Here is a 44,716-nt window from a genome sequence, read left to right on the forward strand (position 1 = left end):
TTTATGATTTATTTTCCTATAACTCTTTCGGTAGTTTTAGGATCATCATTAGTTGTTGCTATATTCTTCAATTCTGTCTTAGTATCTCAATTTATGACTATTGAAGATAAAGATATGCCAATAAAAAAAATCATCATTATTTCAAGCACAATAGCAGGTATTGGTTTATTAATAACCCTTTTTGGTGGAGCATACAGAGGTTTAGGTACTGTAATGCTATTTACTGCTGTAATGCTTTGGGTCTATCGCTTAATTCTTAGGAAAGCTGCCAATTATTTTCAAACAAAAATGTTGGTGCGTCTTGAGAATTTTTATGAAAGTGTACTCTCTAAATCTTTAAAAGGTTGGAAACCACAATTAATTGCCTTTGGAAGTTTAATACTATTCTTTTTAGCATTAGGAAGTTTTGGTGCTTCAGTAGACAGTCAGCGTACAAAAATCGAATTTTTCCCAGACAATAAACCTAACCAGATTATTGTCTATATAGAATATCCTCAAGGTACCGATATTGCAAAAACAAATACAATTACCAAAGAAATTGAAACTAAAGTTTACAGTATTTTAAATGATCCTGAATATATAAAAGATGGTGAAAACTTTTTAGTAGAAAGTGCCGTCGCCCAGATTGGTGAAGGTGCTGGTAATCCACAAACTGATGGTGGCTCTGCTGATAAAATGCCACACAGAGGTAAGATTACAGCATCAATGCGAGAGTATAAGTATAGAAATGGTAAAGATAGTGAAGTGCTACGCCAAAAAGTTCAAGAGGCTTTGTCAGATGTATATCCTGGAGTGCTAATATCAGTAGAAAAAGATGCTAATGGACCACCTGTAGGACCACCAATAAACATTGAAATTGAAGGCAATGATTACAACGAGCTCATTGATTTAGCAGAACGTATGCGTGAGTTTATAAACAGCAAAAATATTGCTGCCATAGATGAACTTAAGATTGATGTTAATAAAGATAAACCTGGAATGAAAGTGCTTGTCGACAGAGAAAAAGCTGGAGAATTAGGCGTGAGTACTGGTCAAGTTGGTACACAATTGCGTAATTCTTTATTTGGTGCTAAAGCTGGCGTCTATAAAGAGGATGGTGATGATTTTGATATCTACGTACGTTTTAATGAAGACTTAAGGTATAACAAAAGTGCGCTCTTTAATCAGAAAATTATCTTTAGAGATATGGCTTCTGGTACCATTAAAGAAGTCCCAGTATCATCAGTTGCTAAGCAAAAAAATAATTCTGGTTTTAGTGCTATTAAGCACAAAGACACAAAGCGCGTGGTAACTGTATATTCTGCATTAGCGCCAGGTTATGTAGATGCAGGAGTTGCCGTTGAGCAGATTAAAAATGAAATGAAAAACTTTAAAGGTAAACCAGATGCAATCAAAATCGATTATACAGGACAGATTGAAGAACAAAACAAAGAGCAAGCCTTTTTAATGGGTGCGTTTTTTACAGGTTTAGGTTTAATTTTCTTCATTCTAATTTTTCAATTTAATTCGGTTTCTAAACCAGCAATTATTATGATTGCTATTTTCTTAAGTTTAATTGGTGTCTTTGGAGGTATTGTTATTACAGGAGACTCATTCGTTATTTTAATGACTATGATGGGTATTATTTCGCTGGCTGGTATTGTTGTAAATAATGGTGTAGTACTACTCGATTATGCACAACTCTTAATTGACAGACGGAAAAATAAGCTCGATTTAGATGTTTCCGAATATTTACCAAAAGACGAATTATTACAACAAATCATTAAAGCTGGTAAGGCGCGTTTAAGACCTGTTTTACTCACGGCAATTACAACGATTCTGGGATTAATTCCACTAGCTATTGGTCTAAATATTAACTTCTTTACCTTATTTAGTGAGTTTGATGCTAACATATATATTGGTGGAGATAATGTTATTTTTTGGGGGCCTTTAGCTTGGACCGTAATCTATGGATTATTTATAGCAACCTTCCTAACCTTAATAGTGGTGCCTGTTTTATTCTATTTATCTACTATTTTTAAAATGTGGTTGAAGCGTAAATTCAGTTCAGACCCTAAAGCATTAGAACTCATAGAAAATGAAACACCAGTGCTTGAATAAAGCACTGTGATTAATAGCGAGAAAGCCTCAACTAATGTTGAGGCTTTTTATATTTGATTATCTATCTTTTATAGTTCATCTTTCTTAGATTTATATAATTTGCTATTAGTTAACTACTATTTTATGACAAAAATACTATTAGCGATGTAAATGTTTTAACTATTACTGCAACCAATGGAGATACTGCTAATTATGAAGCTCCGATTCTAAGTGTGTAAGAAAACGAATTACAGCAAATAAATATATCCTAATCCTGCTACTGAAACCATCAATATTAAGTCTAAAATAAATACGATAAAACGCATTGAAATTTATTCAATAACAGGACGACTATTAAAATCAATAGAGGACACTTTTACTACTATTGATATATCAAACTTTTCACAAGGATCTTACTTCTTAAAAGTTTACAGTGCTGACAATTTTATAATTAAACAGTTTGTGAAAAAATAAACAACTACAAAAGCGCTTTTACAACTCTTATATTACTAATAATAATGCTAAATTTGCAGCCTATTTATAGTCAATATATTATTAATGTACAGAAGTCACAATTGTGGTGAATTAAGAGCATCACACAGCAATACAGAAGTTACACTTTCCGGTTGGGTTCAAGGAATTAGAGATAAAGGATTTATGATATACATAGATCTTCGTGATCGTTATGGTATTACTCAACTTTATTTTGACGAAGAACGCACAGCTAAAGACTTAATGGAAAAAGCGTCTAAGTTAGGACGTGAATTTGTAATTCAAGTTAAAGGCACTGTGATTGAGCGTGCTTCAAAAAATCCAAACATACCAACAGGTGGGATGGAAGTTTTAGTTTCAGAATTAAGCATATTGAATGCCTCTCTAGTACCACCTTTTACGATTGAAGACAAAACTGATGGTGGTGATGACATACGCATGAAATATCGCTATTTAGATATTCGTCGTAATCCTGTTAAAGAGAGTTTAATCTTTAGAGCAAAAGTGACTCAAGAAGTTAGAAATTACCTTTCAGAGGACGGTTTTATAGAAGTTGAAACCCCTTACTTAATCAAATCTACACCAGAAGGCGCAAGAGATTTCGTAGTCCCTTCTCGCATGAATGAAGGTGAATTTTATGCCCTTCCGCAATCACCTCAAACTTTTAAGCAATTGCTTATGGTTGGTGGCATGGATAAATACTTTCAGATTGTAAAGTGTTTTAGAGATGAAGATTTACGTGCGGACCGTCAGCCAGAATTCACACAAATAGATTGTGAAATGGCTTTTGTAGAGCAAGAAGATATCTTAAATGTGTTTGAAGGCTTAACACGTCATTTACTAAAAGAAGTCAATGGAGTTGACGTTGAGAAATTCCCAAGAATGCTCTATGAAGATGCGATGCGTTTATACGGTAATGACAAACCAGACATTCGTTTTGGGATGGAGTTTGGGGAACTTAACGACGTGGCGCAGCATAAAGAATTTGGCGTATTTAATAATGCAGAACTAGTGGTTGGTATCGCTGTTCCTGGAGGAAACTCTTATACAAGAAAAGAAATCGATAAATTAATTGATTGGGTAAGACGTCCACAAGTTGGTGCTTTAGGTATGATTTATTCACGTTGCAACGACGATGGAAGTTATAAATCTTCTGTAGATAAATTTTACGACCAAGACGATTTAGCAAAATGGGCAAGCAGTACAGGTGCGAAACCTGGTGATTTAGTTTGCGTATTATCTGGCGATACTAATAAAGTAAGAGCGCAATTAAGTGCCTTACGTATGGAGTTGGCAACACGTTTAGACCTAAGAGATCCTAAAGTATTTGCTCCACTGTGGGTTATTGATTTCCCATTGTTAGAATTAGATGAGGAAACGGGTAATTATCATGCAATGCACCATCCATTCACGTCTCCAAAACCAGGACAAATAGAATTGTTAAATACCAAGCCAGGCGAAGTTAAAGCCAATGCTTACGATTTAGTGTTGAATGGTAATGAAATTGGTGGTGGATCGATTCGTATTCACGATAAAGCAACACAAGCCATAATGCTAAAACATTTAGGTTTTTCTGATGAAGATGCCAAAGCACAATTCGGTTTCTTAATGGATGCGTTTGAATATGGTGCACCACCACACGGAGGGTTAGCTTTTGGTTTAGATAGATTGGTTGCTATACTAGGCGGCCAAGAAACCATTAGAGATTTTATTGCCTTCCCTAAAAATAATTCTGGTCGTGATGTTATGATTGATGCACCTGCGCCAATTAATGATGAACAACTCAAAGAACTGAGTTTGAAACTCAATTTAAAATCATAAATCATTAAAATCCTGCTTCTTGCAGGATTTTTTATTAGATTTAAGTAATGAAAACGCACAAAAGTTTAAGCTTTCAATTACTTTTACTAACAATCCTATTCTTTGGTTGTGATAATTCTGAAAAAGCAGAAATAAAATACCAGCATCGTATTGGCTATATAAATCCTGAGACCTCAAGATATTCTATAGATTTTAAGCTGTGTAATGAAGAATACATTGTTGGTTATTACTCGAGTTACGCACCACAAGTTTATAAAAATGATAAAATTGCTTTTCGCAACTTCATTAGAGACAACTATCAGAATAAAGATTATAAAGACACCGGTTTTTTAAATCTTCGCTTTCATATTAATTGTGAAGGACAGATAGGAAATGTAGAAGTTAATGAACTCGACCAAGACCTTGAATTAACCAACCTAAATAAAGAATTAGTTCAACAACTAATTAACCTTTCAATAAACAAAAACAACTGGAACTCTTTTGAATACGAAGGGAAACAATTTGACACTTATATGTATTTAATCTTTAAACTAGAAAATGGAAATGTACATGAAATCTTACCATAACTATTTCTACGTTTTTTTACTAATCTTAGGTTATAGCTGTGCAGAAAAAACAGTTTTAGAAGAAGATATAGAACGTTCTCGGAAAATATATACAGAAGGTGAAAAACTAACTCAAGGTTCTATAGAAAGTATGTTGCGACTAGAAAATGCTATAGAAATAGATCCTAATAATTGTGATGCTGTAAGAGAGCTTTCAGTCGCTTACTTAAAACGTGGTTTAGCTCATAGATGGAAACTACAATTTGATAAAGCCGTAGAATGCGATCCAAACATATGGCAACCTATGAGAGGTTACCTATATCTATCATTCTACAGAGATTATAAAAAGGCCATTGCGGATTTTAATGCAAGTGATACGTTAACTCCAAATTTTATTGATGCGCCACAAGGACAAAGTGTAGATTATTGGAGAGGCATGGCTTATTTGGGCTTAAAAGATTACAAAAATTCTTTAGATTTTTTTAATAAATATATCAACACTGAAACTAAAGAATGGGGAGAAGATATGGTTGAGGTTACCGCTTTTTTATACAGAGGTATTGCTTTATTCGAAAACTTAAACTTTGAGCTTGCTCTAAAAGATTTTGATAAAGTATTAGTGTATAATCGAGGAAATTCTGCTGATGCAAAATATTATAAAGCATTAATCCTAAAAGACTCCAACCCTATTGAAGCAAAACATATATTAGAATCTTCAATTGAAGATTTTAAAAACAGCTTTTATAACCAAAGAGATTACGTTGAAATTTTAAAACAAATCTATCTTGAAGATTTATTGCTTCTACAACAAGAATTAAAAGAAAAAATAAACTTAAAATCATAAATTATGTACTTATAAGTTTCAATTATGCCAACAAAATCAAAAATTTTTAAACGCTTACTTATTTGGAGATATAAATACATCTCTGAAAAGAACTTTGTGTTTTTACTCAGTTTGGTTATTGGCTTATTGGCTGGATTAATTTCAGTAACTATAAAAAACATAACATTTACGATTGAAGCGCTATTAGAAAAAGGCATTGTTCTATCTCAGAATAGCATCTACTTTATCTTACCAATTATTGGGCTTTTATTAGTGTATCTCTTTGTAAAATATGTTTCAAAGAAACCAAGCGGACATGCTATTCCATCTATTTTGTATTCATTATCTAAACGATATGGCATCATCGACAAGAAGAATATTTATTTACCATTAATAACTGCTCCTTTAACTGTAGGATTTGGTGGTTCAGTAGGACTACTCGGCCCAGCAATACTTTCAGCTTCAGCACTAAGTTCTAACTTAAGTACACTACTTCATATCGATAAAAAAACACGAAGTCTACTAATTGCCTGTGCATCCGCAGGTGCTATTGCTTCAATTTTTAAATCACCAATTGCTGCCATAATTTTTGCTATAGAAATCTTTAGTTTAGATCTTACCTTTGCATCTTTACTACCGCTTTTAATTGCTTCTGTTTCCTCTGTAATTACATCCTATTTTTTCTTAGGAGATAGTGTGCTTCTAGACTTTACAGTTTCTGAAAAATTTATGATTAAAGATACCTTGTTTTACATCTTATTAGGAATAGGAACAGGTATAGCATCTATTTATTTTTCAAAAATATATTTTGGAATTACCTCATTTTTTAACCGATTTAAATCTGCAAAACATAGGCTTATTATAGGTGGTTTAGCCATAGGAGTCATGTTGTTTTTTATTCCGCCACTTTATGGTGAAGGTTTTAGTTTTATAAATGATTTAATGGCAGGCGACGCTATTAAAGCATTAGGCAATACACCTTTTGATGCATATTTAGATAATATTTGGGTTGTTATTGGTTTACTTTTTGGAATTACGCTTTTTAAAGCCATAGCAATGACCACTACTTTTGCTGCTGGAGGATCTGGTGGAATCATAATCCCAACATTAGTTATGGGAAGTACTTTAGGAAATGTAGTTGCAAAAGTTATTAATAATTGCGGCTTAGGTTTTTCTGTATCTGAGGCTAATTTTACATTAATTGGTATGGCTGGTCTAATTGCAGGAGTGCTTCATGCTCCGTTAACTGCCATCTTTTTAATTGCAGAAATTACTGGTGGTTATGAGTTATTTATTCCGCTAATGATTACAGCTTCAATGTCTTTTATTATTAATAAAAATGGTTTAGATCACACCATTTATACAAAAGAATTGTTAGAAAAAGGTGCATTACTAACTCAAGATAAGGATAAAAATGTTTTAACGTTGATGACGCTAGACTCTGTAATAGAGAAAGATTTTATTCAACTACATCCCGAAATGACACTTGGAGATATGCTTAAAAATGGAGTTTCTAAATCTAATAGAAATCTATTCCCAGTCACTGATACTGATGATAGTTTTGTTGGTATTATCTTACTCGATGATATACGAACCGTTATGTTTGATCAATCACTGTACAGCTCTACAACAGTTGAAACTTTTATGCATAAACCACCAGAGTATATTCATTATGAAAAGGATTCTATGGAAGTGGTTATGAAGAAATTTCAAACCTCAGGTGCTTGGAATTTACCTGTTATTAAAGACAATAAATATTATGGCTTTGTTTCAAAATCAAAATTACTAACAGCTTATAGACGCGAATTGATTAATTTTACATAATAATAGAATCTTGACCGTTACAATGAAAATAGTCTAAGTACTTTTTTAGAAAAAGAATGAAACCCATAAAAATCATAACATTTATAGCCTTAATTGCTTCATTTACAAGTATTATATGTGGCTTTACATTAGATCTAGTCTATTCAGAAAAACTTATTGGCTTTGGAGTCCTTGGTTTATTCTTTGTGGTTTTTCCGTTATTTTCTTATTACAGATGGAAAGGAAAAGACATAAAAGATTATATGCTTACCCAAGAAAATCTTGATAAAATGAAAGCAAAGGAAAGAACAAAAAGGACATAATTTTTTTAATGATTTCTAAATGGTTTTGAATTGGTTAACAAACTATTACGTAATCCTAGAAATCATAATTGGTAAATTACCTTTAGCATAAAATGTTCTTAATTCAAGCTACGCTTCTCAATAAAAAATCGTTTCATCAATGCAGAAGCCTCTTCAGCCATAATACCACTAACTACTTCTGTTTTAGGATGAAGCTTAGTTCCTAAGGTTTTAAACCCACGTTGCTCGTCTGAAGCACCGTAAACAATTTTAGAAATTTGGCTCCAGTACAATGCACCTGCACACATCTGGCAAGGCTCTAAAGTTACATAAAGTGTACACTTATTTAAATATTTTCCACCTAAGAAATTAGCAGCTGACGTAATGGCTTGCATTTCTGCATGCGCGGTAACATCGTTTAGTAATTCAGTAAGATTGTGTGTTCTTGCAATAACTCTATCTTCTACAACAATAAGTGCGCCTACTGGGATTTCACCCTTTTCAAAAGCAGCTTCAGCTTCCTGAAATGCTTTTTTCATAAAGTATGTGTCGTCGAAAGGGTTTATCATAAATGAATTAAAAAATTAATGTCCTTTAGTTCTTAATGATTTTTTCATTGTAGTTAAATGTATCACCTTTAATATTCAAAATATACAATCCAGATTGTAATTGACTTGTATTTAAGCTAATCGTATTGAACAATTCTTTTCGCATTTCTAAAACTATTCTACCATTAATATCTACTAAAGTAATTGCAACATTACCCATATTCTTAGGTGTTGAAATAAATAATTCTGTTTGTGTAGGATTTGGATAAATATTCAAACTATCCTTAGAAAATTCATCAACACTTAAACTAGAACAATTAGCTAATGACGGATCGCTACTTAATGGCATTGAAAAATCTTCAGTTTGGTCAATCCGAGAATTTGAATTTCCTTGAGTAGCGTTTAATCCTAAACCACGAGCAGCAAAAACTTCCCAAATAATACATTGATCTACACCACCTGTTGTTGCCATATCTGCTGCTAAAATAGCGTCTCTACCATCAACAAAACCTGGACTACAAGGTTGTAACTTTAGACCATCAATGACTAATTTCATAACCCTATTATTACCACCATTTCCGTTATACATATCAGAATCAAAACCATATTTATCTATATATGCCCAAGTAAGATCCCATAATACAGTTGCCCAAACAAACCCAATGCCATGTGGTTGAGCAAGTGTATTTGAGGCAGTGTATGTAAATCCATTCTCCGCAATATTTGTAGTGTAACGTGCTGGGCGTATACCACCGCCTGTGACAGGCTGACTTATCGCAAAAGTTCCAATACCTCTTGCGTCTGTAGCAGTGTCGGTATCTTTGAGTGTAACCATAAGGCCAAACCAATCTGACCAACCCTCACCCATTTGCTCATTATTCTGTAAGCAACCAGCAGCAGATGGGCCACCTGTTAATCGATTTGAGATACCATGACCATATTCGTGGGCTATAATTCCATTGTCAAAATCACCATCTATAAAATCTGTTAAATCTGGTCCTAATAAATCAGCAGTAATAGTTTCGCCATTTTCTAAAGCAGAGATTAAAGATTCTCCTAAAGCTTGAGATATCATAATAGATGGTATATCTACAGCGTCACCATCAGCTCCTGGTCCCATACCAGCTGGTGAACCTGGTACATTATTTACAACTATTACAGCAATCGCTCCAGCATTTTCAGCAGCTAAGACTTTAAATCCAAACTCACAATCACCTCGTCTTAGTATTGCTATATTACCATTAATTGCAGCTGAATTTATTAAAGGTTGACAACTATCATAAATATCACCAGTAGCATCTATTGCCAATGCTAAACTACCGGTTAATGGTTCCATTGTCGATAAGCGTGTGCCAAAAGTAGCACCTACACCTATGTATTCTCCTGCTATACTTCCATTAAGAATATTAACCCGATCTCCTCCGCTTAATCCTGGTGGTGCCCATAAAAACATTTGCATTCTTGGATTTAAACCATCTGGAGGTGTACCAAAATTAGCATTATTAAAAGCGCTACCGTCCTGAGCGTCAGCAAAAACAAAATCATCCCCAAGTCCTTGGTTTGTATAATTAGTGGTTTGAAAATTACCTGAACCCTCATCGAACCCATGCTGAAACCAAATATCGTGCATCATATTATTTAGATAAAACAAATTTGTAATCGCAGCTTCTTGATACTCGGCTGGTGATAAATTAAAATCTAATGGGAAATTAAAATTTAATGTTGCTGTTCCGTCCGGCGAAAAAGAAACTCTAGAATTATTACCTGCAGTATCTTCTTTAGCCCAAACATTATTACCTCTTGCAACTGTATAATCTGCTCCTGGAATTCCATCATCATCATGCCACCCAAATGGAGATGCATCAGAACTTGCTGGTTCTGTAACTATTTGTCGCGATCCATGGTTAGGACTCTCTAAAGGAAGTGCAAAAACGTTATAACTAGAGCCATCAACTAAGATCGAATTAGGTGATGTCACTAAACTGTTAAAATCCATCTGAGCTGAATGCTTCGAATGCTCATGCTCTTTTTCAAAAGTACAGGTTAAAATCAAATCATTAACTTCTAGTATTTCATTGGTCACAGCATTAACCCTCACACTCCACCAGTGCTTATTATCTTTAGCATAAATTATAAAATCCCATGCTAAAATTAAACGGTCTTCTTTTTTTACAAAAACTAACTCCACCGAAATATCTTGTGTAGCAATCCCTGCATTAGTAAACACATACTTATTGTTGTTATGCTCTAGCTGCTGTATATCTTGCAAACTACCTAGTTCTAATTGTGTTGCAACTTTCTGAATTGCTGAAATTGCAGAAAAAGAAGGTGACGTCGTATTAACTTTATTAGAAATATCATTTAAAAATCTATTTGCATAATAAAAGACTTTATCATCTTTAACAGCAACGCTAGAAATAGCTTTGAAAACTCGAATGCCCTGAAAAGTTTGATTGACATAAACCTGAGTTAAATCTGTAGTTTTAGAATAATAGGAATTGGTAACCACCAAGTTTTCTATATCTGAGTCTTTAAAATTGAACTCTGCCTTTTTATCTTCTAAATAGCTAATTATCAATGCTCCGTGCTCTGAATATTGAAGATTATTTTGAGTAAATACAAAGGTAGGTGCTATTATTAAAGCAAATAATAGCACATAAGATGTGAAAGTTTTCATCATAGCAATTAAGGTATAGTTAAACCCAAATTAGATTAAATGTCTAGGCTTAAATTAAATTTTTCTTTTTCTCAAAAATAAGAAATCATTGAGGATATTAAAAACATATAACCTTATTACTAAGAATTCGGTAAAAATTTTGATACTATATTAACAAGCTATCAATCATGAAAACGAACTTATCTATTTCAATCCCAAGACCTTGCCATAAAGGTTGGTCTAAAATGATTCCAAATAAAAAAGTTCGATTTTGCAAATCATGTTCTAAAACTGTTGTTGATTTCACAAAAAATGGATTTGACGTCATTCAAAATTATATTCATAAAGTGTTTCTCATGGCTCTATTATTAGCAATGGTGACTACATTGTTGAATTGTTCTGATGATAAAGGAAGGAAACAACAGATTAGTAATGTGGAAATTGTAAAAACCAATGAAAAAATTAGTGATACCGTTTTAGAAAATAAAACGGCAATAGATGCTAAGGATAATTCAGTAGCTCCAAAATCAACGGAACCTTTAAAAACAAAAATTAAAGAAAAAGTCATTATTGATGGCTTGATGATTACAGGTGAGATTGATAATGTAGAACCAATTGAAATAGACAATCTTGAGATTGAATCCATACCTCACTGTCTTAGCACAACAGAAGACTACATTTTAATTGGGTTTATAGCTGTTGACAAACCACCTGAATTTAATGATACGAAAAAGAAGTATATGTCTAATAGAATTTCTAAAATAATTACTGATAATTTTAGTATTAAAACTAGAGTTAACTTCGACTTAACAAGAAAACAAAAAATCATTGCACAATTTAAAATTGATGAGCAAAGTTTTGTAAAAGATATTGTAGTAAAACGAGCTACTCATTTATTACTTGAAAAGGAAACTAAAGCTGTCTTAAAACTACTCCCGCAATTTAAACCTGTAAAACAAGGAGGTCAAAATATCGCTGTTGTCTTTAGCTTACCAATAGTCTTTATGATTGAAGATTAATAAAATCTCGTATTTTTGCAAGGTGAATAATGAGCTTTTAAAACATATTAACCTTCCAAAAGATTTACGACAACTCAAAGCTGAAGACTTACCTCGAATAGCTAAAGAGTTACGTGAATTTATAATTAATATAGTAGCTACAAAAGAAGGGCATTTGGGTGCTAGCTTGGGTGTTATTGAATTAACTATTGCACTACATTATGTATTTAACACACCAGAAGATTTATTAGTTTGGGATGTTGGCCACCAAGCTTACGGTCATAAAATACTAACTGGTAGAAAATCTGTTTTTGATACCAATAGACAACTTAATGGTATTAGCGGTTTTCCAAAACGTAGTGAAAGTGACTATGATACTTTTGGAGTAGGCCATTCATCTACGTCAATTTCTGCCGCTTTAGGCATGGCAATTGCTTCTCAACTCAAAGGTGAAAGTAAACATCATATTGCTATAATTGGTGATGCTTCTATTGCTAGCGGAATGGCTTTTGAAGGTTTAAATCATGCAGGAGTTACAGACGTAAATCTATTAGTTATACTAAATGACAATGCTATTGGTATTGACCCAAGTGTTGGCGCATTAAAGCAATATTTAACCAACGTTAAAAAAGGAACTGAAAAACAAGATAATATTTTTGAGGCTTTAAATTTTAATTATTCAGGTCCTATTGACGGTCATGATTTACCTTTATTAATTTCAGAATTAGAACGTTTAAAAACAGTAAAAGGTCCAAAGTTTTTACATGTAATTACTACAAAAGGCAAAGGATTAAAACAAGCTGAACTTAACCAAGTACAATACCATGCTCCTGGAAAGTTTGATGCTAAAACTGGTGAACTTCCATCAAAATCTAACTTAAAACTACCTCCAAAATATCAAGATGTTTTTGGTGAAACTATTGTAGAACTTGCCTTAAAAAACGAAAAAATTATTGGAATTACTCCAGCTATGCCAACCGGTAGTTCTTTAAAATATATGATGGAAGAAATACCAGATCGTGCTTTCGATGTTGGCATTGCAGAGCAACATGCTGTAACTTTAGCTGCTGGTATGGCAACCCAAGGTTTAATTCCATTTTGCAACATTTATTCTACGTTTTTACAACGTGCCTATGACCAAGTCATACACGATGTAGCTTTACAAAATTTACCCGTAATTTTCTGTCTCGATCGCGCTGGTTTAGTTGGTGAAGACGGAGCAACGCATCATGGTGTTTTTGATTTGGCCTATCTAAATTGCATTCCAAATCTAGTAATCTTCGCTCCTAGAGATGCCATAGCACTTCGTAATATAATGTACACGGCACAATTAGGTATAGATTTTCCTATAGCTATTCGTTACCCTAGAGGTCGAGGACATCTATTAGATTGGAAAAAACAATTCGAACTTATTGACATTGGAAGAGGTCTCTGCCTAAAAGAAGGAAAAAGAATAGCTATCCTTTCTGTTGGTACCATTGCAAAAACAATTGAAGAAACTATTTTATCACTAAATAAAGATAATGACATAGGACATTACGATATGCAGTTCATAAAACCTTTAGACGCAAAATTATTGCATACTATTTTTAAATCCTACAAAGCTATTATTACGATTGAAGATGGAACTATTTTGGGCGGTTTTGGATCTTCTATATTAGCATTTGCAAACACTAATAACTATAAGCAAAACATTAAAATACTTGGAATTAGTGACGCGTTTGTAGAGCATGGTAAATTAAACCAATTACAAGCGATGCAAGAATTAGATACCGTGTCTATAAAAACAACTATTGAAAACTTACTCCTCAGTCTCAATAATTGCTAAATCTGTATGATTTTCGGGTTGTTCTATCTCTACACTAATTTGATCAGAAGTGTTGTTTTCTGTATTGGAGATATCATCAATCATTAGTAGGCATGTTAATACAACCATGAAGATAACTAAGCCTCCGAGTATATTATTTCTCATAAGTAGGTTTTTTTGAGGGCTGATTATGAGATAAATAAAAGGAATATATCGGTAAATAGCAAATTTATTCGATGAAATGCATCATAAAATATTACCTTTTAACTTTTGATGCAACAACATAGCGTTTGTATCAGATAATTTTGAAATATAAAGGCAAACCGCTAATAAGTTTTTATAAAGCGAATCGCTAGACAGTTTAACCGTTTCTGGTAAGATATTTTGTAACAATTTATCATAATTAGATGTATTATCATCAAAAACATTAAATGCCATTTTACCATAAGCGTTTAATAATTGATTAAGAATTTCATAACCAGCAATCTCTTTATTTATTACCTCTTTAGAACGGTAGACCTTATTTATACTTAGGTCTATAATATCCTTAATCTGTGCTTTATACTGACTTACGTCTAACAAAGCTGTTTCAAACTTACCTGTTAAAATTGACTCTTCATGTTTCATAAAGAGTAAAGCCGCCTCATCTATTAACGTGCCTATTGCTAAAGCACGTAAATAACTTACACGATCTTCCGTTGTTTTTAATGCATTGTAGTTCTCCGTCTTAATCTTTCCTTTAACTAACTTAATTAAATACTCTAAGGCGTACTCCTCTTGGATAAGACCAAGATTAATACCGTCTTCAAAATCTATAATGGTATAACAAATATCATCAGCCGCTTCAACTAAATAGGCTAGTGGATGCCTTTGAAAACTTAAATAATCTTTACTTCGTTCTAACAAACCAAGCTCCGTTGCTACACTTTTAAACATGTCCTTTTCACTCTGAAAAAAACCGTATTTTTTGTCTACTATATGAGTTGTTGGTTTCTTTGGTAATGACTCTTTAGGATATTTCATAAATGCTCCTAAAGTGGCGTAGCTGAGTCTTAAACCTCCCTCTCTACCTTCTCTGCTTTCTGTTAGAATTTTAAAACCATTTGCATTACCTTCAAAATCACATAAATCTTGATATTCTTTGTCTGTAAGTAGTGTTTTATACTGAGCTCCATTGCCATCTTTAAAGTAAGAACCAATCGCTTTTTCACCAGAATGACCAAATGGAGGGTTCCCTATATCGTGTGCTAAAGCAGCTGCTGCTACAATAGCACCAAAATCATTCATTTTGTAACCATGAACACTCTCTAAATGGGGATGTTTTTCTAAAAGTAACTTACCTACTTTTCTGCCTAACGATCTCCCAACCACACTTACTTCTAAACTATGTGTTAAACGTGTATGTACAAAATCTGTTTTAGATAAGGGTATAACTTGTGTTTTGTCTTGTAACCCTCTAAATTCTGAAGAAAATATGATTCTATCATAATCTACCTCAAAACCCAAACGTGTTTCATCTTGTTCTTTTCTTAAACGTTTACCTGTATCACCGTAGCGCTTTAAAGATAGTAGTTGCTCCCAATTCATAGTTAAAATCTTATAGTTTGCAAGATAGATAAATTGATACAGAATCACTTACAAAAACAGCATGCACCGCAGTATAATTTTCAATGTTAACTAATTGTTTCTTCAATCAAAGTCTTGTTAATATTATGCTAACCTTAAACTAACCTTTTTATGACCTAGAGTTAATTTTTGATTAACGCAAGAAAGATATTCCCGACGTTTCTTTGCAGCGCAATACAAATCAAACTAATGAAAAGTTTACACTTTATACTTATATTATTTATTTCAGCATTCTCATTTGCTCAAAACACAGGCTCTATTGCTGGAAAGTTAATTGACAAAGAATACAACGATGAGCCTCTTCCCTTTGCCAACGTTTTAATAAAAGGTACAACTAAAGGAACAACTTCTGATATAGATGGTCTGTATGAACTTAAAGATTTAGAAGTTGGATCTTACGTTTTAATCTTCAGCTTTGTGGGTTACGAAACCCAAGAAATAACAGTAGTCGTTGTCGCTGATAAAGTAACTACTTTAAATGTTCCTATGGGAGCAAGTGCTGCAAGCCTAGATGAAATTGTAATTACTACAACTACACGAAAGCAAAGTGAAGCGGCTTTACTTTTAGACCAAAAGAAAGCTGTAGAAATAAAGCAAAGTATTGGTGCAGAGGAACTGTCTCGTAAAGGGGTTAGTGACGCTGCTGGTGCAGTCGCCAAAATATCTGGTGTTTCTAAACAAGAAGGATCGAGTAATGTTTATGTAAGAGGTTTAGGAGATCGTTATTTAAACACAACAATGAATGGTTTATCATTACCTTCTAATGATGTTAACAAAAAGAATATCGATTTAAATTTATTCTCTTCAGATATTATAGAAAATGTATCTATTAGTAAAGCATATTCATCACGCTTTTTTGGAGATTTTTCTGCAGGTAACGTAGATATTACTTCAAAAGATTATAAGGGTAAAGGCTTTTTCAATTTTACCGTTGGTTCTTCAGTAAATACAAACGCTGCTGACAAAACATTCGTAAGAAGTGAAGGTACAAGTGCATTCGGTTTTTATAATAGATATGATAACAATCCTTTTGCTGTTATATTATCTCATGGTTTTGATCCTCAACAAGGCAATACACCAATAGATCTTTCTTTTAGCACTGCATTCGGAAAATCATTTGATTTCGAAAATGGTTCGCGGTTAAGCTTTTATGGCACAGCTTCTTTTGAAAATGGCTATGAATACAGAAGGGGATCTAACGTAGACTACACAAACGTTGAGAAGAAAGCTTTTGAAGATGCAGAAGAATTTGAGTATTCTACTAAAACAACAGCAATGGCTTCTGTTAATTATAAAATTGATGATAATAACTCGGTTAAATTCAATTCACTTTTTATAAACAATGCTTCAGATAGAGTAGGTTATTTTGGTATAGATGGATCGGGTAGAAACAGAGATGCAATCTTAAATACAGATGAAGGGTTTTATCAAATGAACGTTCAGTTTAATCAAAACCTTATCTATGTAAATCAATTAACTGGTCGTCACAAGTTTGATGATAATTTATTAGATTTAGATTGGGGAATTGGTTACAACGTGGTTAATGCACACGAGCCAGATAGAAAACGTATAAGTGTAGAAAATTATCAATTTGCTTTAGATAATGACAACACCACAACACCAACGTTTTATAGTAATGTAGTTTTTGATAACCAACGCTATTTTCAGAATATAAATGATGAAGAATTTAATAGCAGATTAAACTTAGCTTACAATCCTAACGAAAGCTTAAAGATTAACTTCGGTTTTGCCGGTAGAGCTAAAGAAAGACAATTCGACAATATTAGATACGGTTATGATATTACAAACCCTAACACACCTGTTACCGATGTTAATGCTGTAAATAGTATATTTTCTTTAGATAATTTGAATGTTAGTTCTAATGACAATGGTTTATACAGTATTAGAGTTATTAATAATATTCCAGGCCAAAGTAATACTAACCGACCAGGACTTCCTGAAAATACTTATAATGGTAATTTAGATGTTTTTGCTGGTTATACAAATGCAGAACTAAAAGTAGGTGACAAATGGTTATTTGTTCCTGGTATTAGAGTCGAAGCTATTGACCAAGAAATTTCTTACGATGTAATTAACTTAGGAGCTGCAGGAAAGAATACGATAGGAGCTAATGAAACTGTCTTCTTACCGAGTTTAAGTGTTAAATATGGTATAAACGAAGATCAAAATTTACGTTTCTCTGCAAGTCAGACGATATCACTTCCAGAATTTAAAGAAGTTGCGCCATTTGTCTATGAGGGCATATCTCAACGTATAGGTGGTAACCCAGATTTACTAGGTAGAACTGGTGATATTGCCTACACTAATGTTAATGATGTATCGTATTCTAGGATCTTAAACCTAGATTTAAAATATGAATGGTTTTTAAGTAAAAGCGAAATATTCTCTATAGGCGCTTTTTACAAACAAATAAAAGACCCTGTAAATCAGGTTGTAGCTTTTGACGCTACTGGTACACAACGTTTCTTTAGAACAGGTGAGAAGGCTGAAATCTTAGGTTTTGAAGTTGAATTAAGAAAGAGCATTCTTATGGATGACGAAGAAGAAAACGCTAAACTTTCTGCAGGTTTCAACTTTACTTATATGCATACTAACCAAGATTTATACGAATCTATAATTGGTACTTATAGTGTTAGTTTTAATAAAAGTGAAGAAGAATTACAAGGCGCATCCCCAATTATTGTAAATGCAGATATTAACTACTCGCCAACTTTCGGAAACTATAAACCTACGGCTAACTTAATATTTTCTTACTTCTCAGATAGAATTGATGCTTTAGGTTCGGGACAATTAGGAAATGTTATTGAGAAAGGTATTCCGACATTAGATTTTGTACTTAAGAATAAGTTGAATAATAATATGGAACTAAATCTTGGCATCAGAAACATTTTAAACCCAACTGTACAATATTTAAGAGAAGGTACATCAGTTGGAGATGTATTAGTGACTTCCCCAAATGGTAAAGACATAACAGACTATAAGCGAGGACTGAGTATAGGTCTTCAATTCAAATATAAATTTTAACAAACAAATATTAATTAGAACTTAAATTTAAAATCAAAATGAAGAATAAATTATTTTTAGGGTTAGCAGTTTTTGGAATGCTTTTTAACTCTTGTACATCAGACGATACAGCTGACATCATTATAAATGATAACAGCGTTACAAACAACAATGGTGGTGGCACTAACAACAACCCAGGAACCCTGTTTTTATCAGGCACATATACTGAAGACTTAACACTAGACGCAGACAATACTTACAAAGTAGATGGCGCACTTATTATGACTACTGGTACAACCTTAACAATACCTGCTGGTATGGTTATAGAAGCTGTAGCTTCTGGATCAGATGTTTACATCGCAATATCTAATGGTGCAACAATTATCGCTAACGGAACTGCAAGTAATCCTATTATATTAACTTCAGATTCTTCTGCACCACAAGCTGGTGATTGGGGTGGATTAATTCTTTTAGGTGATGCACCTATTAATTCTGTAACAGGAGCAGCTACTGCAACTTCTGAAATTGCAAGTTTACCTTACGGAGGTACTGATTCTGCTGATAACTCAGGAATCTTAAGATATTTAAGAGTACAATACTCTGGTGGTTCGGCAGACGGTCAATCAGAAAACAATGGTATTTCTTTCTACGGTGTAGGTAATGGTACAACTGTAGAGTACATTCAAGTATTTGAAGGTAAAGATGACGGTGTTGAATTTTTCGGTGGAACAGTAAATGTAGATTTCGTATCTGTAGTTAACGCACAAGATGATTCCCTTGATTGGACAGAAGGTTATACAGGTACAATTACAAATGCACACGTATCTCACGGTGCAGAGCACGATAAAGGTATCGAAGCAGATGGTTACAACACAGATATAGGGAACAACTCTAGCCCAATATTTTGGTCTAAGCCAACAGTAACTAACTTAACAATTGTTGGTAATGGTTCTGGAACAGCTAATGAAGCTATACGATTAAGAGCTGGTTCACAAGGTATCTTCTCAAATATTTTACTAGAAGGTTTTGCTGAAGGTTTTGATTTAGATGGAGATGCTGGAGCAACAAGTTTTAACCCAACAGGAACTGGTGTAATAAACGGTGACTTATCTGTTACAGATGTAACGTTTACAGACGTTACTTTACAAGTAAAAAATGATACTGGCGATACTTTTGCAGATTCAGATTTCTTATCTGGTATTGGTAACGCTACTGGCACTGATTTTTCAACTTGGGGAGCAGGTTGGACTGTAGGGAACTAATAGTCTTAAGAAAATAATTATATACAAAAAAAGCATCCATATTAATGGATGCTTTTTCTATTTTAGAATATGAATGCTTTACTTATTACTACTAGCAACAGATGTTTTAGTATCTTTTTGCCATTCATTAACACTAGCAATTGCATTATTTGTATAATCTACTTCTCTTAAAGTTTTATCTGTCCAATAAAACCATTTGCCGACTTTTTTCCCATTATCATAATTCGCCGAAATACTCTTTTTACCTTCAATGTCATAGCTTAACCACTCACCTTGTAATTTACCATCTAAAGTATAAGCACCTGTTTGGCTTACAACTCCATTGTCGTGATAATAAGTTACGTCAATTAAATTGGTGTCTTTGTTAAGTTCTAGTTGTCTCTCTTGCTGTGCAAAAGATGTAACACTGATTAATAAAGCGAATAAAAACAAGATTCTTTTGTTCATAACTGGGGATTTAAAAATTACATAATACTCAAATATAAAGATTAGTTAATGTTTAAACAACATTTACTTAACATTAATTTTACATTAAACACGTATCTATCTGTTTTTAAGCATTTTAATAAAAACAGGCTACCGATTAAAGTTTAATGATTCGTTAATAATGAGGTTACAATATGATTAAATATCTAATTTATCTTTGTAAGTGTCTCATGAGACATATTAGTTTCGTATAATCTATAGTTTTTGTCGACTAATTATCATGAATTCTAATGACTGCCTTTGGCCAAGGCAGTTTTTTTTGTGTCTAAAAATTTAATGATTTAGAAACATTTAGTTAACATTAAAGTTAGTTATTTGCACTCGACAAAAACGTAGAATTATAATGAAACTTAGAATCACTTTACTCGCATTAGTTATTTGTGCGTTTTACTCAACTAATGCTCAAGAAATTAGTGATACTTCTTTCGGTAAAGGTTTAATCAATTTTGTAGCAAAAGACAGTTCTTTTAGTATAAAATTCGCACCTCGCTTTCAAGTACGTTCAATATCTTCATGGGATTATGATGGTAATCAGTACGGAAGTCCAGAACATAATTTTATAGTTCGTCGTGCTAGATTAAAATTTGATGGTTTTGCTTACAGCCCAAAACTTAAATACAAAATAGAGTTAGGCCTATCTAATAGAGATATCTCAGGCGCTAATGAATTTAATAGAGAAACACCACGATATATTTTAGATGCAGTTATTATGTGGAATTTTTATGGTAACTGGGAGTTATGGGCAGGTCAAACAAAATTACCTGGTAACGTAGAACGAGTAGTATCTTCAGCAAATATGCAACTTGTAGATCGTTCTTTATTAAATAGTCGTTTTAATATTGATCGTGATTTAGGCATTCAAATACGTCATAAAACAAAATTAGGTGGTGATTTTTTATTGCGTGAAAAGCTTTCTTTGTCTCAAGGAGAAGGACGTAATGTTACTGAAGGTAATGAAGGTGGTTTACAATATACTGCCAGATTAGAATTTTTACCATTCGGAACATTTAAATCTAAAGGTGATTATAGTCAATCAGATTTAAAACGCGAAGAGAAGCCAAAGCTAATGATGGGTTTTACTTATAACTACAACCAAAATGCTGTTAGAGAGAGAGGCTTTGCTGGTGATTATATGATTAGAACTGACGGTTCTATTTACGAAACAGATCAAACTACCGTTTTTGCAGATGCCATGTTTAAATATAATGGGTTTTCGTTTATGGGTGAATACGCTAAACGTACAGCAGATGATGAAGTTGCAACAGAAATAGACGGAACTACACCAACAGGAGATATCGTTTTAACAGGTAATGCTTTAAACTTACAAGCTGGTTATTTGTTTAAAAATAATTATGAAATAGCTGCTCGTTTTACAACTGTAAATTATGAAGCTATAACCAATAGACGTCCACAAGATCAATATACACTTGGTGTTAACAAATTTATTGTTGGTCATAAATTAAAAGTACAGTCAGATATTAGTTATACAACTTTAGATGGAAATCAGGATAATATAACCTTCAGACTTGGCTTTGATATTCACTTTTAACCAATAAAAAATAACAATTAGGTAACGTTACACTGAAATTGTATGAAGATATTTGCGAACTTATTTTAATTAAAGATTATGGATAATATTTACCTGTTTATGTTAATTGCCATTACAGTTTTAGCCGTTGCTGATATTGTAGTTGGTGTAAGTAATGATGCTATTAACTTCTTAAATTCTGCTATCGGTTCTAAGGCAATTTCTATGCGAACTATAATGATTGTGGCGAGTTTAGGGATTTTTATTGGTGCTGTATTTTCTAGTGGCATGATGGAAGTTGCACGTAAAGGAATTTTTGTACCAGCCATGTTTAATTTTGAAGACATTATGTACATTTTTATGGCAGTAATGATTACTGACATATTACTATTAGATTTCTTTAACACGCTTGGTTTACCAACATCTACAACCGTTTCTATTGTATTTAACTTATTAGGAGCAGCAGTAGTAATGTCTTTAATTAAAATAACGGCTTCTGACACAAAAACAATTGCTGATTTAGGTACTTATATAAATACTGAAAAAGCTCTTGAGATTATTCGAGGCATCTTAATGTCTGTATTTATAGCGTTTACGGTTGGTGCATTAGTACAGTGGGTTTCACGACTAATATTTACTTTTCAATATGAAACTAAAATTAAACACTTCGGTGCAATATTTGGTGCTGTTTGTTTAACGGCTATTACGTATTTCATCTTCTTAAAAGGACTAAAAGGAACACCTTATTATAAAGATCTTAAAGGGATTGTAGAAGGCAACGAAATTTATATTATCCTTGGTAGTTTTATATTGTGGTTAGGAGTCTCTTTTGCTTTTCAAGCCATAACAAAAAAAACAATACTACTTGTAGTTATCGCTGTAGGAACCTTTGGTTTGGCCTTAGCCTTTTCTGGTAACGATTTAGTGAACTTTATTGGTGTACCAATGGCTGCTTATCATTCTTATGAAGCATGGGTAGTTTCTGGTGTTGATCCTTCAATGTTCTCAATGGAAGTATTAGACAAAAAAGTACCTGCAGAACCACTATTGTTATTTATAGCTGGTACAATTATGGTACTTACATTATGGTTCTCTAAAAAAGCAAAAACAGTAGCTGAAACTGAATTAAGTTTATCTCGTCAAGGAAATACTCACGAAAAATTTCAACCAAATGCATTATCTAGAACTGTGGTAAAAGGATCTTCTGCATTATCAAAGTATTTCAGTGCTGTTGTACCAAAATCAGTTCAAGAAAGAATAGGTAGAAGTTTTGAAAAACCAAATGTCCCAGCTTTAACTAAAGACCAAAGTATTGATGCTCCTGCTTTTGATATGATTAGAGCTTCAGTAAACTTAATGGTTGCAGGTGTTTTAATCGCCATTGCAACATCAATGAAATTACCACTTTCTACGACATACGTAACATTTATGGTTGCTATGGGAACCTCGTTCGCAGATAGAGCTTGGGGAAGAGAAAGCGCGGTATATAGAGTTGCCGGTGTTTTAAATGTTATTGGAGGTTGGTTTGGTACTGCATTTGGAGCATTCATTGCTGCCGGCTTCGTCGTATTCTTAATACAATGGAATCCTTCAGTGATGACACCAATTTTGTTATTATTAACAGGAATTTTGTTATATAGAAATTATAAATCTCATAAAGATGGTATTAACAAGACAGAAGAAGAAGATAGCCTAAAAGCAACTGGTAGTCGTTCTGTACAAGGAGTTATACACGAAAGTGCCAGTAACATATCTAATGTAGTAAAGCGTGGTAATAGAGTTTATTCTAATGCTATTAAAGGATTAGCTAAGCAGGATTTATCTTTGCTTAAAAAGAACAAAAAACAAATTGATAAATTATCAACTGAAGTAGATGACTTACGTGATAATATCTTCTACTTCATCAAAAACTTAGATGAAACAAGTCTTCGTGCAAGTAGTTTTTACATTAATATTTTAGGTTACTTACAAGACATGACTCAATCTCTAGAATATATTTCAAAAGTTAGTCATAAGCATATTAATAACAATCACCAGAAACTTAAGTTTAGCCAAATAAAAGAACTCAAAGAAGTTGATGATGCTTTAGAAACTCTATTTAATGATACAAAGGCAGCTTTCGACTCACATTCTTTTGAGCAAATAGGCTCTATTATTGATCGTAAAAAGGACGTATTAGATTTAGTAACTGATAAGATTGTTAAGCAAGTTTCTAGAACAAGAACTGAAGAATCTAGCCCTAAGAATACAACATTATACTTTGGATTATTATTAGAAACTAAAGATCTCTTAAATGCAACTATGAATCTATTAGAAGAATATCATAATTCGCATGATAGCTCTGTTGAACCTGCAACTATTGCAGTTACGGATGAAATCATTATTGAATCCCAAGAAAAACCCGAAAAAGAAGAAGAATAATTAAATATACTGCTTCTTAAAGATCAAAGCCTTAATTAAAATTAAGGCTTTTTTTATTGCCTTTTTTTTAAAATAAGGTCAATAAAACATATCCTAAAACGGCACCAATTATAATAGTCCATATCGTACTAATTTTAGTTTTAAAAGTTATAAAAACAGCCAAAACTGCTATTAAAATACTCTGCCATTCAATAAGCGTCTCTTTTGCCATTACAACTAATACCGCAAGCATAACAGCAACTGCGGCAACATTCACTGAATCTAAAAAATAGCGGAGTAAAATTGATTTACGCATTCTTGGAATGAATGGACTAAGTATTAATACGAATAAGAATGACGGTAAAAATATTCCTGTTGTAGCTACTAAAGCTCCTGTAAATCCTGAAAGTTGATACCCAATAAAGGTTGAGGTAGATAGAACTGGTCCTGGTGTAAATTGTCCAATAGCAATGGCATCAATGAGTTCTGCTCTGGTTAATAAACCTCGTGTTACCAATTCTGCATCCAAATATGCAAATAACACATAGCCACTTCCATAAAGTATAGCTCCTACTTTTAGGAAAATTAAAAAGAGCTTTAACGTCGATATCTTGGCTATTGTTGTATTTAACCCAAGAAGTAAAAAAAATGGTGATATTGAATTTAGGTTAGAGATAGTTTTTGATTTCAAATAGAAATAGAGCATTCCTAAAACACCTGCGCTTAATAAAGCTACAACTTCGTTAACACCCAAAATACTTACCGCTAAAACTAATACACCAATAATAATCAGCTCAGTGCTTTTAATAGCCTTTTTACCAAGCTTTAATATGGCTGAAGCAATAATAGCCAAAACTGCTGGTTTAATACCGTAAATAAAAGGTTCTACTTCTGGTAATTCACCATATTTTACATACAAGTATGCCAATAATGCAGTAATTAATGTGGCAGGAATAATAAAGGCAATACCTGCTACAAATAGACCTGCTTTACCAGCGCGCTCATAACCACAATGCATAGTCATCTCAGTAGAATTTGGACCTGGAATTAAATTAGTTGCTCCTATTAAATCTAGAAAATAATCTCTAGTCATCCACTTCCTTTTTTCAATGATTTCATCTTCCATCATAGCAATATGAGCCGCAGGACCACCAAAAGCGAAACAACCTAATTTAAAAAATACTTGAGCAACTTCCTTTAATTTAGAATTCATTATAAAAATTTAAACATTAAATGCCCAAAACTAACACTTAATCGTATATAAAACTGTACAACCAATTTAAGCTAAAGTTAATTATATGAAAAAAAAAATAATCCTCTTAGTAACAGCAATTTTATTAAGCTCTTGTGTTTCAAAGAAAAAATACGTGGCCTTAGAACAAGAAAATGGTGAGATTAAAAGTCAACTAACCAAAACAAAAGTAGAGAAAGAAGATTTAGAAAATAAATTCGCGAAGATTCAAAATAGAGTTGATGATTACAATTCAAAAATTAGCTCTCTAAATGAAGATGTAGACGTTTTAAAAATAGAAAATGACATCAAATTAAAGGTTAACGAAGATGGCACTGTTATTTCTAATGCAAGTAAACGGTAAATTATAAAAGCATCCTCCCGTAAAATTCGGCATTGGATGCTTTTTTTGTTTCCTAATGTGTAATTTGTAGAAAAATTAAAACCAATGAAAGCAATCTTAGCATTACTTCTTTTCTGTTTCACGTTTAATAGTATAGCTCAAAATATAACCGCCAGAGCGTTATTAGATAAGTCAATCAGTTATCACGACCCAACTGGTAATTGGAAAACATTTAAAGCCGGCTTTAAGGTTGTAATGACAACACCAGATTCTCCAAAGCGCACAAGTCTTATAAGACTAGACTTACGTAATGAGTTCTTTAGCATCAAAGCCACAAAAGACACCGTAACTACAGTTTATACGGTTAATAAAGGCAAGTGTTACATGGTTTATAACGGTAAAAATATAGATGGCATAGCAGCAAAAGAAAAAAATATGTCTTGCGACAGCGCTACGCTTTATAAAAACTACTATACGTATCTATACGGTTTACCAATAAAACTAAAAGATCCTGGCACTAACCTTGGCGATAAAGTCGAAAAGAGAACGTTTAAGGGTAAAGATTATTTAGTTTTAAAAGTAACTTACGATGAAGCCGTTGGCAGCGATATTTGGTATTTTTATTTTAATCCAAAGACCTATGCTATGGAAGTCTATCAATTCTTTAAAACAGATGATTACGGTAAAGAGAAACCAGAAAGTGGTGAATATATATTACTTTCTGAAGAAGCTGTTGTAAATGGCATTAAAATGCCTAAAGTAAGAGCTTGGTATTATAATAAAGATGATCGGTATTTGGGGACTGATAGTTTGGTTGAAAAGTAAAAGTTCTTAAAAAATTTATTTGCTTTGTCATTCTAATATCCAAGATTCAATGAGGTTAAACTATTTCAACATCATGCACAAAACCAATAAGATTATAACCAAGATTCTGAAACAAAAACCAGAATAACAAATAGTTGAATTTAGAACTAAAAAAGCATCTCAGAAATGAGATGCTTTTTATAATACTTAAATTAAGATTCCTGGCTTCCGAAGGAATTTATTTGTTACCCTTCACAACTTAAACATTCTTTCTTTTGTTTAAATTTCTGTGCAGCATTCATACTGTGTTGGTAGTACAATGATTTAACACCGAGTTTCCAAGCTGTAACATAAAGCTTATTAATGTCTTTGACTGGCATATCTGGATGCACCATAATATTCAACGACTGACCTTGATCTATGTGATTCTGTCTATTTGCTGCTTGATAGATGATTGTCATCTGGTCGATTTCAGAATAGGTTTTAAACACATCCTTTTCGTGATCTGTAAGACCTTCTAGATGTTGTACAGACCCATCATAATCTCTGATGCTTTTCCAAACCTCAACTGTGTTCATTCCTTTTTCCTTTAGAAGCTCTAAGAGATAAGGATTCTTAATCGTCGTTTTTATTTTCGCAATATCTTTTACATAACTATTAGACCAAATTGGCTCAATACCTTGAGATACTTGTCCTAGAATAAAAGCTGAAGATGTTGTTGGTGCTACAGCATTTAATGTTGTATTACGTCTTCCGTATCCTTTTAATACTTCTGGCTCTCCAAATAAATCTGCTAACTCTTTTGATGCTTTATGAGATTTTTCTTCAATAGTCTTAAATATTTCGCTATTTAAATTGAAAGCTTCCTGACTATCAAAACCTAGACTTTTAGATTGTAATAATGAGTGCCATCCTAATGCACCTAAACCTAAAGCTCTATTTTCTTTTGCGAAATTATAGGCTTTTTCCATAAACATAAAAGTTTGCCTATCATCTCTATCTTCAGAATCTCTAAATACTTCTAATTTTGTAACAAATTCTTCTAAAACAGCATCTAAAAAATATACCATTGTTTCAACAGCATCCGTATCTTTCCACTTATCGTAGTGTAATAAGTTTATTGAAGATAACACACATACAAATGACCAATCTTCATTTGTAGGTAGCATTATTTCGGTACACAAGTTACTTGCGTATACTTCGTGATTCTTGTCTTTATAAACATCTGGTGCGTTATTATTCGCATTGTCTTTAAAGAATATATAAGGATACCCTATCTCCCCTCTTCTTTGTAAAACTTTTGCCCAAATTGCTCTTTTATCAGCATCTCCATCAATCATTTCTTGCATCCACTCATTACCGACAGTAACACCATGTGTTAACTCCTGTATTGGATTACCTTCAGTTCCGATTTCTAAAAACTCATTAATATCTTGGTGATCTATTGGTAAATAAGGAGAAAAACGACCGCGTCTTACTGAACCTTGACTTACAACATCTACCATTTTTTCGAAGAGTTGCATAATATGTACAGCTCCCGAAGATTCTCCGTTGTTTTTTACTGGTGCACCTCTGTGTCGCAATTTACCAAAGTAACCAGAAGTACCACCTCCTAGTTTAGACATCATACCTACTTCCGATTGTGTATAAAGGATATCGCCCATATCATCAGCAATATGTGAACCAAAACAACTAATTGGTAAACCACGCTTTTTACCAAAATTAGACCAAACAGGAGATGCTAATGAATAATAGCCTTCTGCCATATAACCGTAGAACTTGTCTGCAAAGCCATCGATTTTTAAGATTTTCTCAGCATTATTAGCTATTTCCCTGATGCGTTCTTCTGGAGATGTATCACCTGTAAGATATCCGGATGCTAAAAATTTACGACTATTTTCTGTTAACCATTTAATTTCTGGTTCTTTATTCGCTTCTTTTATAGCTTCTTTTCTAGCCTTAATTAACTCATCATGGCTAGATGTTTTGGTTGGTTGTTCGTTCACTTTGTTTTCGAGGTCAGGATTAATGTGGTCGTTCATAGTTTAAAATAGGTCATCTCCGGTTACACTTTTTTGTCTTTTTGCATAGTTTATTGAACGCTTCACAAAGAAATCTCCATGCTTTGTTCCTATAATCTCATCGTCAAACCATTCGGTTTGCACTAATAATGTTTCATCTACATCAAATACTTTTTCGATGCCAATACTTTCTAATGAATTATTAAATCTATTTTTAATAAACTCATTTATTACGTCTTTTGGAAGAAATTCTAATTCGCCAGCTTCAAAAATCCAATCGACTAGTTTACTTTCAGATACGAAAGCTTCTCTACATAAATCTCTTACTACAGCGTTGTGCTCATCACCAAACCATGTTGGGTTTTCATCTTTTATAATTCTAATAATATCGATTCCGAAATCACCATGAATCTGCTCTTCTTTTGAAGTTGCTTCAACCACATTAGAAATACCTTTAAGCATATTCTTATGCTTGTTAAAAGCCATAATTATTAAAAACTGGGAGAACAAAGACACGTGTTCTATAAATAGAGAAAATAATAAAATAGACTCTGCGTACTCTTTGTTATCCTCACTTTTTGCATTCTTTAAAGCCGTTTCTAAATAATGAACACGTCTCATTATTACAGGCTTCTTCTTTAAGTTTTTAAACTCATTATTAAGACCTAATACTTCTAATAAATGTGAGTATGCATCGTGATGACGTACTTCGCTTTCTGCAAACGTTGCTCCTACCGATCCTATTTCTGGCTTAGGCATTTTAGTGTAAATTTCTCCCCAAAATGATTTTACTGCAACTTCAATTTGCGAAATAGCAAGCATGGTGTTCTTAATAGCATTTTGCTCTACAATAGTTAATCTCGTTTTAAAATCTTGAACGTCACTTGTAAAATTAAATTCTGAATGAATCCAATACGAGTGTCTTATCGCATCTACATATTCATTTAGTGCAGGATACTCATAAGGTTTTAAATTAATACGCTTTTCAAAAATATTTGTTTTTCTACTTCTAGCTTGTTCGTCTCTATAGAGTATATATGCTTTTGCTACACTTGGAAAAGAGCTTGTCATTAATTTCTCCTCAACAAGATCTTGGACCTCTTCTACGGTAGGTAAATAATTATAGTCGTTTTCTTTTCTTTCTAGTAGTGTTTGTAAAACGTTTACAGAAATTGTATTCGCATCTTCTTTCGTACCATTTCCTACAGACATCATTGCCTTTTCAATAGCGTTAGAAATTTTATTTAAAACAAACGGACTTGTTTCGTAATCTCTTTTAATAATTTGTGTAATCTCTAATTGTTTGATTTCCATATATTTTCAATTTAAAGGCTAAGTTGTCAGTAGAATGATTTTTAATCATTCAAGATTTCGTTAATAAATCCGTAAAACGTTTTATAAATTTTCCTTAATAGGAATAAAAAGAGCAAATTTCTAAAACAGCGAACTCTATTTTATTTTGCCTTCAACAAAGATTGACTTTTGTAGTTAAAAATGAAAGGGTATTTTGCAAACGTTGTCAACAAGTTTTTAACAACGGTTTGAATTGACCATTAACAAAGGATTAATTCGAAAATAGAGTCAACTATTTGATTTTCAATTGTTTAATTTTTTTTTGTTGAATATTATTTTGTAGTCTTTATCCTATTAAAGAAGCCTTAACGTATTGTGTTTATAGGGTATTTTAGAAGATTGAAAACTAAAAAATATTTAAACAAAAAGAAGCATTATTTAAATGCTTCTTTTACTGAAATAATTAACTAAAAGTAAAATTTATGTTTACTTATTGATTGAGTGACCCATAAAAAAAGTCAGGATTTTAAAAAATCCTGACTTTAACTGATTAATAGCATTTAACCTTTAAGCGAACCCCTAATTCGCATAATATATGGTCAGTTATTATTCAAATATCACTTTTAAAGAAGCCGTTTTATAGTTGCCATGTATAAACGGTTAAAAAAAATGTATAATTGGTAAGATCAGGTATTTAATGATTTGTAAAATATGCTATCCTACTCATTACACACTAAACCTTACTTTACATACATCTATTGTGGTACTGCACCGAGAATATTATTTATCTTTATAAAGTAATAACCCTTAGACATGCTAAAAGCAGTAATAGTTGATGACGAACCTAAAGCCATTCAGGGCTTGGCTTGGGAATTGAGTAATTTTAAAGAAGAGATTAAAGTATCTGCAACTTTCACTAGTCCAGAAGATGCGCTAATCTATCTAAAAATAAATACCGCTGATTGTCTTTTTCTTGATGTACAAATGCCAACTATGGGTGGTTTTCAATTTTTAGAAAAACTAGGAGAAACAGATATGGCAATAGTAATAACGACAGCTTACGATGAATATGCTATTAAAGCACTTAAGCATGAGGCTATTGATTATTTATTAAAGCCAATAGACTCTGACGATTTAAAAGAATCTATTTCTAAGATTAAAAAAAATAGTAACAAAAATTTAAATGCTTCAAAACTTGAAAGTCTACTATTAAAATTCAATTCTAAATTTGATAAAAAACGTATTTCTATCAATACCGATGGAAAACTTATGTTTTTAGATATTGATGATATTATATATGTAGAATCTGATGGTAATTACAGTACACTTTTCTTAACTGATCAAAAAAAGATAGTAATTACAAAAAAACTAAAGGAAGTAGATGCTTTATTGCCAGAGCATTATTTTTTCAGAATACATAATTCTTATATCATTAATATGGGTAAAATAAAAACTTTTATTAAAAATGAAGGGTATGTTATAATGGACAGTAACCATAAAATACCTGTGGCTAGACAACGAAAATCAGATTTTCTGGAAAAACTTTAGTCGATGATTATCAGCACTTTATTCCTTAAAATGCATCACAAAAAGCATCTAATACTAGTTTGCTTGCTCTACGTCTGTACTTTGTTTGTTGATGCACAAACTACAGATTTTGAAATGGCTTTAAATTCAATACAACAAAATCAACCTAAAAATTTTATAGGTATAGATTCATTATTCAAACCTTTTGAAAGGGACAGTTTGAAGATGAAACAGTTGTTAGAAACATCAAAAATAAACACTTATAATAAAGGTGTTAGCTACGCACTTAATGCGCTTGGTGTTGCAAATAGAAATATTTCAAATTATGAAAAATCTATTCAACTACATAAAGAAGCTAAAACTTATGCTGATAAAGCTAATAGTGATGAATTTAGGATTATAAGTCTTAACATGATTGGTGTGGCTTACAGACGTATGGATATTATAAAACCTGCTTTAAATTTTCATGCCGAAGCCTTAAAAATCGCATATTCAATTAAGAATCCTAATAAAACAGTGAGTTATAATATTGCTGTTTCACAAAATAGTATTGGAAATATTTATTTAGCACTTCAGCAATACGACTTGGCTTTATTGCAATTTAACAAGTCCCTTAAAATCGAAGTAAAAGCTGATAATAAGTTAGGGTTAGCAATAAACTATCACAACATAGGTTATGCCGAAGAAGCCAAAGGGAGCCTTGATGCTGCATTAAATAACTACAAAAAGTCTTTAGATTACAACAATGCTATTGATTCTGATATTGGACGTGTTATATGCTACAATAGTATAGGTGCTATCTACCTTAAAAAAGAAAAATACAAAGAAGCAGCTCCAATTATAAAAGGTGCTTTAGATAAGGCTTTAAAGTTAGGAGATCAATTTTATATTGCCTCGTCTTACATTAATCTTGGACAACTACAGATTAAAGATAATCAGCTTTCTTTAGCAGAAAAAAGCTTAAATAAAGCATTAAAAATATCAGAATCTTATAATCTTAATTCCTCTATTGCAGCTTCTAGCAAACTGCTCTCTGAGCTTAATCAGAAAAATAAAAAATTTGAGGTGGCTTTAGACTATTACCAAAAAGCTGTTGAAATAGAAAATACCTTTTTAACTGAACAAAATCTACAGTATGTTAATGATATTGTTGTCACTTATGAAAACGAAAACAAAGACAACCAAATAAAAGACTTGGCTCTAGAGAATGAGGCTGCAAGATTACTTTTAGAAAGAAATAAAAAAATATTACTTTATACGTCATTAGCTCTAGCGCTATTGGCCATCGCTTTATTTATAATGAATAGAACAAAAGCTTTAAAAAAAGAAAAACAGATTTTAATGTTAGAGCAAGATATGCTACGAAGCCAAATGAATCCGCATTTTTTATTTAATTCTTTAAACTCAATTAAGCTTTACATCATAAATAATGAGAAAGAAAATGCAGTTTATTATCTCAATAAATTCTCAAAATTAATTCGAAAAATTTTAATCGCTTCAAAAGAAAAAGAGACCACGCTTAGTGATGAACTAGAAACGATGAAGCTTTATATGAATATTGAAAACATTCGTTTTTCTAATGAAATAGATTTTAATATTAATGTAGATGAAGGTGTAAATACTGAAATAACAAAAGTCCCATCTTTAATTCTTCAACCATTTTTAGAAAATGCGCTATGGCATGGACTGTCTTCTAAATCCCAAAATAAAAGAATTAACCTTAATGTTATTAAAAACGAAACAGGCTTTATTACCGTAGAAATTATCGATAATGGTATTGGTCGGTTCGCAGCTAGAAAAATAAGTAATGGTAAAAAATTAAAACGAAAATCTGTTGGTATTGAAATTACAAAAGCAAGATTGGCAAACTTCTCACAAGGTTTCCCTAATAGTTATAGTTTAGAAATTGAAGATCTGTACGAAGCAAATAACGCTACCGGAACTAAAATTATACTTCAAATTCCGGTTTAATAAAGTTACCTGTTATATTTTTCTTGCGCTACTTTTTCTAACTCTGCATACCAATCTTCGCCAAACTTTCTAATAAGTGCTTCTTTTACAAATCTGTAAACAGGTACTTGTAATTCTTTCCCTAGTGTACATGCGTCATCACAAATTTCCCATTTATCATAGTTAACAGCAGAAAACTCCGTATAATCTCTTATTCTTACAGGATATAAATGACAAGATATTGGTTTTTTCCAATCAACTTCTCCTTGGTTATAGGCTTCTTCAATAGCACAAAGTGCCGTATTCTTTTCATCAAATATTACATAAGCGCAATCCGCACCATTTATTAACGGTGTTTCTAAATCCCCAAAAGCAGTCTTTACAGATGTACCTTGCGCTTCAATGGCCTTAATCCCTTCTTCGCGCAAAAATGGTTTTACTTTAGGATAGATATCCTCAAGTATTTTAACTTCCGATTGCTCTAAGGGCGCACCAGCATCCCCATCTATACAACAAGCACCTTTACATGCAGATAAATTACATAAAAAGTCTTTTTCTATTATATCTTCTGATATGATCGTTTTTCCTAGTTGAAACATGCGGCAAAAATAATTAAACTTTACATAACTTAAGAGATTCTGTATTTAGTTTAATACCTTTTTAAAATCAGTGTTTTAAATAAATCTGTTTAGATTAAGAATTGATTATTTAATATTAAATTAATATTGAAAATCTCTAATATTATCGCATCTTTGCCGCGAATTTGAAAAACGCATGTTATGCAACTAGATTTTAAACAAATATTCACCGCCTTTATGGTACTCTTTGCAGTAATTGATATTGTAGGTAATATTCCTATTATTATAGATTTACGCAAAAAAGTTGGACATATTCAAAGTGAGAAAGCATCATTGATTGCTGGTGTAATAATGATTATATTTCTGTTTGTTGGTAAAAGCTTACTTAGCGTCATTGGAGTCGATGTTAATTCTTTTGCCGTAGCCGGTGCATTTGTTATATTTTTTATTGCTCTGGAGATGGTTTTAGGGATTACACTTTATAAGGATGATGATCACGATGCTATAACAGCTTCAGTATTTCCTTTGGCATTTCCACTTATTGCTGGCCCTGGAAGTTTAACCACCCTTTTATCTTTACGTGCAGAATTTGATATTGAAAATATTATTGTTGCCGTAATTTGTAACGTTATTGTGATTTACATTGTGTTAAAAACCTCAGCAAAAATTGAAAAAATCATAGGTGCAAACGGAATTAAGATTGTAAGAAAAGTTTTTGGCGTAATTTTGCTAGCAATCGCAGTTAAATTATTTGCCCATAACATAAAAGCGTTATTGGCTTAAAAAACAAATTTATGAAGATACTTATCTTAATCTTAACCGTTCTTGCCATTAGTCTCATTATTTTTAATGCGACTAAATTAAATTTTGAAGCGCTTTTACAAGGAGAGAGTTTTACTGCCGTTATAACAATTGTAGCCGCTTTATGTACTATAACTCTTTTGCAAATTTTGAGAATTTCTAAAAAAATAGAAAAACTACAAAACAAACGCTAATGACTTTTGATGTGTTTATTATTGGTGGTGGAGCCGCAGGTTTATCTTGCGCTCTAGTTTTAGGTTCTGCTAAAGACAAAGCTTTTGCAAAGGACAAAACAATCGCTATAGTTACACATCAAAAAACATCGCATCTACAAAACGCACTATTTAATAATATTTTAGGTTTACAACCAGGCGCTTTAGGCAGTGATATTCTAAAAGATGGTAAAAAACAACTCAACGATTTATACCCTCATGTTAAACAAATAGAACACGAAAAAGTTACTACTATTTCAAAAGAGCTTGACACCTATTCTATTTCAACCAATAAAAAAACATACAAAGCAAAAATCGTTGTGGTAGCAGTTGGTTACACTAATTTAATGACCATAAAAGGCTTAGATTACTATATAGAGCCACATCCTAAAGCTGCAGTTGAAAAGGATAGAATTTGGTTAAAAAACAACGATCATCTCATTGAAAAGAATCTTTATGTGGCAGGTACTTTAGCTGGTTGGCGCAGTCAATTTGCTATAGCTTGTGGGAGCGGATCTCATGTAGCAACTGATATTCTTACACTTTGGAATGGTGGGAAACAGACCAAAATACACGACAAGATTACTGTTTGAAATCAGGATACTCAGAGCTTAAAAGTATAATTTCTTGTACCATAATATCTTGCTTATTAAGAATTTCTTCAAAAGCATTCTCATCAAACAACTGGCGAGCTAGTGTTGCTTTAATAAGTCGTTTAACTTCATCATTGTAAGCCACAAATGTTACGTTTGCACTTCCTTTTTTATTAATATAGTTTTGAAAACGAACAACAATATCGTCACTGACTTCAAAATTATTTATAAAATCGAACTTAGAAACGTTTGCATAAACACTTCTATCTTTATCTAATTCTTCAAAAACAAAATAGCCGAAGTAACCTCTTCGTCTTAAGTAATTAATAGTCTCGTTATCAAAAGCTCTATCTACAGGCACAAATACGTCTGGTATAATACCTCCTCCTCCATACACAACCTTTCCCTTTGGTGTTGTAAACCTTAAAGAATCATCAACTTCTATACTTTCTTCATCTGCTAATTCTCCTGTTCTTAAACGCTTATAATAATCATTATAATAGCTTCTATTATCACCGTTACTATATGGACGTTGAATAGAACGACCTGTTGGAGTGTAATATCTAGAAACTGTGAGGCGTACTGCACTACCATCACCTAAAGCCATCTCTCGCTGAACAAGACCTTTTCCGTAAGAACGTCTTCCTATAATAACACCTTTATCATTGTCTTGTAAAGCTCCTGCTATGACTTCGCTCGCTGATGCAGAATTCTCATTAATTAGAATATATATTTCGCCATCTTCAAAATCTCCTCTTCGGGTTGCATAAGTACGCACCTCTTTTCCTTTTTTATCTTTTGTAAAAACAATTAACTTATCATCCTCTAAAAATTCATCTGCAATTTGCTCTGCAATTCCTAAAAAGCCACCAGGATTATCTCGTAAATCTAGAGCCAATTTTGTAGCTCCTTGATCCATTAATTCACTTAATGCAGATTTAAACTCTTTAAATGAAGATTCTGCAAAACGGTTTATTTTAATGTAACCTAAATCATCGGTTAGCATGTAAGCTGCATCAACACTTTTAATAGGAATATCTTCTCTTCTTACTTCAAAACTGAGTAGTTCTTCTTCACCTTTACGATAAACAGTAAGCTTAACTTTAGTGTTTTTATCTCCTTTTAACTTTTCAATAATTAAATCATTAGTAATAGCACGACCAAAAAGCGAATCACCATCTGCATATAAAATGCGATCACCACTCATAATTCCGGCACGCTCACTAGGGCCGTATTCTGTTGGCTTAATAACAGCAATACTGTCTTTATAAGGATAAAAATTTATACCAATACCTACAAAGTCCCCTTTCATATTCTCCGTAATACGCTGTAAATCTTCTTTAGGGATATAGGTAGAATGTGGATCTAAATTATCTAATATGCCATTTACAGTTACATCAACGATACTGTCTGTATTTACATCATCTACATACTCATAATCTATGTAATCAATTAAACGGTTAAGTTTATCTTTTTTACTATTTGTGCTAAAAAGATTATCAGACGTATCTGTGAAATTTAGTTTCCCACCAATAAATACTCCTGCCGCAATAGCAACACCTAATAATAGTGGTATGTATTTATTTTTATTTGCCATTATGCTTTTAAATCGTCAATATGTTCTAATGCTATCCCTGCTTTTTTTAAGAATTGTAAACCCGAATCATCTTTATAACCTTCTTTATAAACAACTCTTATTATACCGGATTGGTGTATAAGTTTACTACATTCTTTACATGGTGATAATGTTATATATAACGTTGCTCCTTTACAAGATTGCGTTGAAGCTGCTACTTTTAATATAGCATTAGCTTCTGCATGAAGAACATACCACTTCGTATAGCCTTCATCATCCTCGCAATAATTTTCAAATCCTGTTGGTGTACCATTGTAACCATCAGAAATTATCATTCTGTCTTTAACTATTAATGCACCGACTTGTTTACGCTTGCAATGCGATAATTTTCCCCATTCTTTAGCTATTCGCAAATAGGCTTTATCGTAACGTAATTGTTTTTCTTTTGACATTAATGAAAGTTATCGTACAATGTTAATAACGAATATAAAAGGTTAGTATTTTATAAACAATCTACTCGTAGTTAAAGTTTTACCAAACTTTATAAGCTATAATAGAAAGTCATTTTGAATTATCATTGGAATTACCAAACCAATAACTACAGCAGATAAGACCATAACCCAATCTCGTCTCGAAAATCTGAAAATAGTTTGACATAAAAACCCAAGAAATAATACTACAAAAACAATAATAACCTGAGCTATCTCTATACCTAACGCAAACTCTAAAAGCAATATGAGTTTATTTTCAGATTCATTAGAAAACATTTTAAATTCTCTTGCAAATCCCAAACCATGAACAAGTCCAAAAAATAGCGTTGTAAAAAACAATAAGCCAATTTTAGTACTTCTGTCTTTTTTACCAGCCGTAAACACATTATAAATCGCAGCGATTAATATCGTTACAGGTATTAAAAACTCTACCAATTTACCGTTTACACTAACAAGTCCATAAGCCGCGAAAACCAAAGATAACGTATGCCCTAAAGTAAACATCGATACTAATAGAAGTACGCGTTTCCAATCTTTAAAAACGTAAGGAACAGCTAATACCATTAAAAAAAGCACGTGGTCATAACCATTAAGATCTAATACATGATTAATGCCGTATTTAACATTAAACCAAAAATTATCTAACATATTATAAGTATTTGGGATGTTTCAAAGTTACAATAAAACTAAATATTTCTCTGTTGAATATTTATGTTGTTTCTCTGTGAACTATGGTAGAATTAACTATTACGCGTTGAGGCGCTAAGGTATTGTCTTCTAATTTATTAACTAATAACTGAGCCGCTTTTCTGCCAATTTCTATACCGTGCTGGTTAATTGTTGTTAACCGAGGGCTAACATTTTCAGCCAATTTAGTTGGTGCAAATCCTAATATTGATATATCCTTTGGCATTTTAAGACCATTAGCTCTTGCAACTTTTAATGACAGCAAAGACGCATCTTCATCTGCTGCAACAATAGCGTCAATAGATGTGTTTTCTAATAGTTTTTTTAATTCCTCTTCTAAATTCTCAATACTAGATTCCACAATAGTTGGGTCTTGGCGACCTCTTATGGCATCTAAATAGCCTTCTTTTCGCGATTCTCCAACACTCAAATTATAAATAGCCGACACTAATGCTATCGCTTTTTTGTCTTGTTCTATTAATGATGTTACTACTGAATTTACAATGGCTTTATCGTCTACAATAACCTTATCAAAATCTAAACTCTTAATCACTCTATCAAATAAGACAATGGGCTTATTCCTTTTATTTGCATAATCAAAATGATCTACATGTTGATTAACTTGTGTTTCTTCACCAACTGCCACCAAAAAGCCATCTACAACTCCATTAGAAAGTGTTTTTAATATAGCTACTTCCTTTTCTTGAGACTCATTAGTAATTGATATAATAATATTATAGTTAGATGCATTAAGCACCTCCTCGATACCAATTATAACCTTAGCAAAAAAATTATTTTGAATACTAGGCACAATAACACCAATCGTTTTTGTTTTACCTCTCTTAAGATTTATAGCTAAATTATTGGGCTCATAATTATATAAATTTGCTAAATCATGTATGCGCTCTTTAGTTTTTTGCCCAATCTCTGGACTATCATTTAGCGCTTTAGAAACAGTAGATATTGAAACACCAGCTATTTTAGCAAGATCTTTTAAAGTCATTACATTCTTTTTTCTAAAATTAAGTCTTAAGGGCTAAGTGAGCAAATGTTTGGGTATAAAAAAAGCGAAACAAAAAATAGTTTTATGTTTCGCTGTATACTCTATATTAATTTATTCTCGAACAAGACTATTAAACTATTCCCTTAGGCTCTATGACGAACTCCCTTTCTAAGGCTTCTAAAGATTTGCCTTTAGTTTCTGGTAATAGCTTTAAAAGAATAAAAAAGCCTACTAATGCTATGGCTCCAAATATGAAAAAGGTTAATGCGTTTCCTAAATTTGACAATTCCCAAGGAAAAATTAATTGCACTAAAGAACTGATTAATGAGTTGACAAAAGCGATGACTCCTATAGCCAAACCTCTATATTTTAATGGATATAATTCTGATAGTAAGACCCACATTACTGGCCCTAGTGAAAAGGCAAAACAGGCTATAAAACCTAAAATTCCAATGAGTATTAAACGGGCATTAATAGTCGTCGCTACCTCTAAAATAGCACCATCATTTTTACTGTATATTTTATTTCCTAAAGCTGATTTTATATCATTTTTAAAATCAATATCATTGTCATAAACTTTATCGGCAAAAGGCAATAATTTTTCAGAATCAGAAAATTCAAATTGATTAATTTTTTCTTGTGATAGTTGATATGTTGCTTGGTTAAAGCCATAAGCACATACTAATAAGCTGATGGCAATACCTGCTGTACCAATCAATAATAAAGGTCTTCGACCCATTCTATCAATTAGGTATATCGCAACAAAAGTAAAAATCACTGAAATTGTACTTAATAAAACTCCTGATAAAAAGGCAGCATCTGTACCAATACCCGTTTGTTTAAATATAGAAGTAGCGTAAAAATAAACCGCATTTATGCCTGTAATTTGTTGCAGAACACCCACTATTAAACCGACCACTAAAATAAAACGTAACGAGCGCTTTAATAAATCTTTAATCTTTACAGGCGATTTGTCTTTATCTGCGTTTATATTTTCTTCGATACCTATAATTTCGAGTGCTCCTTTTTCTTTGCCATGAATCTGTGTTAAAACTTTTTTTGCCGCTTCATAATTCTCTTTTAAATAGAGCCAACGTGGGCTTTTCGGGACAAAAAACAAGAAAACAAGATATAATAAAGCCGGAATTAATTCGACACCTAACATCCATCTCCAAACGTTTTCATCCGTAAGAAAGCTACTTTCGGGTGTATTATATACATTGAAAAAATAATTACTTAAGAATGCCGCAAAAAAACCAAATACGATATTTAATTGTTGTAATGAAACTAACTTCCCTCTATTTTCTGCAGATGAAATTTCAGCAATATATATAGGTGCAATAACTAATGCTGCCCCAAAAGCCAATCCACCTATCATTCTTGCTACATAAAGCATTTCATAAGAGGTTGCCACAGCCGACAATACAGCAGAAATAGCATATAGAAAAGCAACACAAATGAGTATTTTTTTTCGTCCAAACACATCACTTAACCTCCCTGAAAACAGCATAGCAAACATCGCTACCCATGAAGGTGCGCTAACAGCCCATCCCCAAGCAAAACCGCCTTCATCTAAATTAAATTCGGGACCAGCAAAAGACATAACACCAGAAATGATACCTGCATCAAAACCAAAAAGGAAGCCACCTAGTGATACTACAAATGCAATAAAGACCAATTTTCTATTCATAATGTATTGAGTTCAAAATTCAAATTTAATAAACTATTAATTGTATTGCTCGGAATTTTAATTTATAGTAGTATTTAACTATTACCAACAATATTAGTTTGCAGAATAAAAAATAATACATTTTCTATTCTAGAATAGATTTTAACAACGTAATTCAATAGGGAATAATATATCATGGTTAACCTAAATAAAAAAGTCGAACCTATTGATTAAAGAGTTGCTATAATTTAATTCAATATCTATTTTCTCAAAATAGACTTTATTGTATTACACATGAGTGACAAACTGATAATACTGGGTTATTTAGATTTTATTATTTATTTAGTCAATATAGAAAATTTAACTTTTATATAAAAAATACGGATTTCAACAATAGGCTACTAAAATAAACCCTCACACCTAGCTCAGACTAAAAATACTTAGAAAAATGTAATTAAGTCATATTATAGCTACCTTTGAAAAACAACACATTACATAATACCTATTACTTATTAGTGTATAATTTTAAGCATATTTTAGAACTAGGCTTATGTTTACGAAGAATTTTAAATAATTAATTAACCATTGACAATAGCCGAAACTTTAAGTAAAGTATTCTTACCCATATCTCTGGCTATTATAATGCTAGGAATGGGGATGACCTTAATTCCTAATGATTTTACTAGAATAATAAAATATCCCAAAGCCATTTTAATTGGTCTTACCAATCAACTTATCTTATTGCCAATTATTGGTTTTTCACTAGCTATAGCTTTTGGATTAAGTCCAGTAATGGCCGTTGGATTAATGATTTTGGCGACTTGCCCTGGTGGGCCAACCAGTAATTTAATAGTCCAGATTTGTAAAGGAAATATTGCATTATCCGTTACATTGACTGCTATTGCGAGTATCGTGAGTGTATTGACAATACCCTTTATCTTGTCTTATGCCTTAGACTATTTTGGTAGTGGTACAAATGTGACCATTAAACTGCCCATAATAGATACGATCTTACAAATAATGGGAATTACAGTGATTCCTATTTCGGTTGGGATGCTCATTCGTAGATTCAAAACAAACTTTGCAACACGAATGGAAAACCCCATGCGCAAGGCTTCTACTGTAATTTTTGTTTTAGTATTTATCGCTGTAATAGCTGCTAATTTCAACATCGTAGGTCAAGCCATGAAAGAAGTAGGACTGGTGACCTTGTTATTGAATATTTTAACCCTAGGATTGGGGTATTTAACCGCTAGATTGTTTAAATTGAATTTAAAGAGTGCCATTTCAATTTCGGTGGAGAGTGGTATTCAGAATGGGGCATTAGCATTTGTAATTGCGACATCTATATTAAATAATATTGAAATGGGCATTCCAACGGCAGCTTATGCTATATGGATGTATGTCACTGGTGGTATTTTAATGTGGCAACTTGGAAAAAGACCTGATGTAACATCTACATAATTAAACGTGCCAAACCCCTACATGGCTATAATAAATGGCTTAGTTATCGCCAAATTGGACACGAGCCTAGCGAATTGTCGAAGCAAAACCTTAAGAATTTTCCTCTAATTCGTTTCCTTTTACTAATTTAGTAGTAGCTATAGGCTTACCGACAGGTAGGGCCTACAAAAGAGCGCAGCTAAACCATGCATGTGACTCTTAGATTATATTAAAAATAGGACACATCAAAATGGAATTCTCAAATTCAGAAATAAAAGATTTATTAATAAAGTTCTTTCCTAATTTAAGAGAAAAAGAAATTGATAGTATCTTATCTATTTCAAAATATCACGTTGCAAAGAATAAAGAAAGAATCTTAAGCAGTGGCAGAAGAGATAAAAACGCAATCTTAATCTTAAAAGGAGTGGCACGTGCCTATAGTACTAATGAAAAAGGGGAAGAATTAAATGATTTCATAAGAGCCGAGGGAAAACTTATGGCAGATGCAAGAGTTTTTGGTGATGATATTCAATTACTCAATATTGAAGCTATTGGAGACATTCAGTATCTGAAATTTAATATTAGTAATCTAGAAGCATTGGGGTATGATAATCCTGAACTCATGAAATTTTATTTAAACATTTTAAAAGAAATAATTTTAACGCTTTCCTATCGCTTAAACACTTTTGTTGCGATGACTCCAAAAGAGCGTTATCTTGATTTATTACACTGGAACCCCATATTAATTGAAACTTCTTACGATAAGCACCTCGCTAGTTTTTTGGGAATCAAACCCTTAACGATACACAGAATAAAAAAAGAGATTACAAAACCTATCAAATGATATTTTTTTAGTTGATGCTTTGGTTTACGTTTGTGCAAACAATTTAAACCAAACTTTAGAATGAGAAAGTCTATTTTAACCCTATTACTTGTAGTTGTCATAGTCTCCATCCAATCTTGTAGTGATGATGATAATGAAGGCACAACAACGCAATTAGCTATTGGTGATTTCCATGAAGGAGGCGTTATTTTTTACCTGGACGCTACAGGTGAGCATGGCTTAATTAGTTCTGTAGCTAATCAAGGATTTAATATTGAATGGGGCTGTCTTGATGCCGTTGATTTTGGAGCTAATGGTCTGGAAATTGGAACTGGAGCTCAAAACACCATAGACATTCTCGATAGGTGCGACACCCAAAATATAGCTGCAGATCTTTGCGACACCTATGAAAATGACAGCTTTGACGATTGGTTCTTGCCAAGTAAAAATGAGTTGGACGCCCTTTACCAAAACTATGAAATAGTTAATGATACAGCACTCGATAATGCCGGTGACACCTTCGGTAATAGTGAATATTGGTCTTCTTCACATGATGCAAGCAACACCGTTTGGACACAATATTTTACAAGTTCTGGCAATACAAATAGTGATTTTAAGAATGGCGAGCACTATGTTCGTGCCATTCGATCTTTTTAATAAGAAAACTGATATAAACAGAAATACGAGAATAAATTCATAACAAACAACAATTACATAAAATCATGAGAAACCTATTTCATCTTGCTTTTGTAGCATTAATTTTAACCAGCTGTGGACAGTCTCCCGAAAAGGAAAAAACTACAGAAGTCGAAAAAACGGAGCAAAAAAAACCAAACATTTTATTATTGGTTGGTGATGATACCGCATTTGGAGACATCGGAGCTTTTGGTTCGGAAGTTAAAACACCAAATATGAATAAACTTGCTGATGCAGGGGTTCGCTTTACAAACTTTCACGTATCACCGGTGTGCTCTGTGACAAGGTCAATGATTTTAACAGGGAATAACAATATTGAAGTTGGTTTAGGAGCCTTTGACTATTCTGTTTACCCTCCTACTAGAGGAAAAAAAGGCTATGAGTCTTATTTAACCGATGATGCTGTAACAATTTCTGAACTTCTTAAGGACGATGGTTATGATGTTTACAAAGTTGGAAAATGGCACTTAGGTGGTGATAAACCAGGAAGTAAAGGCCCCTTAGGATTTGGATTTACCAAAGAGTTTGGTATTTATTCTGGAGGTTCAAATCACTGGAATAATTTAGCAATGACGCCCGATTTTGCGGACCCAAATGGATTGAATGTGAAACGCGTTGAAGAATGGACTTTAAACGGTGAACCATACGAAAGACCTGAAGGCGTTTATTCTGGTGAGATCTATACGAATCAAATGTTAGAATTTATGAAAGGTGGTGCAAAAGAAAATAAGCCTTGGTTTGCATATATGGCTTTTACAACGGCACATTTTCCTAT

Annotated in this window: 38 protein-coding genes; 24 read left to right on the forward strand and 14 right to left on the reverse strand. The window is 32.6% G+C overall.

Annotation, left to right across the window (positions count from 1 at the left end; translation table 11 throughout):
* The 7 genes from B2U95_RS07970 to B2U95_RS07995 all read left to right on the forward strand — a co-directional run.
* Positions 1 to 2,100, forward strand: a 2,100-nt coding sequence (locus tag B2U95_RS07970) for an efflux RND transporter permease subunit (protein ID WP_296314663.1), incomplete at its 5' end; no start/stop codon positions are given.
* 240 nt (positions 2,101 to 2,340) lie between these two features.
* Positions 2,341 to 2,553, forward strand: coding sequence for a T9SS type A sorting domain-containing protein (locus B2U95_RS16305; RefSeq protein ID WP_414727670.1), 213 nt, complete (start codon positions 2,341 to 2,343; stop codon positions 2,551 to 2,553).
* 84 nt (positions 2,554 to 2,637) lie between these two features.
* Positions 2,638 to 4,392 (forward strand): aspartate--tRNA ligase, encoded by a 1,755-nt coding sequence (gene aspS / locus B2U95_RS07975; RefSeq protein WP_296314667.1) that lies wholly within the window; start codon positions 2,638 to 2,640, stop codon positions 4,390 to 4,392.
* Between the two features lie 47 nt (positions 4,393 to 4,439).
* Positions 4,440 to 4,958, forward strand: a complete 519-nt coding sequence (locus tag B2U95_RS07980; RefSeq protein ID WP_296314670.1) for a hypothetical protein — start codon at positions 4,440 to 4,442, stop codon at positions 4,956 to 4,958.
* The gene (locus B2U95_RS07985) at positions 4,942 to 5,781 is read left to right on the forward strand and encodes a tetratricopeptide repeat protein (RefSeq protein WP_296314673.1); all 840 of its coding nucleotides are present in this window, start codon (positions 4,942 to 4,944) and stop codon (positions 5,779 to 5,781) included. The genes B2U95_RS07980 and B2U95_RS07985 overlap by 17 nt, the downstream gene beginning before the upstream one ends.
* 24 nt (positions 5,782 to 5,805) lie before the next feature.
* The gene (locus tag B2U95_RS07990) at positions 5,806 to 7,584 is read left to right on the forward strand and encodes a chloride channel protein (RefSeq protein ID WP_296314676.1); all 1,779 of its coding nucleotides are present in this window, start codon (positions 5,806 to 5,808) and stop codon (positions 7,582 to 7,584) included.
* Between the two features lie 56 nt (positions 7,585 to 7,640).
* The gene (locus tag B2U95_RS07995) at positions 7,641 to 7,886 is read left to right on the forward strand and encodes a hypothetical protein (RefSeq protein WP_296314679.1); all 246 of its coding nucleotides are present in this window, start codon (positions 7,641 to 7,643) and stop codon (positions 7,884 to 7,886) included.
* Positions 7,887 to 7,984: 98 nt separating this feature from the next.
* Here B2U95_RS07995 and B2U95_RS08000 read toward each other — a convergent pair whose 3' ends face one another.
* Together B2U95_RS08000 and B2U95_RS08005 are read right to left on the reverse strand one after the other, a co-directional pair.
* Positions 7,985 to 8,434 carry a nucleoside deaminase gene (locus B2U95_RS08000; protein WP_296314681.1) on the reverse strand — a complete coding sequence of 150 codons (450 nt, stop codon included), beginning with the start codon at positions 8,432 to 8,434 and terminating at the stop codon, positions 7,985 to 7,987.
* A gap of 25 nt (positions 8,435 to 8,459) precedes the next feature.
* Positions 8,460 to 11,093, reverse strand: a complete 2,634-nt coding sequence (locus tag B2U95_RS08005; RefSeq protein ID WP_296314683.1) for a T9SS-dependent M36 family metallopeptidase — start codon at positions 11,091 to 11,093, stop codon at positions 8,460 to 8,462.
* Between the two features lie 164 nt (positions 11,094 to 11,257).
* On the opposite strand from B2U95_RS08005, the gene B2U95_RS08010 reads away from it, so the two are divergent.
* The gene (locus B2U95_RS08010; RefSeq protein WP_296314685.1) at positions 11,258 to 12,088 is read left to right on the forward strand and encodes a hypothetical protein; all 831 of its coding nucleotides are present in this window, start codon (positions 11,258 to 11,260) and stop codon (positions 12,086 to 12,088) included.
* Entirely contained in the window at positions 12,078 to 13,895 is a 1,818-nt protein-coding gene (locus B2U95_RS08015) for a 1-deoxy-D-xylulose-5-phosphate synthase (RefSeq protein ID WP_414727669.1), read from the forward strand. Before B2U95_RS08010 ends, B2U95_RS08015 begins: the two co-directional genes overlap by 11 nt.
* Here the strand turns inward: B2U95_RS08015 and B2U95_RS08020 are convergent.
* A complete protein-coding gene (locus B2U95_RS08020) occupies positions 13,869 to 14,039 on the reverse strand; it encodes a hypothetical protein (RefSeq protein ID WP_296314688.1) in 171 nt (56 codons plus the stop codon). The two genes, B2U95_RS08015 and B2U95_RS08020, sit on opposite strands and share 27 nt — an antisense overlap.
* 81 nt (positions 14,040 to 14,120) lie before the next feature.
* Positions 14,121 to 15,461, reverse strand: coding sequence for a deoxyguanosinetriphosphate triphosphohydrolase (locus B2U95_RS08025; protein ID WP_296314691.1), 1,341 nt, complete (start codon positions 15,459 to 15,461; stop codon positions 14,121 to 14,123).
* Positions 15,462 to 15,689: 228 nt separating this feature from the next.
* Between B2U95_RS08025 and B2U95_RS08030 the strand changes: the two genes are divergently transcribed.
* Together B2U95_RS08030 and B2U95_RS08035 are read left to right on the forward strand one after the other, a co-directional pair.
* Positions 15,690 to 18,545: a TonB-dependent receptor gene (locus B2U95_RS08030; protein ID WP_296314693.1), complete on the forward strand. Its 2,856-nt coding sequence runs from the start codon at positions 15,690 to 15,692 to the stop codon at positions 18,543 to 18,545.
* A 38-nt stretch (positions 18,546 to 18,583) separates the two neighbouring features.
* Positions 18,584 to 19,786, forward strand: a complete 1,203-nt coding sequence (locus tag B2U95_RS08035) for a multidrug transporter (RefSeq protein WP_296314696.1) — start codon at positions 18,584 to 18,586, stop codon at positions 19,784 to 19,786.
* A 78-nt stretch (positions 19,787 to 19,864) separates the two neighbouring features.
* On the opposite strand, the gene B2U95_RS08040 is transcribed toward B2U95_RS08035, so the two are convergent.
* Entirely contained in the window at positions 19,865 to 20,233 is a 369-nt protein-coding gene (locus B2U95_RS08040) for a toxin-antitoxin system YwqK family antitoxin (RefSeq protein WP_296314699.1), read from the reverse strand.
* Positions 20,234 to 20,615: 382 nt separating this feature from the next.
* On the opposite strand from B2U95_RS08040, the gene B2U95_RS08045 reads away from it, so the two are divergent.
* The gene (locus B2U95_RS08045) at positions 20,616 to 21,821 is read left to right on the forward strand and encodes a porin (RefSeq protein WP_296314702.1); all 1,206 of its coding nucleotides are present in this window, start codon (positions 20,616 to 20,618) and stop codon (positions 21,819 to 21,821) included.
* Between the two features lie 78 nt (positions 21,822 to 21,899).
* Positions 21,900 to 24,221: an inorganic phosphate transporter gene (locus B2U95_RS08050; protein WP_296314705.1), complete on the forward strand. Its 2,322-nt coding sequence runs from the start codon at positions 21,900 to 21,902 to the stop codon at positions 24,219 to 24,221.
* Positions 24,222 to 24,288: 67 nt separating this feature from the next.
* Here the strand turns inward: B2U95_RS08050 and chrA are convergent, their stop codons facing one another.
* Positions 24,289 to 25,413 carry a chromate efflux transporter gene (gene chrA, locus B2U95_RS08055; protein ID WP_296314706.1) on the reverse strand — a complete coding sequence of 375 codons (1,125 nt, stop codon included), beginning with the start codon at positions 25,411 to 25,413 and terminating at the stop codon, positions 24,289 to 24,291.
* Positions 25,414 to 25,498: 85 nt separating this feature from the next.
* On the opposite strand from chrA, the gene B2U95_RS08060 reads away from it, so the two are divergent.
* Positions 25,499 to 25,795, forward strand: a complete 297-nt coding sequence (locus B2U95_RS08060; RefSeq protein ID WP_339614233.1) for a hypothetical protein — start codon at positions 25,499 to 25,501, stop codon at positions 25,793 to 25,795.
* 84 nt (positions 25,796 to 25,879) lie between these two features.
* Positions 25,880 to 26,599, forward strand: a complete 720-nt coding sequence (locus tag B2U95_RS08065) for a DUF6503 family protein (RefSeq protein WP_296314708.1) — start codon at positions 25,880 to 25,882, stop codon at positions 26,597 to 26,599.
* A gap of 224 nt (positions 26,600 to 26,823) precedes the next feature.
* Here B2U95_RS08065 and B2U95_RS08070 read toward each other — a convergent pair whose 3' ends face one another.
* Positions 26,824 to 28,620, reverse strand: a complete 1,797-nt coding sequence (locus B2U95_RS08070; protein ID WP_296314709.1) for a ribonucleoside-diphosphate reductase subunit alpha — start codon at positions 28,618 to 28,620, stop codon at positions 26,824 to 26,826.
* A 3-nt stretch (positions 28,621 to 28,623) separates the two neighbouring features.
* On the reverse strand, positions 28,624 to 29,913 hold the full coding sequence (locus tag B2U95_RS08075; protein ID WP_296314711.1) for a ribonucleotide-diphosphate reductase subunit beta: 1,290 nt from the start codon (positions 29,911 to 29,913) through the stop codon (positions 28,624 to 28,626).
* 792 nt (positions 29,914 to 30,705) lie between these two features.
* Between B2U95_RS08075 and B2U95_RS08080 the strand changes: the two genes are divergently transcribed.
* Together B2U95_RS08080 and B2U95_RS08085 are read left to right on the forward strand one after the other, a co-directional pair.
* On the forward strand, positions 30,706 to 31,440 hold the full coding sequence (locus B2U95_RS08080; protein WP_296314714.1) for a LytR/AlgR family response regulator transcription factor: 735 nt from the start codon (positions 30,706 to 30,708) through the stop codon (positions 31,438 to 31,440).
* Positions 31,441 to 31,503: 63 nt separating this feature from the next.
* Complete coding sequence (locus B2U95_RS08085) at positions 31,504 to 33,390, forward strand: tetratricopeptide repeat-containing sensor histidine kinase (RefSeq protein ID WP_296314717.1); 1,887 nt, start codon at positions 31,504 to 31,506, stop codon at positions 33,388 to 33,390.
* A 5-nt stretch (positions 33,391 to 33,395) separates the two neighbouring features.
* Here B2U95_RS08085 and B2U95_RS08090 read toward each other — a convergent pair whose 3' ends face one another.
* Entirely contained in the window at positions 33,396 to 33,968 is a 573-nt protein-coding gene (locus B2U95_RS08090; RefSeq protein WP_296314720.1) for a DUF3109 family protein, read from the reverse strand.
* A gap of 180 nt (positions 33,969 to 34,148) precedes the next feature.
* On the opposite strand from B2U95_RS08090, the gene B2U95_RS08095 reads away from it, so the two are divergent.
* The 3 genes from B2U95_RS08095 to B2U95_RS08105 are packed head-to-tail and all read left to right on the forward strand — an operon-like array spanning position 34,149 to position 35,553.
* Positions 34,149 to 34,730 (forward strand): MarC family protein, encoded by a 582-nt coding sequence (locus tag B2U95_RS08095; protein WP_296314723.1) that lies wholly within the window; start codon positions 34,149 to 34,151, stop codon positions 34,728 to 34,730.
* A gap of 11 nt (positions 34,731 to 34,741) precedes the next feature.
* Positions 34,742 to 34,942: a hypothetical protein gene (locus tag B2U95_RS08100; protein ID WP_296314726.1), complete on the forward strand. Its 201-nt coding sequence runs from the start codon at positions 34,742 to 34,744 to the stop codon at positions 34,940 to 34,942.
* Positions 34,942 to 35,553 (forward strand): FAD-dependent oxidoreductase, encoded by a 612-nt coding sequence (locus B2U95_RS08105; protein WP_296314727.1) that lies wholly within the window; start codon positions 34,942 to 34,944, stop codon positions 35,551 to 35,553. Before B2U95_RS08100 ends, B2U95_RS08105 begins: the two co-directional genes overlap by 1 nt.
* Here B2U95_RS08105 and B2U95_RS08110 read toward each other — a convergent pair.
* From B2U95_RS08110 to B2U95_RS08135, 5 genes are all read right to left on the reverse strand, one after another.
* Positions 35,543 to 37,150: a S41 family peptidase gene (locus tag B2U95_RS08110; RefSeq protein ID WP_296314730.1), complete on the reverse strand. Its 1,608-nt coding sequence runs from the start codon at positions 37,148 to 37,150 to the stop codon at positions 35,543 to 35,545. The two genes, B2U95_RS08105 and B2U95_RS08110, sit on opposite strands and share 11 nt — an antisense overlap.
* Positions 37,150 to 37,581, reverse strand: coding sequence for a deoxycytidylate deaminase (locus B2U95_RS08115; protein ID WP_296314733.1), 432 nt, complete (start codon positions 37,579 to 37,581; stop codon positions 37,150 to 37,152). Before B2U95_RS08115 ends, B2U95_RS08110 begins: the two co-directional genes overlap by 1 nt.
* Positions 37,582 to 37,677: 96 nt before the next feature.
* Entirely contained in the window at positions 37,678 to 38,268 is a 591-nt protein-coding gene (locus B2U95_RS08120; RefSeq protein ID WP_296314735.1) for a HupE/UreJ family protein, read from the reverse strand.
* A 61-nt stretch (positions 38,269 to 38,329) separates the two neighbouring features.
* A complete protein-coding gene (locus B2U95_RS08125; RefSeq protein WP_339614228.1) occupies positions 38,330 to 39,310 on the reverse strand; it encodes a LacI family DNA-binding transcriptional regulator in 981 nt (326 codons plus the stop codon).
* Between the two features lie 130 nt (positions 39,311 to 39,440).
* Positions 39,441 to 41,000 (reverse strand): sugar porter family MFS transporter, encoded by a 1,560-nt coding sequence (locus B2U95_RS08135; protein WP_296314739.1) that lies wholly within the window; start codon positions 40,998 to 41,000, stop codon positions 39,441 to 39,443.
* Between the two features lie 564 nt (positions 41,001 to 41,564).
* Here B2U95_RS08135 and B2U95_RS08140 point away from each other — a divergent pair.
* From B2U95_RS08140 to B2U95_RS08155, 4 genes are all read left to right on the forward strand, one after another.
* Positions 41,565 to 42,443 carry a bile acid:sodium symporter family protein gene (locus B2U95_RS08140; protein WP_296314742.1) on the forward strand — a complete coding sequence of 293 codons (879 nt, stop codon included), beginning with the start codon at positions 41,565 to 41,567 and terminating at the stop codon, positions 42,441 to 42,443.
* 229 nt (positions 42,444 to 42,672) lie between these two features.
* The gene (locus B2U95_RS08145; protein ID WP_296314744.1) at positions 42,673 to 43,266 is read left to right on the forward strand and encodes a Crp/Fnr family transcriptional regulator; all 594 of its coding nucleotides are present in this window, start codon (positions 42,673 to 42,675) and stop codon (positions 43,264 to 43,266) included.
* Between the two features lie 60 nt (positions 43,267 to 43,326).
* Entirely contained in the window at positions 43,327 to 43,902 is a 576-nt protein-coding gene (locus B2U95_RS08150) for a DUF1566 domain-containing protein (protein WP_296314747.1), read from the forward strand.
* A gap of 65 nt (positions 43,903 to 43,967) precedes the next feature.
* On the forward strand, positions 43,968 to 44,716 hold a 749-nt coding region (locus B2U95_RS08155), incomplete at its 3' end, for a sulfatase-like hydrolase/transferase (RefSeq protein WP_296314749.1).

Source organism: Winogradskyella sp. UBA3174, from assembly GCF_002364335.1.
In the GTDB taxonomy this organism is placed as follows: domain Bacteria; phylum Bacteroidota; class Bacteroidia; order Flavobacteriales; family Flavobacteriaceae; genus Winogradskyella.

Bases quoted from the DNA above. Each gene is read 5' to 3' on its own strand.
- B2U95_RS08000 (WP_296314681.1), bottom strand. From the start codon at position 8,434: ATGATAAACCCTTTCGACGACACATACTTTATGAAAAAAGCATTTCAG.
- B2U95_RS08035 (WP_296314696.1), top strand. From the start codon at position 18,584: ATGAAGAATAAATTATTTTTAGGGTTAGCAGTTTTTGGAATGCTTTTT.
- B2U95_RS08030 (WP_296314693.1), top strand. From the start codon at position 15,690: ATGAAAAGTTTACACTTTATACTTATATTATTTATTTCAGCATTCTCA.
- B2U95_RS08005 (WP_296314683.1), bottom strand. From the start codon at position 11,093: ATGATGAAAACTTTCACATCTTATGTGCTATTATTTGCTTTAATAATA.
- B2U95_RS08120 (WP_296314735.1), bottom strand. From the start codon at position 38,268: ATGTTAGATAATTTTTGGTTTAATGTTAAATACGGCATTAATCATGTA.
- B2U95_RS08050 (WP_296314705.1), top strand. From the start codon at position 21,900: ATGGATAATATTTACCTGTTTATGTTAATTGCCATTACAGTTTTAGCC.
- B2U95_RS08110 (WP_296314730.1), bottom strand. From the start codon at position 37,150: ATGGCAAATAAAAATAAATACATACCACTATTATTAGGTGTTGCTATT.
- B2U95_RS08070 (WP_296314709.1), bottom strand. From the start codon at position 28,620: ATGAACGACCACATTAATCCTGACCTCGAAAACAAAGTGAACGAACAA.
- B2U95_RS08045 (WP_296314702.1), top strand. From the start codon at position 20,616: ATGAAACTTAGAATCACTTTACTCGCATTAGTTATTTGTGCGTTTTAC.
- aspS (WP_296314667.1), top strand. From the start codon at position 2,638: ATGTACAGAAGTCACAATTGTGGTGAATTAAGAGCATCACACAGCAAT.
- B2U95_RS08040 (WP_296314699.1), bottom strand. From the start codon at position 20,233: ATGAACAAAAGAATCTTGTTTTTATTCGCTTTATTAATCAGTGTTACA.
- B2U95_RS08095 (WP_296314723.1), top strand. From the start codon at position 34,149: ATGCAACTAGATTTTAAACAAATATTCACCGCCTTTATGGTACTCTTT.
- B2U95_RS08105 (WP_296314727.1), top strand. From the start codon at position 34,942: ATGACTTTTGATGTGTTTATTATTGGTGGTGGAGCCGCAGGTTTATCT.
- B2U95_RS08025 (WP_296314691.1), bottom strand. From the start codon at position 15,461: ATGAATTGGGAGCAACTACTATCTTTAAAGCGCTACGGTGATACAGGT.
- B2U95_RS07985 (WP_296314673.1), top strand. From the start codon at position 4,942: ATGAAATCTTACCATAACTATTTCTACGTTTTTTTACTAATCTTAGGT.
- B2U95_RS08065 (WP_296314708.1), top strand. From the start codon at position 25,880: ATGAAAGCAATCTTAGCATTACTTCTTTTCTGTTTCACGTTTAATAGT.
- B2U95_RS08100 (WP_296314726.1), top strand. From the start codon at position 34,742: ATGAAGATACTTATCTTAATCTTAACCGTTCTTGCCATTAGTCTCATT.
- B2U95_RS08090 (WP_296314720.1), bottom strand. From the start codon at position 33,968: ATGTTTCAACTAGGAAAAACGATCATATCAGAAGATATAATAGAAAAA.
- B2U95_RS07980 (WP_296314670.1), top strand. From the start codon at position 4,440: ATGAAAACGCACAAAAGTTTAAGCTTTCAATTACTTTTACTAACAATC.
- B2U95_RS08080 (WP_296314714.1), top strand. From the start codon at position 30,706: ATGCTAAAAGCAGTAATAGTTGATGACGAACCTAAAGCCATTCAGGGC.
- chrA (WP_296314706.1), bottom strand. From the start codon at position 25,413: ATGAATTCTAAATTAAAGGAAGTTGCTCAAGTATTTTTTAAATTAGGT.
- B2U95_RS07995 (WP_296314679.1), top strand. From the start codon at position 7,641: ATGAAACCCATAAAAATCATAACATTTATAGCCTTAATTGCTTCATTT.
- B2U95_RS08125 (WP_339614228.1), bottom strand. From the start codon at position 39,310: ATGACTTTAAAAGATCTTGCTAAAATAGCTGGTGTTTCAATATCTACT.
- B2U95_RS08145 (WP_296314744.1), top strand. From the start codon at position 42,673: ATGGAATTCTCAAATTCAGAAATAAAAGATTTATTAATAAAGTTCTTT.
- B2U95_RS08020 (WP_296314688.1), bottom strand. From the start codon at position 14,039: ATGAGAAATAATATACTCGGAGGCTTAGTTATCTTCATGGTTGTATTA.
- B2U95_RS08135 (WP_296314739.1), bottom strand. From the start codon at position 41,000: ATGAATAGAAAATTGGTCTTTATTGCATTTGTAGTATCACTAGGTGGC.
- B2U95_RS08075 (WP_296314711.1), bottom strand. From the start codon at position 29,913: ATGGAAATCAAACAATTAGAGATTACACAAATTATTAAAAGAGATTAC.
- B2U95_RS08010 (WP_296314685.1), top strand. From the start codon at position 11,258: ATGAAAACGAACTTATCTATTTCAATCCCAAGACCTTGCCATAAAGGT.
- B2U95_RS08115 (WP_296314733.1), bottom strand. From the start codon at position 37,581: ATGTCAAAAGAAAAACAATTACGTTACGATAAAGCCTATTTGCGAATA.
- B2U95_RS08150 (WP_296314747.1), top strand. From the start codon at position 43,327: ATGAGAAAGTCTATTTTAACCCTATTACTTGTAGTTGTCATAGTCTCC.
- B2U95_RS07990 (WP_296314676.1), top strand. From the start codon at position 5,806: ATGCCAACAAAATCAAAAATTTTTAAACGCTTACTTATTTGGAGATAT.
- B2U95_RS08060 (WP_339614233.1), top strand. From the start codon at position 25,499: ATGAAAAAAAAAATAATCCTCTTAGTAACAGCAATTTTATTAAGCTCT.